The organism is Gluconobacter sp. GP1, from assembly GCF_032913585.1.
GTDB classification, from domain to species: domain Bacteria; phylum Pseudomonadota; class Alphaproteobacteria; order Acetobacterales; family Acetobacteraceae; genus Gluconobacter; species Gluconobacter cerinus.
Genome location: NZ_JASGXC010000003.1, coordinates 166,083 through 223,753 on the forward strand (window position 1 = coordinate 166,083; position 57,671 = coordinate 223,753).

Sequence of the window (57,671 nt, forward strand, 5' to 3'; positions counted from 1 at the left end):
CTTGGTTGTCTTTGTGGCCTTGCTCGCAGCGGCCTTTGCCGGCGCCTTCACTGGGGCCTCTTCGGCGGCATCATTCGGAATAATTTCAAGCAAGAACGCCTCAAGCGGAGCAAGGCTGTCTGCTTCAAGTGCATCCGTCCCGTCTACAGGGCCCAGACGTGTGCCATCCGTGAACGTGGAAGACAGGCGTACATGATGCGTCTGCGCTGACTCACCCTTCAACCGCACGCGCAGTCCGAGAATTGGTAGTGCCATTCCACGGGAACCACAGTACTGACCGCCTTCGGACCAAGGGGAGAGCCATCCCTTACCCAGAACAGCCTGATACTCGATGTCGGACGTCGGAATACTGGTTTTCGGAGCGATGGCAAAACCTTCGATCCACGCCTGACTGCCCGGCGTGCCCATCCATTCCCCGATCGGAGCAGCGACGTCGCCTTGACGCTGAACATGGGCAGAAATCTCTGCCACGCCCGCTGCTGCCGGTGCAGGAGCCGCTGCAGATTCGGCCACAGCAACAGCGGCAGGAGCTGTCGACGTAGGACCGGCGAGCTGAGCGACCTGAATTTTGGGAGCTTCGGCTTGGCTATTCGGCTCCTGATACGTCGTCACCAGAACAGCAGCAGGGCCACGCGTCACGCGGACCAGAGCAGCACCATTGGATGCACCGATCCAGCCATCTTCCTCAAAGGTGCTGACTGTTACGATGCCAGCGGGCGTCCCGGGTGCGCGGGAGATACGGACGCCAGGCAGACCGGCAGGACCCGGTGCAGGTTGCCCGGCGGCATGGAAGATGCAGAAGATACCTGCATCCAGCACCATCATGTGAGCACCAGCCTTGAGGTCAATGACCCGATTCTGCGTCGGTGCTTCAGCCGTCTTTGACATTCCCTACTCCACTTGTTCCCGTCTATCGGGAGGAAAAAAATCTTCAGGTCCGCGCTACACCAGACACTCCATAACTGGAGGACCAGTCTATGAGCTGTCTTCAGGAAGGATGATCTGCTCTGTTCCTGTTTTATATTTTACTCTTTCCAGTCGAAGCGTAAACCCGTTCATCTCAACTTCCCTCGCGCCAGCAACGCAAAATAAAAGCCAGCATTAACTCAACAGGCATACCCAAGGGCATGACGCCCCCGCGACCACTACGTTTCACACGCTCTGACTGCGCACCGATATCGAAGCACACCACAGGCAAGGCGCTTTTCCATAATAACCCCAGTGCATAGCACCAGGTTTCAGGCGCAATAGAGGGAATAAGGCCTATATCGGCATATTGCTTCTGAACAAGGCTAACAGCCTCGTCCTCCCGGTATTCTCCTGTAACTCGGACGCCAGCTGCAATTAAAGCTTCATCATCTGGCGTATGTCCTACAAGTATCAACTCGATCTGGACGGGCATTCTTGCAACATGATGGGCCATTGCCAGAACAACGTCATAGCCTTTCCATTGACTCAACCCACCGACAATACAGATTCGCAATGGGCGGCCCGGCACAATCATTGTCTTTTCAGGCAAATTGGCCAGCAGAGCGACATCGTCTTCCAGGGGCGTGACACGGAAATCCATGTCAGGAAAATGGCGTGACAGGCGCTGTGCAGTGTCCCGTGACGGCACCAGTAATTGCCCTGCGCCACGAAACTCCCGGTCAGATCGCTCAATCAACTCGGGGACGGTGATATTTTCCCCAAGATAGCTTCCCCAGCGTGCGACACAGGCTTCACATCCAGCGACATCTGGTTCCCCGCAATATCGACCCTCCCCATTGAGAAGCGAAATACGGGGACAGAACCAGATATGATCATGAATGAAGATATCATACGGAACGTTCAGCGCGTGATGCAGCGTTCGAATGCAGGGCGCATGACCGACAAGATGGTGCCACTCCACTTTCTGCACACCAAGCTGAGACAGGACATCCACAAGAAATGGAAGCTCTTCCGGCAGCTTGAATTTCAGATTGGGGAAAATCTCCGTCTCGTCCGACAAACACTCTAGCAGGCAGCCCTGCTCCGTCGGCCGCAACCCGAGAGGCAAGAGGCCCTGCCGCTCAAAGTCGACTGCCCTGTGATGAACGGCACGCCCTACGCCACCGCCAGCATCATGTTGAATAAGTAAAATTGACGGCCGGTTACCTCGGCGTTGCGCCAGACGATCTACATCCAGCGTTCTGCGGAGTTCCAAAAGCGGGTCAGACTTCAAAAAAGCAGCAACTACCGCGTCATATCCGGGATGCAGGGCATTCAAAATATCAAGATTTCGCGCCATCAGCGCCTTGCGGCTGCTTCCGAAAGACACTGACCCCACATGGGCGACATACACATCAGGTGCAGGCAAATGACGAAAACCCAGAGCAGACGCTCGCAGGCAAAAGTCGTTTTCCTCCCCGTATCCCTGGCCAAACAGATCTTCGCGAAAGAAGCCTGTTTCAGCCAGACAGTCCGCCGTAATGGCCATGCAAAAGCCATTGCCCGTCGGAAGATCTATCTGGGCGGCATCCGCGGAAAACTGACGCGCGCACAAACGATCCAGTTCTCTGGCCTCAGCTCTGGCAGGAACGTTGTTTGTCTGGTCAACTGCCGGATAGGACAGGATACTGGCATCGTTTGAAAAGGGTGTCAGTGTGCCAACATCCGTCGTGGTCAAACGAGCTCGCAAACGCTCGACCCATCCCGGAAACACAATGGTATCGCTGTTCAGGAGAATAATATCCCGGCCAGATCCCGCACGCATTCCATCATTTGCGGAGGTGGGGAAACCAAGATTGCAGGCGTGGCGAAGGAGAGTAATCTGTCCTTTTAAAGCAAGATCATCCAACGCCGCGGCTAACGCAGGTTCTGGTGTGGCATCGTCCACCACAATGACATCAACATTCGCAGGGACGGTTTTCAATACACTTTGCAGACAGGAGAGCGTCCCCGCTTTGTCACGGTAGACCGGAATGACAATCGCGCATCCGGGACTCACCCGGTCATAAGCCGGACGATGGTTCCACGGCACAACCGGAATAGGAGACAGGCGCGCTGGAAGATCATTATCTCCTTCCAGAAGCTGTCCAATCATCGGATCAACTGGTGCACCGGACAACGGCCTCCCATGTTCATCCTCGACCATCAGAAGGCCGTTATCCCCAGCTGGCAGCACATTCCTTGGAATGGCAAAGACACGAGGCCTTGAGAGGGGAACGTCACTATCCACGTTCGTCGCCAAGGCCGGAACCTGCAAGACGTCTCCGTCCCAAAGTCGAAGGGACGGCACATGATCAGGCTCGGCCGGATACCATATCCAACCGTCCAGACCGTTGGCTGTTGCCTGCACAAGAGACTCACAGCGCGTTAATGCCTGAATGTCGACCGGACTTCCCAGAACATGCTTTCGCCCTGACCGAACCTCCAGACGGCCACCCTTCTGCCACCCGTCAGGTAAAGTGTGGCGTCCACTGATCCCGCGTCCAACGGCCACGCCATCCAGCAGAACACGGCAGATTCCAGATGCGTGAACGTCGACCCAACCGCCATTTGAAGCCGTGCACCAGCCCGCCAGTCCACTCTGTATTGAGAGCTGCGTCGCAAGGTCCCGAAGCTCTGGCAGGATGTGGAAACGTGACAGGGTTTGCCCCATACGGGACGCCGCTTCTTCTGTCCGGTTTTGTCTGACCAGACACACGACTGACAGGAAGGCGGCCTCACGCAGTCCAAAGACGTGATACAACTGCTCCATACGAATGAGACATTCAGCGACCCGGCCTACCTGCAAATAAGCCAGCGCCAGAGCCCATGTCACATTTGGGCTCTGGCGGGCCATGCGCTCGGCCCGTTCAAGCCAGAAGAGGCCATCCTGCAAACGCCCGGTCTGCATTGCCTCCTGACCACGCCTGAAAGCCGTCTGCGCCCGGGCGTTCATGACGTCCCGCCACTGGGCCCTTTCCTGATCTGTAACTTCGTGACCGTACCCACCAAAAGCCGCGCGGGAGGTCGTACCGGTCAGATCTGGGCGCTCTTTGTCAGAAGACACGTAAAATCAATCGTCCTCGTCGGCGCGGGCATCATCGAGATTAATAAGTTCGGCTTCAGCGTCCTGAATGCCTTGCGCCTTGGCGCGTTCCAGCCAGCTCCGTCCCTCAACGAGATCCGTCACACCCGCAATGCCACGCACCAGATATCGGCCCAACATCAGCTGCGCCAGGCCATTTCCCCGCTGGGCCGCCTTTCGAAACCATTTCTGTGCGTCTGACCGGTTCTCTTCAACGTCATGACCGCCGCCATACATTGCAGCCAATGAGAACATTGCGTCTGTATTTCCGCTGTCTGCTGCTGCCTGATAAAGACTCAGAGCCCGCGCATGGTCACGCCGACCATTGATTTGCCCCGTGACCAGAAGCTGCGCAACGGCGACCTGAGCTTCAGCCATACCCGCATCGGCGGCCTTTTCCATCCAATGCATTGCCTGTGTCGGGTCAGGCTGAACGCCGCGCCCTTCCAACAACATCCGCCCGTACCAGAACTGCGCATTCACAACGCCGTCTGTGGCTTTCTGCATCCAGCGGGCTGCTTCCGCTGCATCCTGCGTGCTGCCGACCCCTTCCGCAAAGCATACGCCCAGATTAAAGGCACCAACAAGATCACCCTTTTCTGCAGCACGCTCAAAACGTTCCTTCAGGGCCTGCTTCTGATCATCTGTCGCTGACGCGCCCGTCAAAATCAGATTGCCGAAATCTGCATCGGCATGGTGGTCTCCGGATTCTGAGGCCACACGAAACCAGTGCGTCGCTACATCCGGGTCTCGATGGACGCCATTCCCAGTCAGGTAAAGCAATCCAAGGGCGCGAGCTGCCCCACCGTGTTTCTGCTCTGCAGCCAGCCGATACCAGCTCGCCGCCTCCATAAGATTAGGTGGCAGCTCCCCACCCTTGGCATAAAGGTCCCCCAAGAGCGCAGCAGACTCTGCATCTCCGTTCAGGGCAGCACGGCGCAACCAGGTTTCAGCACGCCCATAATGCAGTTCAACACCAACGCCTTCCAGCAGAAACAGGCCGTAACGTGCCTGTGCGCCGACGATATTACGCTCAGCGGCCTGACGGTAATAGCGGGCCGCAGCCCCCATATCCTGTGGAACACCTGCACCGGCCTCACTCATGCGACCAAGAATGTCGAAGGCAGTGCCTAAACCGCCCTTGGTTGCCTCTTTCAAATGGGATGCTGCAATTTTCCGAGCATCCTCCGTCTCTGCTGAATGTAAAATAGCCAGTGCCAGCCCCAGATGGCCCTGAGAGCATCCGGCTGCAGCAGACTGTTCGTACAAAGCACGAGCACGAGGAAGATCACGCAGATCTTCCGGACCATTTGTAAGAATATAGCCCAGCAAAGCTTGAGCATCGGCCGACCCCGCATCTGCGGCGACCTGTGCCCAGTGACGGCCCTGATGAAAATCAGGATGCCTTTCGCCAGAGACAGGACGGGCAGAAAGATCCAGTCCTGCCGTTTGCGCCCGAATTTCGAAGCCTTCGGGAAGACCAACGGTATAAAGCGTGGCCAGCACAAAAGTCGCTTCGACATGACCGGCTTCTGCAGCGCCCAGAATCCAGCGAGCACCTTCTTCCAGGCTGGGGGGAACACCAGCTCCGTCCAGATAGGCCCGCCCGACGCGAAAAGACGCCTCCATGTCGCCTTGAGCCGCCATGCGGCTCAACAGAGCGAAACCACGAACGGTTTCCCCCGTCTCCATCAAATGGATCGCCTGCTCCAGCTTTCCTTTGGAAGAGAGGAGAGACGTAATGCGGCGCTTGAATGTCATGTTGCTCAACTCGGGTACGGCAAAAATGTAAAACGCCCGGACTGGCCGGGCGTTTTCTCAGCCTTATGGCTCTCTCATACCCTCTGTCAGGGTCGGAGTCAGACGACTGAAGAGGTATTGGAGAATGGTCCGCTTTCCAACGTCAATATCAGCTGTCGTCGGAACACCAGGTGCCGGATGGAAGAAATCTGGCTGCCCGTGGAGCGTGTAACGATCAATCCGGAGACGGACCCGGTAATAGACCTCATCACTGGCGCCACCGGAAACCGCACTGGCATCACCTCCCGCTCCAGCGCTGGACTTATCGAAGGAGTCTGCGCTGATAACCCGCACAGTTGCCTCAGCTCCGCCGTATTGGGTGAAAGGAAATGCAGCAAACTTTACGAGAGCATGATCACCGATTTTGATGAAGGCCGCGTCAGAGGCCCGAACCACTGATTCCATCTCAACGCCATACCCCGTGGGAACAAGCGTCATGAACTGACCAGCCGACTGAAGCACAGAACCAATGGATGCCTTCGCAATCGTAAGGACAACGCCATCTTCCGGTGCCTTCAGCAGAATCAGGTCCTGCCGCAGACGGGCTTTCTCGTAGGAGCTGTTGTATTCATCAAGATGATGCTGGGTCTCGGTCAGGGTCGTGTAGACCTGCGCCTTCCAGTTCTCGATGTAGCTGTCGCGTTCCGCCCGCATGGCCGCAAGCTTGTTTTCGGCAGAATTGGCGTTCTGCTGAGCAGAAATTTCGGCCCGCTCTGCTTCCATCATGTCGTTCTGCGCGGCAAGCGTGGAAAGGCGTGATCCAACCTGATCCGCCTGCTCATGCTGCCGCATTTTCAGAACTTCATCGGCGACCCGCATCTTGCTGGCATACATGGCTGCGTTGGCACGGTATCCCTGCATATCGCTTTGCAAGCCAGCGATCTGTTGATCGTAATTCTGGATATGGGCGCGATATTCATTGCGACGACGCAGGAAAGCTGCACCCTGCCGAACAGATGCAGGGTTTGACGTATCAACATGGTAATCCTGATCGTCAGCTTCTGCTTTCAGACGATCCAGTTCAGCCTGATATGAATCTCGCTGCTCGGCCATATTGGTCATGTCAGCTTTCGTGATGGTCGGGTCCAGATGTGCGAGCACCTGGCCTTTCTTCACAAAATCGCCGACCTGAACATCAATCGAATGAACAATCGACGTTTCCAGCGGCTGAACAACAATGGTCGGCTGGGTAGAAACCAGACGTCCGGTCGTGCTGACAATTCGATTGAGCGGAAACAAAGCCATTCCTGCCAGACACGCGAGGAACAGGCCTCCAATCAGCCAAATTGTGTAACGTGCAGAGGCCGTGGCGGGCAGATTGACCAGACCAGCCGTCGGAGAATGAAACTCCAGCAGCGCAATAGGCATGCCCTGTGGAGCAAACGGATCTGTTGCCGTCCGCGGAACATGGCTGGTGTAGTTTTCACTCCCATTCTCTTCAGGAGCCTGGTCGTTGTTCGGGATCATGTCGGAGGAGCTCATGTCTTATTCTCCTTCGGCCAGTTGGTCTGCATCATCTGGAGACGCCGAAGCATTCATATGACGGTTCTGCTGCATCCAGAGCGTGCGATAGATTTCGCAGCGTTCCAGAAGAACATGATGCGGTGCGATATCCATGAGCTTGCCTCTGTCCATCACAGCGATCTGATGGCAGTTCACAAGGGAAGAAAGGCGATGGGAGACGATCACCATCGTGCGCCCCTTACCAATCCGCTGAAGATTGGCATTCACCAGCGCTTCGGATTCCGGATCGAGCGCCGACGTCGCTTCGTCCAAAATCATCAGTTTCGGATCACAAATGACAGCACGGGCAATGGCCAGTCTCTGTCGCTGACCACCAGAGATATTGGTGGAGCCTTCTTCAATCCAGGTATCATACCCGGCCGGCATTCTTTCGATAAATTCCTCGGCTCCTGCGAGACGAGCAGCACGAACGACATCGTCGATCGTCAGGCCTGGGCGACCTGCTGTGATGTTATCACGCACTGTTCCACGAAACAGGAAGTTATCCTGCAAAACCACACCGAAAGAACGCCGCAGATGGGTCAGATTGATCTCACGCAGGTCCACGCCATCCAGCCGCAGATACCCGGTATAATTGCGGCTGACACCCTGCAAGAGACGGGTAACGGTCGATTTGCCCGAACCTGAACGTCCCACCAGCCCCAGCATGGTGCCGGCAGGAACTTCAAAAGCTACATTATCCAGAGCCTTCGTAGTCGACCCCGGATAGGAGAAGTTGACGTCCATGAAGGAGAGGGCACCCTTGATCCGGGGCCGCATTCCTGTCGTCAGAGCCTTGGTTTCGGTCGGCTGATTAAGCACTGCGCCCGCCTCAACCAACGAGACCGTTACTTCATTGATGGCTTCCATCAACTTCGCCAGCCCCACCAGAGGGGCTGCGACACGTCCACCCAGCATCATGAAGCCTGCCAGCGAACCGGCCTGCATGTTGCTTGCATTGGTTAGCACAAGATACGCACCAACAAGGATCACACCACGGTTGATGAACGCATCAAACGGCATGACAAGCGTCTGCGGCCAGTTGGACATACGTCCCGCTGCCAGCTTCCAGCGAACCACCTCAGCAGTTTTCTGATCCCACTCTTCGCGACGGGTCGATTCCAGCGCAAGGGTCTTGACGGTTCGAATACCAGCGACCGTTTCATAGAGGGTCGATCCACGACTCATCTCAGCGCGGATCTGCCGCCCCATAACACGCGTCACAGCGGGGAGGAAAAGAACCACGATCAAGCCGATACAACCTGCAGAAGCGAGCGTCAGCCAGGCTAGTGTCGAACTCAGCAGGAAAAGAACCGGAAGAATCACAACCAGTGTGAAAAGGTCCAGCATTGTGGACATCAACTGGCCGGTGAGAAAGTCACGAACTTTGAAAACCGCAACGAAGCGCCCCAGGATTTCACCCGTCTGCTCGCGTTCATAGAATTCAAGCGGCAGGGCAAGCAGACGATTGTAAGCGTGCAGCGAAATTCTTGCGTCCAGCCGGGACGAAAGAACAAGAGACAGTTCCCGCCGCGCATACGTCAGAAGAATTTCGTAGAACGTTAGAATCAACACAAAAGATGACAACGAGACCAGCGTCGCCATGGAATGGTAATTTACGACGCGATCCAACACCTGCATGACAATCAGAGCCGGGAAGATCTGAAGAATACTCAGGATCATGGATGCGAAGGCGATGTCCCGAAGGATCTTCTTCTCTCGCATTGCCATCTTGGCAAACCAGAGCAGATCAAACCGTGCATCAGCCTCGGATTCATCACGACGGCGCTTTACGAGAAGCACATCGCCTGTCCAAACCTGCGACAGACGGAGCTCATCTACCGGGATTGGCGTATCGCCATCCCCTCCCATCGGATCACGGAGCCAGACAACACCTTTTTCAGGATTTGTCGCCACCATGAGGCCGGCCGAGCCGTCCTTGAACATCAGAACAACAGGAGGAGAGTTCTGCAGGCGCAAAAGGTAGCGCCATTTCAGACGCATTCCCTTGGCAACCGCGCCCTGTTCGTTCAGCCAGCGCGCAAGAGATGCGGGAGACGGTGTGTTCTCCCCAGGCTCCGCAGCAAAATCTCGGATATCGAGTTCAAGCCCATGAAACCGGGCTGCAGCCAAAGCGGCATATAGTCGGATGACTGCCGGGCTTACGTCCCTTCCGGGGCCAGACACGCGCTGGGTTTGATCCACGAAACGTCCTCTATGCTGTGGTCCCGCACAGGCGGCATCAAAGGCAGAAATGCCCGTTCATATTTCATGAATAGAGAATACTGTCTTTTCCGTCACCTCCCCCTGTCTTCGCGAATGGAAAAATCTTTACAAAATACAGTCACTCCCGGCTCGAATCTGCTTAGGTTTACATAAAGATAAAGCCAATAACTGTTGGTTGAACTGTTGTGACCTCACATGTCTGCATCCGGATGCCCATGTTTTCCGAACAATGAGTGACCGGAAAATTTCTTGATTTCTTTTCTTTCCCAATCAGGAAACCTATCTCTCGAAGCTCTGTCACACGGGCACACAAGGATGTTGCATGCAGATCTCCCGGCATTATGCCTCCCTGCCCGAGCGCTTTTCGAGCGCATTGGCCCCTCGTCCCTTTCGTAATCCGCAACTGGTTGCCCTGAACGAACCGCTCGCCACACGTCTCGGGCTCGATACTCACTGGCTTTGCCAAAAAGATGGCCTTGCCTTCCTGAGTCAGGGTCAGCGCCCTGACGGAGCGCCACCCGTTGCTATGGCCTATGCCGGGCATCAATTCGGGCATTTTGTTCCTTCGCTCGGGGACGGCCGCGCAATGCTGGTCGGAGAACTGACGGACAGACAGGACAAAGTGTGGGATCTGCACCTCAAGGGATCAGGCCCTACGCCATTTTCCCGTCGGGGAGACGGCCATGCGGCTTTGGGGCCTGTTTTACGGGAATACCTGGTCAGCGAAGCCATGGCCGCACTCGGCATTCCCACAACACGTGCGCTTGCAGCCCTCACGACAGGTGACAACGTCGTTCGAGAGACGCTTATGCCCGGGGGTGTAATTGCACGGGTCGCCTCTACGCACGTCAGGGTCGGGACATTCCAGTTCTTCGCTGCACGCCAGGATCGGGAGGGCCTGACGCTCCTCGTAGATCATGTCATCGAACGACTCTATCCTGAGCTAGCAGACAGCCCAAACCGGGCCTTGGCGCTTTTAAATGCCGTCGTTGACCGCCAGGCTCGGCTGATTGCTCAGTGGATGCTGGTCGGATTTATTCATGGCGTCATGAACACCGACAACATGTCCATTGCGGGAGAAACGATCGACTTTGGCCCCTGCGCCTTCCTTGATAACTACGATCCCGGAAAAGTCTTCAGCTTCATTGATCAGAATGGCCGGTATGCCTACGGACAGCAGCCGGATATGGCGCTCTGGAATTTAGGTCGCCTGGCAGAAGCACTTTTGCCAGGCATTGATGCGGATACTGATCAGGCGGTCAACCTTGCGACAGACACGCTGAGCCGTTTCGATAGCATTTTCGGGGAGGCTTATCTTTCCGGATGGCGTCGAAAGCTCGGCCTGTTCTCGGAAGGTCGGACGGATACGACCCTTATCTCCCGTCTTTTAACCATGATGCATCGTGACGAGGCGGACTTTACGCTCACGTTCCGGCACCTGAACACCGTGGCCCGCACAGACGACGCCACAGGTTTTCTGACTCAGTTCAAAGACAGGGAAGCTGCCACTTCGTGGCTACAAAGCTGGAAAGAAAGACTGGATACGGAAGATCAAACGGCTGATGAGCGTTTTGCGCTCATGCAGGCAAGCAATCCCCGAATTATTCCCCGCAATCACCGGATTGAAGCAGCCATCAAAGCTGCACTAACTGGGGATTATACCCTCTTCTACCAGCTCGCCGCAGCCCTCGCTCGCCCGTTCGAGGACGCCGATGACGGGCTCGATCTGCCACCAGCCTCGAACGAGCATGTCCGCAATACGTTCTGTGGGACCTGAAAATGTTCAGGCTGGCTGAAATGTCAGGCGACTGTTGTTGAACAGGCGTCTGACCTGACAGTACAGAGCCAGAAGATCCGGCATGCAGGTGTTGTGGAGTGTGCGCACACTTTCATGCGTTGCGTAGAACCGGAGAGTATCCATCCCACGATTCATGATGGCCGTGCCCAGAAACACGCCGTTCACATGAATAACCTTGGAATTCAGCATCAGTCTTGACCTCAGTTGCCCTTCCGCCCCAGGAAGAACCTATCTTTCCACGCCACTGACACCAGCCAGGGCGCTGCAATAACGGGGTTCATGCCAGATCGTTTCCCGTTAGAGCGTGACCTTTTTATGATAACCTGTGACAGCATCATGACCGGGGGGATGGACTTGCCTCCAGCCATGCGGGAAAACGCTGGCATGTCCTGCAAATCATCATCCGCCGGGGCGAACCGGTCCGCTGCCGACCTTCCCCATCTCTGGCTGCCCTATACCCAGATGCAGACGGCTCCTTTTCCTGTGGAGGCCATCCGCACGTCCGGAAGCCGGATTACGCTGTCAGACGGGCGCGAACTCGTGGATGGAGTCGCTGCCTGGTGGACTGCCTGCCATGGCTATAGCCACCCCCACATTCAGCAGGCACTGATTCGGCAGGCCAGCGACATGCCTCATGTGATGTTCGGAGGAATGGTTCACGAGCCGGCCCGGCGTCTGGCAGCACGTCTGGCTGAACTTCTGCCCGGCGATCTTGAACGCACGTTTTTTACAGATTCCGGGTCGGTGGCGATGGAAGTCGCCGTCAAGATGGCAGTTCAGTATCACATCAACCGTGGCAAGCATGGCCGGACAAAGATGCTGTCTTTCCGGGGCGGCTATCACGGGGACACACTGGGCATGATGTCCATCTGCGACCCGGAAGAGGGCATGCACAGCCTTTTCTCGGGCGTTCTCCCTCGCCAGATCCTCGCTGACCTTCCCGTTGATGATGACAGCACGGCCAGACTTGAAGCCCTGCTGGACGCTGAAGGGCATACAGTAGCCGCTATCGTCACGGAGCCGCTGGTTCAGGGGGCAGGCGGAATGCTGTTCCACAGCCCGGACGTTCTGCAGCGCCTTCGCAGCATTTGTGACCGATACGGCATTCTGCTCATTCTGGATGAAATTTTTACCGGTTTTGGCCGAACCGGAACGATGTTCGCCTGCGAGCAGGCTGAGATCGTCCCCGATATCATCGCTCTCTCCAAGGCCCTGACCGGCGGGACGATGGCCCTGGCTGCAACCGTGGCGAGACGAGGCGTTTTCGAAGCGTTTCTCTCCACGGAAGCTGGCAAGGCTCTCATGCACGGGCCAACATTCATGGCCAACCCACTGGCCTGCGCCGTGGCGAATGCGTCACTGGATCTGTTCGAACAGGAACCCAGACTGGAACAGGTTGCTCGTATCTCAGCTCAACTCCAACGGGAGCTGGAATCATGCCGCGGACTTCCCGGCGTAAAAGATATTCGCGTGTTGGGTGCAATTGGCGTGGTGGAACTGGAAAACATTGCAGACCCTGACGTCCTGCGCCGCGCGTTCGTGAACCAGGGGACATGGATCCGCCCCTTCCGGAACATTGTGTATCTGACGCCAGCATTCACGATTAGCGAGGAAGATCTGTCTCTTCTGACAGCCAGCATTGTCACTGTTCTCCGGAACAACGCATGAGCCTGTTTGACGCCCATTTCACATCCGCTCTTCACGACCGCGAGACTGCGGGAACACGGCGAACACTGCGTCCGGTTACACGGGACGGACAGACCATCCTGCGAGACAGCCGTCGCATGATTGATGTGTCCTCAAATGATTATCTGGGCCTTGCCGACCACCCACTACTCAAAGAACGTGCCTCTGCCTGGGCTTTGCGTTTTGGAACGGGGGCACGGGCATCTCGCCTTGTAAGTGGAACGCTGGAAATCCATCAGGCTGTCGAGCAGAAGATGGCGCGATTCAAAGGATACGAGGCCGCGCTGCTTTTTGCATCCGGCTGGCAAGCCAATGCCTCGGTGGTCCCTGCCCTGTGTGCCCTCTCGACCGCTCGGACCGGTCATCCGATGCTGGTTTTTTCCGACCGGCTGAACCATGCCAGCCTCCATCACGGATGCGCAGCAGCGGGCGTCCGACAGCATCGTTTTCGCCACAATGATCTTGCGCATCTGGAGACACTGCTCAAACGGGAAGCCACCAAGCCTGGCTTGCGGATGATCGTAACAGAGAGCGTGTTTTCCATGGATGGGGACCGCGCAGACATTCCCGCCCTGCGCGCTCTGGCCGATCACTACGATGCGTTCCTGTATGTTGATGAGGCCCATGCCACGGGCGTTCTTGGAGCCCATGGGCATGGGCTTTCCAGCGGTTTGGCTGATCTGACAATGGGCACATGCAGCAAGGCCCTTGGAGGAATGGGGGCTTATATCGCGGGCTCCAGGCCTCTCTGTGACTATCTGCTCAATCACGCTTCAGGCTTTATCTATAGTACGGCCCTTCCGCCCGCCGTCCTGGGGGCCATTGATGCCGCACTGGACATTATTCCGACGATGGACCGTGAACGGCAGACACTGCTGGGTCATGCAGGACACCTTCGAACGGTTTTGAACGCGGCTGGTCTTTCGACAGCAGAGTCGTCCACGCAGATTGTGCCGGTCCTGATCGGTGAATCCCAGCGAGCGCTTGATGTTGCCAGAGCATTGGAAAACGAAGGTTTTCTCACCGTAGCCATTCGCCCCCCAACCGTGCCTCAGGGAACGGCACGATTGCGTCTGGCCCTGCATGCTGGACTGACAGATTCACAGATTACCCAGTTAGGCGATGCCGTTGTCCGGCTGGCATGTGAGCACACGCCATGACCGTCTCCCTTTATCTCGTTCATGGCTGGGGATTTGACGCGTCTTTCTGGGACCCGATGCTTCAGCACCTTCCCAGCCTCAAAGCGTCCGTCGTGGATAAGGGATATTTCGGATGCCATTACGCAGCCCCTAAACCGGAGCAACCTTATCTGGCGATCGGCCATTCCGCAGGCACACTGGACCTGTTGGGACAGGATCTTCCCGGATGCCTGGGGCTCATCATGTTCAATGGGTTCGGGCGGTTTTCTGAGAGCAACGATTTTCCGGAAGGCGTGCCCCTTCGCGTTCTGGAAAGAATGAAGCGCCAGTTGCAACGCTCCCCTAAAACGGTCCTGAACGATTTCCGCCAGAGATGCGGAACGGACAAACCTATTCCGTCAGATCCCGTGACGGCCGTTTTGGATCAGGGTCTGGAACATCTGATTCAGAACGATGAACGAAATGCAGTGACCCGCTGGGAAAACCGGCTTCACTGGATGACAGGACTGTCAGATCCATTTCTTCCTGCCCAGGCAGGTTTCAGTGTTCCGGGTAAAAGGGTTGAAGGCGGCCATCTTCTGCCTCTCGAACAGCCGGAACTCTGTGCTGATTTTGTGCTGCGTCAGGTCGAACAGCATGGATGAGCGCAAACGCCAAATCGTCACCCGGTTTAATGAGGCGGAGGACTATGACGCTGCGGCAGATATCCAACGCCGCTGCGCGGCTTTTCTGGCCGAGCGGATTGTCGCTGAGCTGACCGAGACTCAGCCTGCCCATATTCTCGAATTCGGGTGTGGCACGGGTTTTCTCACAGAGCATCTCTCCAGAAGCTTTCCTAACAGCACCATTCTCGCCACCGATCTTGCGCCGACTATGCTCGCACGCGCCAGATCGCGCCTTCACGGGCAGAAGAACATCGCCTTCAAGGTCATGGATGGAGAGCGCCCGGATGCGACGGGGCCATTTGACCTGATCGCATCGAGCCTGTGCTTCCAATGGTTTGAAAACCGCAGCAAGGGGCTCGAACGTCTTTGCCGCTTGCTGGCGCCGGGTGGCACTCTGATGATTGCAACGCTCCTTGAAGGGAGCCTGAAAGAGTGGCGCTCAGCTTGCCAGAAGACAGACACCCCTTGCGGCGTTCCATCCTATCCCGGCGCCCCCATGCTTCAGCAGGAATGGCCCTCTGGAGGGCACGGCAAATGGCATACGGCAAACATGCAAGATCCGGCACCAAACGCCCGAATATTCCTACGCAGATTGCAGCAGATCGGTGCGTCTCTTCCTGGCAAAGGGACCACTCCTGCGGGAATACACGCACTCAGGCGCGCCATGTCCTGTTTTGACAAAGAGCACACCAGCGTCACCTACGCCTTGGGGATCGGAATTTTCAGGAAGGATATGCCATGAACAGCTTTCGCGGTGTGTTCGTCACCGGTACGGACACCGAAATCGGCAAGACGCTCGTCAGTGCCATCCTGACGAAAGCCTGGACTGCGACGTACTGGAAGCCGCTTCAAACGGGCCTTTCTGACGAAGCAGGCGATACCTCTACCGTCAAAACTCTGGCTGTCCTTCCGCCCGATCGGATTATTCCTCCGGCATATGCGCTTCAGGCCCCTCTCGCACCCTACGCAGCGGCCGCGCTTGAAAACGTTACAATCAATCCCGGACGTCTTGTTCTTCCCGCCGTCAAAGCGCCCCTTGTCGTTGAGGGTGCGGGCGGCCTGATGGTGCCCGTCCGAAGCGACATGATGATGATTGATCTCATGCAGCGACTGGATCTTCCCGTCGTTCTTGTTGCGCGAAGCGGGCTGGGAACCATCAACCATACGCTCCTGAGTCTCGAAGCGCTTCGTCGCAGAGGTATTCCTGTTCTGGGGGTCGTCCTCAGCGGGCCTGAAAATCCAGGAAATGCACGCGACATTGCTCATTTCGGGAACGTTCGGATCCTTTTCAGCGTTCCACGTCTAGAGAGCATAAATGAAACCGTCGTTTCTGAAATTTCTGGCCGTGTACCGCCGCTTTGTGTCTTGCAGCAACAGAATTCACAATGATGTGTTCTTTTTGGGATGTGCCATGAAAAGAACACATCCGACCCTTGTGAAATAGCTGCGTAATCATAGAACGTCTCTTCGCAACGAAGTGCATCCGGCGTATCGCTTGATCAAAGACCGCCCTCTGATTTCAGGGGGAGGCATACAACTGGGACTGTTGGGAAAAGTATGAGTATCCTGCGTCGTGATCTGGTAAAGCTTGGGGCAGGCCTGTCCCTGATGGGAACGTCTGGCCGCTTCGCTTATGCCCAGTCCGCGCCGCCTGCTGCCAAGCAGGCCCCAAAGACTGTTCCGTTCGACAATGGAACTGTCCGCGCCATTGCGCAGAAACTGGCCAGATCTCCTTACGCTCCACCTCCGCAAAGTCTGCCCTCTGCCATTTCCAATCTGGATTTTGATCAGTTCCGGGGCATTACGTTCAACCCGGACCGTGCCCTCTGGCATGGGCAGAGCCTGGCGTTTGAGGTCGAATTTTTCCCGCGCGGCTTTCTCTACAAGCCCCGGATCGCGATGAATGAAGTCATCGGTGGCCAATCGACACCGATTGCCTATGACCCTGACCTGTTCAGCTACGCCAACCCGATGCTGCGCGTTACCGATGATCTGGGCTTTGCCGGTCTTCGCCTGCGCTATGCCATCAACACACCCGGCGAAATGGAAGAGTGCGCCGTTTTTCTCGGCGCGTCCTATTTCCGTGCGGTGGCCAAGGGTCAAAACTACGGCTTGTCCGCCCGCGGCTTCGCCAACGGCACTGGCAACACAAAAGGCGAGGAGTTCGCGTTATTCCGCGAATTTTGGCTGGAAAAGCCGGAACCTGGCGTTCAGTCCGTTGTCATTCATGCGCTTTTGGACAGTCCGTCCGTCACGGGAGCTTTCAGCTTCACGATCCGCCCCGGCGACACGACCGTCTTTGATGTACAGTCATCGCTCTTCCCCCGGCAGGATATTACCGAGTCCGGCATCGCGGCTCTCACGGGCATGTTCTATTTCGATGCCAACGAACATAACCACGTCGATGACTGGCGCCCGGCCGCCCATGACAGCGAGGCGCTTCAGGTGTGGACCGGATCTGGGCAGCAGCTCTATCGTCCACTGGTCAACCCCACGGACCTCCAGTTTTCGGCCTTCCAGGATAGCAGCCCGCACGGCTTTGGCCTGATGCAGCGCAAGCGCTCTTTCCATGACTACGAAGATCTTGCTCTCAACTACGAGAAGCGCCCGTCCCTGTGGATCGAGCCCATTGGCAACTGGGGAGATGGAGCGGTTGATCTCGTCGAAATTCCGACGCCCAATGAGGTCAACGACAACATCGTGACGTTCTGGCGTCCGAAAGACGCTCTTAAGGCCGGTCAGGAATACAACTTTACCTACCGAATGTACTGGGGTTGGGATACGCCGTGGCCCACACCGCTGGCACGTGTCGCTGGAACCCGTATCGGTGCAGTCACTGACCATGCTGACGCACGCATGTTCGTAATCGACTTTACGGGCGCGCCATTCCAGAACATTCCGCAGGACGCACATTTCCACCTGATTTCACAGGCTTCACCCGGCACCATCCGGAATGTGGTTGTTGAGCCCAACCCGAACATCAAAGGCTGGAGAACAACCTTTGAATTCGTTCCGGGCGATGCCAAAGCCTCTGAACTCCAGGCGCAGCTTGCGAGCGATCAGGGTCCGATCTCAGAAAAATGGATGTACCGTTGGACGCCGTAACCAATATGTCTCCGTCCGAAGCACCGTTCCTGCCTCATGAGGCTCCACTCAGGATGGAGCCTCAAAACCTCCATCAGCAGCCTGACCGGCATGGTCGCCCGTTCAGGGTTCTGGACACGACGCCGAAGACACTCTGGCTGCGACGGCTTTTCGTGTTTGGCTCAGCGCTCGCGCTGACCGGGTTTGGCATCTACAGGATCAATCAGGTTTTCAACTCGCTGGGCGTGTCTACGCTTGGCGTGATTGTGCTGATCCTGTTCGCCATTCTCGGTTTCTGGATCGCGCTTTCCTTCACCTCAAGTCTTGGTGGGTTCGTCTCCCTGATCACACGCGGAGGCCTTGGGCTCGGCATTCATCGGGATGGTGCTCTTCCAGTGCTAAAAGCGCGGACTGCCGTGCTGATGCCGACTTATAATGAAGATCCGGAACGCGTTCTGGGCGGCCTGAAGGCCATCTATGACAGCATTCTTGCCACCGGTCAGATTGATGCGTTCGACTTCTTCATTTTGTCTGATACGACCAATCCGGACGTGTGGTTACAGGAAGAGCGTGCCTTCCTTGCCCTCCGTCGGGCGACTGGGGACGATCGGCGCATTTTCTATCGCCGCCGCCATCAGAATACAGATCGCAAAGCAGGCAATCTGGGCGACTGGGTGACACGCTTTGGTGACTCGTACCAGCAGATGCTCACCCTTGATGCTGATAGCGTGATGGACGGCAGCCTGATCGTGCGTGTCGTTTCCGCCATGGAAAACCATGAGGGCGTCGGGCTGATCCAGACCCTTCCGGTTATTGTGGGCGGCCGGACATTATTTGCCCGCATGCAGCAGTTTGCAGGCCGCGTATATGGCCCACTCATTGCCCATGGCATCGCTTGGTGGCATGGCTCGGAAGGGAATTACTGGGGCCATAACGCCGTTATCCGGACACGGGCTTTCGCCGAACAGGCGGGCCTGCCCCATCTGAAAGGCCGACCACCCTTCGGCGGCCATATTCTCAGCCATGACTTTGTCGAAGCAGCACTCATGCGACGCGGCGGCTGGGCCATTCACATGGTGCCTGGGCTGTTCGGGTCTTATGAGGAAAGCCCCCCGTCCCTGACGGATGTGGCCATCCGTGACCGGCGCTGGTGTCAGGGCAATCTCCAGCACGCCAAGATCATTGGAACCAAAGGCCTGCACTGGGTCAGCCGTACACACATGCTGACGGGCATTGGTTCCTACATCATGTCTCCGCTTTGGCTGTTGTTCCTGCTGTTCGGGATCCTGATTTCCCTTCAGTCGCATTTCTATCATCCAGAATATTTCGGCACGAAGCCGACGCTTTATCCGCACTGGCCACGCGTCGATCCCGTGCAGGCAAAGTTCGTATTCATCGGCACGATGGGCATCCTTCTGGCGCCAAAGTTCCTGGCGTTCATTGCCATGATGTTTGATCGCTCTGCCTTACGCGGTTCCGGCGGTGCTATCCGGCTTTTCCTTTCCATCATTCTGGAAACCCTGATTGGTGGCCTGATTGCGCCGATTGCCATGCTGATCCAGACGTCTGGAGTCATCTCCATTCTGCTGGGCCGGGATTCTGGCTGGAATGCCCAGAACCGTGAAGACGGGCGGGTTTCACTCCGTGAAGTTGCACGTGGATACTGGGTTTATACAGTCTTCGGCCTTTTGCTGGCCGCAGCCGCATGGTCCGTTTCACATGCACTCTTTCTGTGGATGACACCGGTTCTGTTGGGGCTTGTGCTGGCTATTCCACTCGCGGCCGTTACAGCCAGTCGCGACGTTGGACTAGGACTCCGTCGGGCTGGATTTCTGCTGATCGAAGAAGAAACAGCCCCGCCACCTATTCTTCGTCTTGCAGAAGAGAACGAACGTCTGCGCACAGAAGCCCTGCACGCGCCTCATCAGCCGCCCAGTGAGGCATTCGCCCTTCTGCGGACGGATCGGACACTTTTAGACGCTCACCTTGGCGCACTTCCGCCAACCCGTAAGGCTGGCAGTGCGATTGATGCCAACCTGCTGGTTGGACTGGTCAAGCTGAAAGAGGCGCCCTCCATCAAGGCCGCCCTCTCCAAACTGACCCGACAGGAAAAGGCCTCAGTCCTCGGGGCAGCCGAAGGCGTCGCACTCGTCGAGAACCTGCCGGACTAACACTCTCTGTGGCTGGAAAAGTATGCCAGCCACAGATTATTTACTGTCAAACGCACTCCGGGCGGCTTCAACTTCAGACAGATTTTTCTCCGCCCAGATCCACACCCCACAAAACGCTGCGCCCAGACTTAGTCCCAGCGCTGTAAGACGATAGTCCACCCGTGGCGGAATAACCGGATGAATCGTACGGGTCACCATTCCGTCCCGTTCCATTTGCCGGAGTGTCTGGGTCAGCATCTTCTGGCTGATACCCTCGACTTTTCGTGCCAACTGCGTGAAGCGCAATTCCTTGTGCTCTTCCAAAACCTCCAGAATGATCATCGTCCATTTGTCAGCAACACGACCAATGAGCTCCGTCACCAATCGCTCAACGCGCGCATCGCACTCCGTAGGTGGCGTTGCTTCGGCCAAACGCTTGGCACGGCGTTCAGGCGAGGCTTCGTAGGGGTTATCCGTCATAGGGGTCACTCTCTTTTCGGTGCGTATAAATCTTTGAGGTGCCTTCTTTCGAATTGACGATAGCCCGCTAGATAGAGTGTTCCAATTCTCAATGGAGCAACTCCAATGAAACCGAGCGGAAACACAATCCTGATCACCGGTGGTGGCTCAGGCATAGGCCAGGCTCTTGCACAGCGACTGCATGATGCTGGCAACACGGTTATCGTCGCCGGGCGTCGCCAGAATGCTTTGGATGAGACGATCGCCGGTCGGGCGAACATGCATGCACTGGTGCTGGATATTGAAAGCCCAGAGGGGATTGCCGATTTTACAGAACGGCTTCTGGGGGCATATCCGTCACTTAATGTTCTGATCAACAATGCCGGCATCATGCGATTTGAAGATTTGGCGCAGACGCATAATCTGGCGGACGCCGAAGCGACGATTACGACCAACCTCCTCGGGCCAATCCGCCTGATCAACAGCCTGACGGATCATCTGGTTAAGCAGCCGGATACCGTCGTGATCAATGTGACATCCGGGTTGGCATTCGTGCCGCTGACGACAACACCAACCTACAATGCCACCAAAGCCGCGATCCATTCCTACACGATTGCCCTCCGAGAGGTTCTGAAAGGGAAAGTCGAGGTTATCGAACTTGCACCACCCGCAGTGCAGACAGGCCTCACGCCTGGCCAGGAAACGCGCCCCGGCTATCAGCCCCTGACGGACTTTACGGATGAAGTCATGGCGTTGCTGACGCGACAGCCCACGCCACCGGAAATTCTTGTCGAACGCGTGCGCTTTCTGCGCTTTGCAGAGGCCAATGGTCAGTTTGATGAAACACTGACCAAGCTCAATGCTTTTGCCGCGCAAGCCCGCAACGGTTAAGAGGCCAATACTCATAAAAAAAGCCCCGGGGCAGTTGCTCCGGGGCTTTTCTCAGGACGAAAACTCAGAAGAATCAGTTGCCGAGGCTCTGAGCCTTTTTGAAGAGATCGCGGCAGACCAGAACCTGCTTATCCTTCGGGAGCGTAGAGATGTCGAACGGCGTGTTGCTGCTTGTCTGGAGCAGACCGCGGCCACCCAGTGAGTAGTACTGGTCATTCTGGACATCGGAGCGCTTGGCAAGCTTGCGGGATGCCGAGCGCGGCCCTGTACCCAGCGAGAGCTTCTTATGGATGCAATAGGACGTCAGGCCTGCCACGTTGCCAGCCTGGGCATTGTCGATGGACGGCATGCCGTTTTCGCCAAGAGTGCCAGGTGTTGATGCAGTTGCAATACCGTTGAGATTACCGACGGCCTGCACATGATTTGGCGTAATCACGGCCTGGGTTCCTGGTGGAACAATCGGCTGTCCTGGCTGCGGTGCTGTCTGTGCAAAGGCAGCTCCGGAAACAGCGAGGCCAAGTGCGGCTACGGCGGCAAAATACTTATTGGTATTCATGGATGGAGTCTTTCCATGTTCGATATTATTACACAGCGGCTATTCAGAAATATAATCACCAGAGCAATACTCTGTTGGCTATCTCACGGCCGTTTTCTAGAAACACTTGAGAGCCGACTTGGTTTCTTTTCGAATAATCTTTCCTGATTTTATAACGCCATGAGGACCCGCATTCAGGCAGTCAACTAACGCTGGATTGAGTCCCCGGCATTTCTGCGCCAAGGTTTCGGATATGTCAGACGCGATGCAATCCCTCCCCGTTCCGCCGGCTCCAAAGCAGGAGCCCCTGTCAACAACGCAGCTTGGCCGGACCAGAACTGACTCCTACGCCTGGATGAAGGACGAGAACTGGCAGCAGGTTCTGCGGGATCCATCTGTCCTTCGCCAGGACATCACCGATCACCTCAAGGCAGAAAATGCTTACGCCGAAGCCGTGCTCTCTGGCATGGAGCCGCTTCGCAAAGAGCTTCTGCAGGAAATGATCGGTCGCATTCCCCCTGCCGAAGAGTCCATTCCCGTGCCTGATGGGCCTTGGGCCTATTACAGTCGCTTCGAAGATGGGGCTCAGCATCCTCTCCGGGCACGGCGTCCGCGCGACGGCGGAGAAGAGCAGATCCTTCTGGATGTGGACGCCCGCGCCAAGCAGTTTGACTATTATGCGCTCGGCGGGACGGCCCATTCCGCGGATCATCGCTACTTCGTCTATTCCGAAGACGTGCAGGGCTCTGAAGTTTATCGCATTCAGGTCAAGGACCTGGAAACCGGAGAACTCTGCTCCGAGGCGGTTGAAAGCACGACTGGAAGCTTTGCTCTTTCCCCTGACAGTGCGTGGCTGTTCTGGATCTTCCGGGACGACAATGGCCGCCCCTCGCGGATTTACCGCCGTCCTCTGACCGGCGGAACAGACGTACTCGTCTTCGATGAAACCGATGCAGGCTTTTTCCTTAGCATCGGCACCAGCGCCTCTCGCAAGTGGATCGTTATCGAACGCGGGGATCACGATACGAATGAGACGCTTCTGATTCCTGCTGCCGAGCCGACAGCAATGCCTGTTGTTGCAGCCCCCTTGGTCCGGGGAGAGCGCTATTCCTTCACGCACTGGAATGATCGTTTCATCATTCTCACCAACGCGGGCGGCGCTGTCGATTTCCAGTTCATGCAAACGCCCGATACGGCCACAGATCGGGAAAACTGGCGCCCGTTCGTCCCGTATCTGGAGGGGCACTACCTTCTGGCAGCTACGGCGTCGCGTGATTATCTGGCATGGGCAGAGCGGAAAGACGGAAACGTTTATATCCGCGTCGTAAAGGCAGGCGTAACAGGAGATGTTCGTGCGCAGGCCGCCACGATCGGAATGGACGAACCCGCATATGATCTGACCCTTCAGGGCATTCTGGAATATGACGGCTCTGTTCTGCGCTACGTCTATCAATCCCCGACAACGCCAGCGCACTGGTATGACTACAACCTGGCAACAGGCGAGCGAACCCTGAAGAAGGTTCGCGATGTCCCGTCTGGCCATGATCCGGCGCAGTATGAGACGCGGCGTCTGTTCGCGACGGCGGCGGATGGCGAGCAGGTTCCCGTCACCGTTCTGATGCGAAAAGGCCAGCCGCTGGATGGCTCTGCCCCCCTCCTGCTCTACGGATATGGCTCCTACGGCATTGCGATGGACGCAGGGTTCTCCACAACAGTCTTCAGTCTCGTTGACCGCGGATGGGTTTATGCCATCGCGCATATTCGTGGTGGGTCCGAGAAAGGCTGGAACTGGTTCCTTCAAGGACGTGGCAAGACCAAACCCAACACCTTTACGGACTTCATTACTTCCGCAGAGTATCTGGCCAAAGAGGGCTATGGCTCAGCAGGACGCATTGTTGCTCATGGGGGCTCAGCGGGGGGCCTACTGATGGGCGCTGTCGCCAATATGGCGCCGGACCTCTTTGCCGGGATCGCCGCGCAGGTACCGTTCGTGGACATGCTCAACACCATGTCTGACGTTTCCCTGCCGCTGACCCCACCCGAATGGCCGGAATGGGGAAACCCACTCGAAGACGAAGAGGCTTACGATCTCATTGCCAGCTATTCCCCGTATGACAACATTCAGGCACGCCCCTACCCGCCCATTCTTGCCATGGGAGGCCTTTCAGATCCGCGAGTGACCTATTGGGAACCTGCAAAATGGATTGCCAAGCTCCGTGAAATGGCCTCAGGCGGCCCATTCCTGTGCCGCATCAACATGGATGCTGGCCATGGTGGATCATCCGGGCGCTTCAAGCGACTGGAAGAAGTTGCGCTGGTGCAGGCCTTCGCCATCTGGGCCATGGATCGCGCGCCTCTACGCTAAAGGGATGACAGTCTGGCCCACACCTACAGTGGACCAGACATCACTCGGGTTTAGACTTCCCGATCCGTCCGCCAAATATCCAGACCCCGGCAAACCGTGACAGTAAGATAGCCGCGTTACAGGCGGCCGTCGTCAGGCAGGCACCGGCAAGACCAAAATGCATGGTCAGGACATAGAGCGCAGGAAAATAGATCGCCATGATGGCCGTGCGGCTGGTCATCAGGAACTTCACATGCCCCACGACGATCAGCAGTGGCTCCAGCGGAATAACCAGCAGGCTGAAAACGGCTGCCATCAGCATGATGGAAATGTAAAGCGATGTGTGATGCACATGAACATGCAGCATCAGACGGAAAATCTTTGAGCCAAAAAACGCAGACAGCACCAGAAGCAGCAGGGACAGTGCGGTCAGCACGCCAAACATTTTCCATGTAACGCGCTTGAGGCCTTTCCAGTCCTGCTTATCCCGCATCTTGACCAGTTCCGGGTACAGCACCGGCGAGATGAGCTGGGCAGGCGTAACAATCCCGTCCGCAATCTGGCGACAAACGCGGAAAACAGCAGCTTCCGCCGGGCCAAGGCCATTACCGACCAGAAGCGTTGCAACATGCCCGGAAATGTTGCCGAGTGTCTGGTTCACGCTGGCCGCACGCGTAAACTGCCACATACCAGGAATCTGCCAGCGCCAACTGCGATAGGCTTGGAAATAGCGGAACCGGAACTTCTTTCGCAGGATATCCATCGCGTAATAGAAGTAGAAACCGTAATCAATGATGATCGCGAGCGCCCACATCGCCAGGAAATATCCAAGCTTCAGATGCAGGGCATATCCCACCAGAACTCCCACCGTCTTTACGATCGCGGCACAGGTATCAATGATCGGGACAAGGTGAAATTTCCCTGCCATTCGTAGAATACCGTTGGCCCAGCCTGAATACATCAGTGGGCTCACGATCACGTACAAATCCGCCAGAAACCGGACATGTCTGGACCAGTGTGCCGTCACACCATAAATCTGCACGGCGACCAGCCCGAAAATAATCGACCCTGCCGCAGACATCGTATCCAGCCGGATACAGAAATGAACGACCTTCCGCAGCAGGTCCGTTTCGTTCTTGCTGAATGCGTCACTGCCAAAGCGAATCAGCGTCTGCCAGGACTGCATCCGTGACAGAACGGATCCGGTCGAAGCCAGAGAATGAATGAGGATCAGCAATCCGAAGTCAGAGAGGCCCAAAGCGCGCACGGTGAACGCGATATAGACAAAGCTGCACAGGGCATTGACCACACGGCCAAGGGTGAGAACACTGACATTTCGGAAAATGGATCTGAAAACAGAGCGCTCGGCGGACGACATGCGGGCTTTCTGACCACAAAGCCCCGGGAGTGTCCATGCCGGAACATGCATCCCTGCGTTTTGCCGCGTTCTTGACAGCGAAGACCCGAGGGCTATGAACAGGGCCCTATTCCGAGCCTCCGAAGTGTTTCAGAGGCTATTCATAACCGGGATGGCGCCCTTCCAGCAGACGGCGTTCCGGACAAGAGCAGCAGGCAGTCTGCTCCGGGCAGGACGCAAAAGACGCTCATGAAAATCGCCTTCATTTATATTGCCGAGCCTTATCAGTGCTATCACACCGCATCCGTTGCCAGTGCACTTGCGGCAATACCGGGATGTGACGTCACGGAATACTACAGCTTTCCAGAGACCATTGATCATCTGGCCCGCATCCGACGCGCCCTGAATGTTCCGCCGCTTCCGCTGCTGCCATTTCCCAGATCCTGGAAAGCAAACATTCTGAAACGCGCACGGCGGCTGGATCAGGAGCGACTGGTCATTCTTCGGGAGAATGTTGAAGAGTTAACCCAGTACGATGTGGTTGTCGCAACGGAATATACGGCGGGCGTCCTGAAAGACATGGGACTGAACGGCCCGAAGCTCATACTGCTGATGCATGGCGCCGGAGACCGTTACGTTAATGACGAGCATCTTGTTCGAGAGTTTGATCTGACGCTTGTGCCCGGTCCGAAAGTCGAGACTTACTTCCGGGACAAAGAGCTTCTCCAGAACGGTGCATCACGCATCGTGGGTTATCCCAAATTCGATGTATTCGAAGCCGTCCGTCGGGAAAATGCCGTTTCTTTCAGCAACGAACGTCCCTTCGCGCTCTATAATCCGCACTATCAGCGTGTCCTGACATCTGCCCCCACGTGTATGGACACCATCATCAAAGGCTTTAAGGCACAGAACGAGTACAATCTGGTTGTGGCCCCTCACATCAAGATGTTCCACAAAGGCTTCGGCATCCGGGAGCGTTTGCTCCAACGCCAGCAAAGCCCCGAGGTACTCGTGGACACTGGCTCGAACGCCATGCTGGACATGACCTATACGTCTCAGGCGGCCCTTTATATTGGAGATGTCAGCAGCCAGGTTTATGAGTTTTTGGCCATCCCGCGCCCCTGTATTTTCCTGAATCCTCACAAGCTCCCATGGCGTGACGATCCGTATTTTTTACACTGGACACTCGGAGACGTGGTCGATGACCCCGCCGACATCATGCCTGCGGTTGCAAGGGCGGAGGAACGTCATGCGTTCTATCGGCCAGTGCAGGAAAAACTGTTCCGGGAAACGTTTGGGGAGCCCTTGCTCGGGGCATCGCAGAGAGCGGCTGACGCGATCGTCAGTTTTATGAACAACGTCTGAAAATCCCTGAGGGAGAGCACTCTCCCTCAGGGTGATCTAATTGATTATTGAGGAATCGGCGTGCACTGCGGTGTGACTGGCTCACCGGCCATCACAGCTTTTGTGAAGGCGGCTGAGTCCGGCAGGGACGCATTGACTGTCTGGGAGTGGTCCAGCCCTTTATACAAATGCGCCTGTACTGTTGATCCAGCGGCACAGGCTGCCTTGACCAGGCCTTCCTGAAGCTGTGGCGGAACATCCTGATCCGCGGTGCCCGTTCCAACAAAAAGTGGCTGAGCCAGTTTCAACGTCGGGTACGTCATTGTTTTGAATGCAGGTGTCATGGCCTTCACAAACGTAGGCTGAAGCGCATTCGCAAGCGTCAGACCGTCTTTCTCCGCCATGTCTGAGAGGCCCGTCAGGCAGGAGTCAGCCGCTGCCTTGAACGCCGGCATCGCCTTGGACGTAAAGGCGTCTTCGGGACGGAAGGTCGGATGCAAACCGGCGTAGGACGAACCAATCAGCAGCGTGTAAGCCACCAGCGGGCTATATCCCGATGACTTGCCAGCTTCCTGTAACAGGCCAGACAGTATTTCCGGCGTCATGTACGGGATGCCTGTCGCCACAGTCCCGCGCACATTGATATCCGGAGCGTAAGTCGGTGCAAACGCCGCAGAGGCAAAAGCTGCACCGCCGCCCTGGGACTGCCCAACGATCATCACCTTGTTCTGTAAGCCCGGCACAGACTTCAGCGCAGCCCGTACAGAGTCCAGCACGCTATAAGCTTCAGCGCGTGTATTCAGATATGGGTGCACGCCCGGTGTTCCCAGTCCCTGATAATCCGTTGCGACAATCGCAAAACCGCGCGTCATCCATTCGGACAGGTAATGAGTATTGCGCTCGCTATAGGGGTTCAGAGACGGTGCGCAGCTGTCATCATTTCCAACCGTACCATGCGCCCAGGCAACAATCGGCCACCCGCCTGCAGGCGCTTCACCAGCAGGAACAATGACTTCGGCAGTCACGGGGACAAGCCCCTTCCCCGTAACACCATCTGTGGAAAGATAGGTGATGCGCAGGGAACGAGCAGCATTCGGAAGGCTCAGGGTCTCTGCCAGCGGAGCAGAGTTCAGCAGAACACCCGGCTTCTGTGCGCTGTTCTGAGGTGCGGCATTCGCCTGCGCTGAGATGGCAGCAATACAAACGCCACCCATAACCAGACTGATCGTCTTACGGGAAAAAGATACGCGCACAATTCTTCCTTACCTGAAATGCTCTGTGGGCCTGACGAAGTAAGGTACGGGTTCTGACGCAAAAAGTTGTGTGAAAATCTTGTGCCAACCAAAATCGGGGCCTTTCCGGCCCGGATATTGGAATTTCCGTTATTTGTGCCCAAAGAGATGACGAACATCATCACCGAAATGCTGAAATGCATCCTGCGTTGAGCGATGACGACGATTTCCCGTCTCTGAAACGACCGTCACAGTTGCGGTCATGCCGGCAGCCAATGTGAGATCGGACGGCACCTTGTCGATTTTTACACGCACAGGAATACGCTGTGCCAGACGCACCCATGTATAAACAGGATCAACCGTCGGCAGACCCTGCTCATTCACCAGTGCATTGTTACTGGCAATACCGCGCGTAATACTCTCGATATGTCCGAAAAGCGGGTCGTGGTAGCCCATCAGATCCATGCGAACGAGATCGCCTTCATCCAGATCATGGACCTTGGTCTCTTCGAAATAGCCGTCGATCCAGTATGAGTTGGTATCAATGACGTGCATGTTCACGACACCAGCCGTTGCAAAGTCACCCGGTCGCATGATCAGGTTTGTGACAATACCATCGATGGAACTGCGGACTTTTGTACGGTCCAGATTGATTTCTGCCTGACGCAGGTCTGCCTGAGCAGAAGCGTATTGCGCCGCTGCCTGCTGGGACAGTGCAACGTACTGCTTCTTTTCTTCCTGTGAGACCGCCACACCGGGAATGGCCTTACGCCACTGGGCCTGAACTTCCTTGAACTCCATGTCTGCCTTGCGTTCGGCCACCTTGGCTTTGGCCGCATCCACCGCAACCTGGAAATCGAACGGGTCAATTTCGTACAGGACGTCTCCATGGTGAACCGGCTGATTATCCAGCACATTCACATGCAGGATCTGCCCTGAAACACGTGGCGCGATATTGGCGACCTGAACACGCACCTGGCCATTCCGTGTCCAGGGAGAGGCCGTGTAGTAATCCCAAAGGATAACCACCACGACGGCAGCCACCACAAGAATGGAGATCGTAATGGTCAGGCGGATCAGACGATGGGCACTGGATAGCACTTGAAACGGCCTTGTATCAGAGGATCAGGGTATAGAGCCCAAGCAGGCAGATAAGGATGCCGAACTGGGCAAGCGGCGGATCCCAGACGAAACGCCACAGATCAAGCCAGCCCATGAGCCAGCGGAGAATGGCCAGCGTCAGAAGTGACAACGCCAGATTGACGACGAACGCGGACACAAGCAAACCGCCAAGGTCTACGACCTGTCTCATCACCATCGTTTGCGTCCTATTCCATAATGATGAACGGCTGTCCGATTTCGCAGAAGCATGACGCGCACGGACTCCAGCCCACCAACACAGTTGAGGATCAGAATTTCCTCACTGGGGGCGCCCAGACGCAGTCGGTCAAGGAAGGCCTGCGTCATATCTGCCAGTTCACTCTCCAGCAGCGCCAGACTATCCTGTGCGAGCGCTTTACGCGCAGGCCTCACAAGGTGCCTCAGAGACGGCATCCGTGCCGCCTGATCGAGGTACAGACGCACACGGGCAATCGTGCTGGACAGATCCTCCAGCGCGACAAGGCGCTCAAAGACATGCTCTGAGGCCGTACCGCGCTTCGGGAGACGCTTTGTCCACAACAGGAGCTGGCTCAGACGATCATATTTCCGGCTGAGCAACGCGGGGCCCATAGCCTCACCATGACCGCTCAGCTGTGATTCCAGATCCGAAGAAATGGTCACGGCAATGCGGAACCGATGGCGGCGCGCAGTTGGCGGCCACAGCAGAACCAGAAGGATGAATGAAAGAACCGCTGACAGGAAATAGAATGTGTTGCGTTCGAGGAAAGCGCCTGGATCGTAACTGTGATGGTTACCCAAGCCTACGAAGACGAGAAAGAACGCACCATAGTGGAAGCCCACAGCGGTTGTTTTCGGATTCATCAGAAGAAGGCAGGCAATAACGGTCTGGGGAAGCAGAACAAAAGCTAGCCCCTGAAGGGTATAAACGTGGGGTAAGACCCAGAAAGACAGAAACCCGGCAGCAAGAATTCCCAAAGGCGTCCCGATCATCGCGCCTTTACCGAACACGGCTGTGTCCAGTGACGAAGATGCAAGGACAAGAACGAGTGCGCTCTGGGAAAGGGCGGTGGCAGAAGCTGGCTGGCCCGTTCCGACACAGAATGCTGCTATAAAACTGAAACCAAGCAGCACACGCATGCTGTTGATGAACGCTGTAATGTAGTCTGGATTGTTTGAAAGCGTCGCCAGTTTCAGCGCCTCCCCTGCCGGGGTTGCTTTCATGAGTGTGCTGATACCCGTGCGGATATGCAGCCGGTTACTCAGAAGCGTCGCAGCACGCTCCAGAAACCAGGCATCCCGAGGTGTCGGGAAATACTCCGGATCTTCCCGTCGGATGTTAGACAGGATGGTACCCATCGTTTCCTGACGGTTCGTGCCATCCTCAACACGCTCGTGCCACTGACGCACGTAGCGGACCAGAATATCCGTTACCCCACCTTCACTCAGCAACGTAGAAATCGCACGGCTACAGGTAAGAACCGTCAACATACCGATGATGCTGAGTTTGGCTCCTGCCATCCGCAGGCGACTACGATCCAGCTCTGTCCGAGCATAGGAAATCTGCGTCATCAGAGACAGGATTTCGGAGGCCAGAGCCGTTGTCCCCTGCGCGGAGGGGGACGGCTCTCCCATGATGGCGGAGTGGCTCAGGCCACGGATTCTCTGCCCCAGATTCTGGAGCCCCTTGGCGAGATTGCGCCAGGCCTGTGGTGAGCCAGACAGCAGATTGACAACCGCAATGGATGCAACGCCGATAGCGACCGTTGAGGCACGCGCCACACTGACATGATAGATGTTCTGGGGTGCATCGATACTGGCAACAGCAACAAGTGCCACCATGTAGCCAGCCAAAAGGGCACCATAAGCCCGGAAGTCGCGCTCCAGCGTCCCCACAAAAGCACAACCAGCCATCCAGAGAGCGACGCCTCCCAGAAAGAGGCCACGATCCTGGCTGAACATGGAAATCAGAAGGATAGAAACGCCGACACCCAGCAGGGTCCCGAGAAAGCGATAAAATGCCTTGGAAAGGGCTTGCCCTCTCAGGGGCTGGGCAAGAATCATGACAGTCACGCCAGCGCCGGCCGGTGTATCGACCTGCGCCCAGAACGCCGTGGCCAAAGCCAGAACGAGCGCAATCCAAGTTCGGAGGCTGAACTGGATCCATCCCGGGCGAAAGACCGACTGTAACGTGGCGGTCAAGACAGATTATCCCTGCCAGGCAAACGGGTCATTCCGGCGCAGCTTACAGTTCCAGTCATCAACTTAGACTGAAAACCCTACTCCTCACTTTAGCAGAAGGTTAGCCCTGTATTGCCCCTGACATGATTTGACGGATTTTATCGCCTGAACGTGATGTACCGAATCCTCAGTCGTCTTCATGGGGCAAAGCATGACATGCTGCGTCGAGCTTCGGATTACTTTCCGCTGACTCCCTGCACAGCGTCCGTGCATCCGCACCACAGATCGTTGTCACGTCTTCCATGGTGGACGATGTCACGTCCCGCGCCACCTCGACGTCCTGATTGTTTTCATGGCCCTCTTCCTTGCTCAGCTGGTCCTGCGCAGCGTGCATTTCCTTGAGGGCGTTGATGCAGGCATCCGTGGCAGAATCGGGGTGAGTCTGCAGAACCTTGAGGACCTGATTGACCCCGATGCCCAAAGCATTGATCGATGGGTCGTCATCATTGGTTTTGGCCCCTCCATCCTCGGCATGAGCCAGGGCTGGAAAGGCGAGCGGGACGGCCAGAAGGAGGGAGGCCACAAAGCGACGCTTGATCATGACGGCATGATTAGGGGAAAATAATCTCCGGACAAGCCTCATGGCATGATAGTCACACACCGTTGCAGAACGCATTCTGGCAGCTTTTCCGCGCTGCGGGACGCTGTTGACCTTGACTCCTTAAGGGACGGTCGTTAAGCGAGGCCATCCTTTTGCGGGCGTTTCGGCCCGCTATCCGGTCCATTGTGGGCCATACAGTCGAGAGCCTGGAAACATCATGAAGATCCGCAACAGCCTGAAGTCCGCAAAGGTCCGCGACAAGGACTGCCGCGTTGTCCGCCGTCGTGGACGCGTTTACATCATCAACAAGAAGAACCCGCGTATGAAGGCACGTCAGGGCTAATAGCTTTGATCCGCCGGATATCAAACAGACGGCGCTGGCTGATGGCTGGCGCCGTTCTGCTTTGTGCACCGGCCATTTCCTCTGCCACACCGCCGACCCCTGCCCCGTCCCAAACGTCCGGACCGGCCAGCGCTCCTCCCCCTGCAAAAAACGATTCCAGCAAGACACATCCACACCACAAGACCGTTCAGGAACGTCTTGTTGAGGCGGAAAAGGCTCTCGCTCTCGCTGGAAATGAAAAAATTGCGCGTCAGCTTGCTGACCAGGCTGAAAGCCTGCGCAGCCGCAGCCTGACAGGCGCTGTACGGATGCTACTATCCGATTCGCAGGATGCACTGGGCAAACACGATTTCCAGAACGCGGAAGACGACCTGACCTCTGCCATCACCATCCAGCCTGACCAATCCATTCTCCGCCGTTATCGTGCTGCCGTGCGCCTTGCCGCGGGTGACAACAATGGTGCGATTTCCGATCTCGGGGTGGTTATTCAGGCAGACCCCGGTGACGCAACGGCATGGGGAATGCTGGCGGATGCAGAGCGGGAAAGGCACGAGCCAGACGCTGCCCTTCGTGCTTACAAACAGATGATGCAGCTTGATCCGCATGCTCCTGATGCAGACAAGCAACTCAAAATCCTTCAGACAGAGAAAGACGGACAGGAAGACTGACGAACACAACCTCTTGTATTCGTCAGCGTTCATTCCCTGATTCACTCTATTCAGGAGGACCTTCATGAAAACCAAAACAGTTCCCACCGATCAGGCTCCCGCAAAACAGGGTTGCTGCAGCAAAGTCAAAGCCTGCTGCAAGCATGCCGGTCGCGCTCGCGAAATCAGCCTGGCAGTCATGACCGGCATGGCCACAATAGGCCCCAAGCGTTTCCGCCCCTATTTCCAGCAGGCACTCGCCGTTATTTCCGTCGTGGCAGCAACCATCCAGTTCTTCCGCAACCGGAAGGCCTGAGTTTGGTTTGGCCAGACACCTCTCCAGGTTGCTGGCCAGATCACCTTTCCCCGTTCCTCGCAGCCCTTAGAGGAACGAAATTGGATCAATATCAATATCGATCCGGGCACTGCCAGTCGGCTTGATATCTTTCAGCCAGTCTCGCAGAATCGGCTGCACGGCGATGCCACGCATTGTTCGCAGCAATAGTCGCCGACGGTGTCGCCCTCTCAGCACGGCCAAAGGCGCGGGGGCTGGGCCAAGAACCTGCACCCCTTCCCGCTCCGGCGCCGCAAACGCAATTTCCTTTGCCAGCGCATCTGCCGCGTCTGCTGTCGCAGCACTGATGATCAGCGCAGCCAGACGGCCGTATGGTGGCCAGAAAGAAGGGCGTCTCTGCTCAGCTTCCTGCTCCATGAATGTCTGGAAATCATTGGAGACAAGCGCCGTCATGACAGGGTGCTCACCCACATAGCTCTGAAGCAGGACACGGCCAGGACGTTCAGCACGCCCTGCACGACCGGCGACCTGATGCAAAAGCTGAACCGTGCGTTCCGCTGCCCGTAGATCGCCGCCGCCTAACCCCAGATCCGCATCCACGACACCGACCAGCGTCAGCTTCGGGAAATGCCAGCCTTTGGCAACGATTTGTGTTCCGATGATGAGATTGACCTCGCCATCCGTGATCTTCCGTACGGCTTCCGCCGTAGCCGCCGGAGAGCCCAGCGTATCCGAAGACATGACCAGGATCTTCGCTTCAGGAAAACGTAGCTTTGCCTCTTCCGTAATGCGCTCGATCCCCGGCCCAATAGGTACGAGCGAGTGTTCGGCGTGGCATTGCGGGCAGTCTGACGGAATACTCTCGGTGTGACCGCAATGATGACAGGTCAGAATGCCACGCGCGCGATGTTCCACCAGCCAGGTTGAGCAGTTGGGGCACTGCATCCGGTGCCCGCAGGCGCGACAGAGTGTCAGCGGTGCGTAACCACGACGGTTGAGGAACAGCATCGCCTGCTCCTCGTTCTTCAGGGTCTCATCAATGGCATTGCAGAGCACCGGGGATAAAAAGAGCCCACGCTCTGGCGGATCAGCCCGCATATCGACCAGAGAGACGTCCGGCATCGTCGCTCCGCCATGCCGGGCCGTCAGAAGCTCATGGTGATAGCGGCCGCTTTCCACATTCGCCAGCGTCTCCAGTGATGGCGTGGCAGACACGAGAATGGCAGGAGCGTTCGCCAGACGGGCACGAACCACAGCCATGTCCCGCCCATGATACATGACGCCTTCTTCCTGCTTGAAGGCGCTCTCATGCTCCTCGTCCACCACGACGAGTCCAAGATCTTCAAACGGCAGGAAGAGCGCCGATCGCGCGCCCACAACGACACGCGCCGTCCCGTCCGCTACAGCGCGCCATGTTTCGCGTCGACGCTTGGCTCCGAGGTCGGAGTGCCATACGGCTGGGTCTGCTCCAAAGCGACGGATGAACCGATCCGTCCACTGAGCTGACAGAGCAATTTCCGGCAACAGGACCAGAACCTGTTTCCCTTGCGCCAGACAGGCCGCGACAGCCTCGAAATAAACTTCGGTCTTTCCTGATCCTGTCACACCCTCCAGCAGAGTGACGTCAAAACGCCGCTCTTTCACCGGGCGGCACAGCTGCTCGGCAACATCTGCCTGCTCTTCAGAAAGCTGCGGTGCGCCGTGGGTGGGGTCCGGCGTTGCGAAAGGAGCCGCGACAGAGATGACGGCTTCCCGAAGGAGCCCCGCAGTCGCGAGCCCTCGGATCACGGCGGAACTGGCACCGCTGGCCGCTGCAAGATCAGATGTCGTCATCGGTGCATCGGAAGCCGCATTGAGGACGGATCGACGGGCCGGAGTGATGCGCAGGCCTTCTTCCGGTTGTTCCGTTCTGACCCAACCCAACGCAGGCTTTGGTGCGTCCTTCAGGTGAATGCGGGTTGCCATCGCCAGCACAAGCCCAGGCGGCGTCAGGGTATATGCAGCAACCCAATCAATAAACCGCCGCAGACTGCCCGGCAGGGGGCGTACGTCCAGCTTTTCAGCAACAGGACGCAAACGGGACAGCGGAACCTCCCGCCCCGGAGCCGTCGCGAAGTCAGCAGGGACTGTGCTGGTCGTATCCCAGACGCATCCAACGGTTTCCCGCTTTCCCAACGGAACCGCAACCAGATCGCCCGGCTGAAGCGGCATAAGCGCCAGATAGTCCAGCGGCCCCGGAAAAGGCAACGGAACGAGCACCGAAACGCGCGTTCCGGTGGGGGGTGGCTTTCGCCAGAGGTCAGGCTTGGGTAGGCTGCTGGATGCCATGCCTGTGTCTAACCTTCCTGAGCCCGAAATGCCATGATGGCCCATGACGCATTGCGCGACTGGACCGAATGGCTGACCCATGAGCGGCGCTCCAGCCTGCGAACGGTCGAGGCTTATCGGCACGATATTGTTCTCGCACTGGCCTTTTTCGAGCAGCATCTGGGGGGGGACGTTGATCTGGCATCCCTCGCAAAACTGTCTCTGGCCGATTTGCGCGCCTGGCTGGCCCATGAAACCGCCCGTAGCGAAAAACCCACACGGCGCGCCACCAATGCAGACTCCCGTGCGCGGTCCCGAGCACGCCGGGTGTCGGCGTTGCGGTCGTTTTACCGTTATCTGGCCGTTCGGTTCGATGTGTCGAACCCCGCTCCCGGACTTCTGGCCACACCACGCCTGAAAAAGCGTCTTCCCCGCCCCCTTGGGCAGGAACAGGCCCTCGCCGCCCCTGAAGGCATTTCCGACGACGCTTACACCAGCGCCGCTGCTCTCAGGGACAAAGCGCTTTTCACGTTGCTTTACGGCACCGGATTACGCATTGGCGAAGCGCTCGCGCTGGACGTGCGGGATCTTTCATACGCTGGCGAGAACATGCTCCGGGTCTTGGGAAAGGGCGGAAAAGAACGCCTCGTTCCTCTCCTTCCCGCCGTGCGCGAGGCATTGGAGACATGGAAAGCCGCCCATCCGTCTCCCTCCCCCGACGCCCCATTGTTCTGCGGCACACGCGGTGGTCGCCTGAACCCCGGCGTCGCCCAGCGCGCCATGCGGGAATGGCGCAAAGGCGAAGGCCTGCCGGATTCTGCCACACCGCATGCTCTTCGCCACTCTTTTGCGACCCATTTGATGGAAGGTGGCGCTGATCTGCGTGCCATTCAGGAACTCATGGGCCATGCCAGTCTTTCCACCACCCAGGCTTATACTCTGGCAGACGAAAAGCACCTGCTGGACGTCTGGCGCAAGGCACACCCACGGGCGGAGCAGGAATGAAAAGACTGACATGGGGCATTTTAGCTGCTCTTATGGCTCTGACCGGCAAGGCTGAAGCAGTGCCATGCCACACGGTACAAGCGGCCGTTTTGCCGCTGCGCGATGATGGTGGATATCTGAGCATTCCAGCCCAGATCAACGGTCATGCAGTCTCCATGATCGTAGACACAGGTTCACAGGGTAGCCTGATGACACCGCAGGGCGTTGCAGCGCTTCATCTATCTCAGGACCCTGACCGTCACACTGTTATGCAGGGCCCCAACGGAACACCTCGTCTTGTTGCCAACGTCCGTATTGCCGATCTGCAACTGGGCCACCTTTCTCTGGGCGCAGGGTCCATGCCCATAGGCTCTCTCCCTGGTTCCCCGATGATTCATCCACCTATTCTGGGGCTTCTCGGGGCAGATGTTCTGGATGGGTATGATCTGGAATTTGACGTCCCCCATCAGAAGCTCATTTTCTGGAAAGTTTCCTCAAACAGCTCGTCCTGCCAGCTTCAGCCCACCTGGAAAGGCCAATGGAATACCGTTCCGGCCCGGCAGGTTGACGGACGCCTGATGGTAACATTCACGCTTGATGGGACGCGCGGAACGGCGCTTCTCGACAGCGGTGCGCGTTCCCATATTGTCAGCACCGATTTCGCCTATCGCCTCGGTCTCACAGATGAACTGCTCGCGCTCGACCCTGGCGGCATCACTGCCGGGGTGGACCTGCATGAACGCCGCTATCACTGGCATCGCTTCAAGCGCTTTTCCATGGGGGGGACGGTCTGGGTTGATCCCGTTCTGACTGTCGCGCCGGTTCATGATCAGGCCGACATGCTGCTGGGCTCAGACTGGTTCGCCAAACACGACATCTGGCTCTCTTACGCCACAAGCCAGATTTTCGTTCGTTAAGGGGTTGGCAGCGTACAGAACGTTCCGGCTTTCATCCGTTCCTTGCGGGCGGGGGTAAAAGCCCACCAGCTCAGGGCTTCTCCTGTTTTCGCCTGATGGATGGTGGCTGCAAACACGTCATGCACACAGGGATCATGGCGTTGCTGCGTTAGGTGACAGAGCTTCAGATAAAGATCGTCCGGCTCACAGGATGCCAGTTGCGCAGTTGAGGTAATCCCCAATATGGCAAAATCTGCGAGTGCTGCTTTGCCAACATTCTTCAGCATTGTGAGATCACTCATGCCTGCTCGCCCTTTATTTGAGGCAACCATTGTAGCGAGCGGCACTTTAAAGTCCTAGCAACAAAAGGACATTATTCATGGCGACGCAGGGACTATCACGTTTCACTGGCCGCAAGGTTCTCGTGACGGGGGCGGCATCGGGTATTGGTAATGCGACAGCCCTTCGTTTCCTTGATGAAGGCGCTCATGTCATTCTTGTGGACCGGGATCAGGAAAAACTCGACGAGGTCATGAAGAGCCTCGACCCGAACAAAGCTACGGCCTCTCTGACAGACATTTCAAAACCCGACGAAGTTCAGAAACTGCTGGACCTCACCAAACAGACGTTCGGCACACTGGATGTGCTGGTGAACAACGCCGGTGTCACCACAATCGGCACGGTTCTGGACGGCGATCTGGACGCCTGGCAGACCGTGTGCGCCACGACCCTGACCGGAACCCTGAATGTTAGCCGCACCTTTCTGCCCCTGCTGATCCAGAGCAAAGGCAACATCGTCAACACGGCCTCCGTCTCTGGAATGAGGGGAGACTGGAACACGGCATATTACGATGTTGCCAAAGGCGGCGTTGTGAACCTGACGCGCGTTCTGGCGATGGATCATGGAAAGGACGGCGTTCGCGTCAATGCCATCTGTCCGTCGGTCACACGCACTGCCATGACGGCGGATGCCCTTAAAAATCCAGCTTTCGTCAAAAGCGTCGAAGACCGCGTTCCGTTGCAGCGTCTGGGAGAGCCTGAAGATATGGCCGCAGCAATCACATTCCTGGCCAGTGAAGACGCGGCTTATATTACCGGACTGATTATGCCTGTTGATGGCGGCGTGACCGCATCAAACGGGCAGCCACCATTCCCTATGAGCTGATCTACAAAACATTACTGTACGTCTCCGCGCCGGTCCCGCACGGAGACGTTTCCTGAATGTGTGGCGAAGAAATGCAGCCCCTGCCCTTTGGAAAGAGGGCGCATATGGGCCGGGATGGCGAAATACATCCGGTTGTTTTCCAGACTCCAGATGATGATTTTATCCGTGAAGAACGGAAGTCCCAGACTTCCAATTTCTACTTCATCCTGAAAGACAACTTTTTCATTCTCTATCGGCGCGCCGCCCATAAAAAGGTTTTTGACAAGCGCGCCCTGCCCCACACTCAGAAAATCATCATAGTGAGTGAATTTCTTCTGATCTCCCAGACCTTCTAGATTTTCTTTTAGTGATGAAATCCAGAAAGACGGAAATGTCGTGTATGTCAGATCAGGATCAAGGCTGACGCGCTTCTTCTTTTCTCCAACCCGAACATGAACTGTGAAGTCGTCTTCCATGTCCACGGAATGACTGTCATTTCCCAGGAATGTTTTAAACGCCAGCTTGCAGGCTTTCGTATCTTTGACATCAAGATACGCGAACTGTCTTTCCGGAATATCTATCAAAACTGCCAGACGGGATAATGCCGCACGTCCGAGCACACCCACAATCGGTCGCCCGTCAACCACCTGCGTACTGGCCTTCGCGAGTAAGACGACGTCTACATCTTTCAGCGGAATATCATCCAGAACCAGTTCATTAATTTTGGAATGAAAGGCGCTTTCCTTATAGGTGCCGTTAATGACGACTTTGGCGTCATCATAGCCCTTGGGAAACTGTATTCCTTCAGAATTCCGGACGTAAATGTAATCGAAGGCCGGGCTGACATACATCGCAGCGGGTTTGCCGTTAATTTTCACTGGTATAAGCGGCGCATCTCCCTCGCCTCCCAGTAATGGGAGAATAACTGGTGCAGTGACACAGTCCGACTGCTCTTCCGCAGACGCAGACGGCGTCAGTCCCAAGATGATCATAAGAGCTACCAGCCCAATAAAGAGAAAGCCTCTATTGATCACTGATCGTGACTTTTCGAACGCGACCAGAACATGACACCTCATGATGACACCAACGCCTGACCATTCCCCTTACACCGAAACTCTCCAACAGCATTCTCAATCCTGAATGACCGACATAAAAAAACCTCCGTCCCGGTAAAGGAGCGGAGGTTTCTGACACCCACTGGAACGTAGGAAATTATTCGCCTTTGAGGCGGCTGTTGCACTGGGACCAGTACCCGCCACCCTTCTGGATCCACTTCAGGCTGCCGTTGCCGCCGTTCGCCTTGTTCGCATTGTACTGTGCAACACAGGTCTTCATGCGAGCCTTGCCAGCGGACAGGCTGGAGAACTGGGACGACACAGCCGTTGGGAACACAACGTTTCCAGACGTGACCGGAGCACTCTTGGACGCAATCGGTGCCTTCGTGCCTGCAACAGACGAATCAGGTGGGTTCGCCTTACCCGTCGTAACAGGCGCCGTCGTTGTTGGTGCTGTCGCAGCCGTTGCCGGGGCAGCAGTTGTCGTAGGCGCGGCTTCAGCCGTTTCGCTACCACAGCTTGCAGCCTTGAAGGCCTTGTAGCTTTGACCGTTCAGGGTGCCGCCCTTCTTGGCGGACTGGAATGCAGCATGGCATTCCTTGGCTGTCATCGCGTGTGCAGGAACCGAGGCAAGACCGGCAGCCAGAACAGCGGCCAGGGAGAGGCGGGACAACATACGGCTGGAAACCATGAAAAACATCCTTGTCTGTCAACCGGGAAGTCGCAGCCTCCCGGTTCAGAAACGCCGGTGACTACGATCAGTTGATGCGTTCACCATGCATGGTCGTATCGAGGCCTTCAAGTTCCTCTTCTGCAGAAACACGCAGACCCATGACACGATCCAGAACCTTCAGGATCACGAATGTCATGATGACGCACCAGACAATCGTCACGCAGACGGCTTCCGCCTGAGCCAGAAGCTGTGAAAGGCTTCCAACCGTCCCGGACGGGTTGGCGTCCGTCGCAGAGAGCGGCCCATAGGCCAGAACGCCTGTCAGCAGAGCCCCAATAATACCACCCGTACCGTGAACACCGAACGCATCGAGGCTGTCATCATACCCGAGAGCGTGCTTGAGCCATGTTGCACTCCAGAAGCAGACTGCACCGGCAATCAGACCAATCACCACAGCGCCACCCGGCAGGACAAAGCCCGCAGCTGGCGTGATGGCGACCAGGCCGGCGACTACGCCAGAAATAATGCCAAGCGCCGTCGGCTTACCCGTCCGTGCCCACTCAACAGCCATCCATGCGACACCACCGGCGGCAGCGGCAAGCTGCGTTGTCAGCATGGCCATGCCTGCACGGCCGTTAGCGCCCAGCGCCGAGCCTGCGTTGAAGCCAAACCAGCCGACCCAAAGCAGGGACGCACCGATAATGGCGTATGTCAGGTTGAACGGAGACATGTCATCTGTTCCGATGCCCCGGCGCTTGCCAAGAACATACGCACAGACAAGGCCAGCCACACCGGAGTTGATGTGCACCACGGTGCCACCGGCAAAGTCCACAGCGCCCAGGCCAGCGACCCAGCCCGTTGGACTCCAGACCCAATGAGCGACAGGCGCATAGACCAGCAGCAGCCAGAAAATTGTGAAGACGCACATGGAAGAGAACTTCATGCGTTCCGCGTAGGCCCCTGTAATCAGGGCTGGCGTGATGACGGCGAACGTCATCTGGAACATCATGTAAACACTTTCCGGGATCGTCATCGGAACGGCGGCTGCCGTTCCTGCCCCAAGCGTGAAAGCGGAATCGACGCCGTTGTGGAAGTTTGCTGCCACACCGTTCAGCAACGCGCGGGACAGATCACCAATCCACGGCGTGCCGTTCGAGAAGGCCAGGCTGTAACCTGCAACCATCCAGACGAGGCTGGCGATACAACAGATGGCAAAAGACTGGATCAGGGTCGCGAGAACGTTCTTCTTGCGAACCATGCCGCCGTAGAACAACGCAAGACCAGGCACTGTCATCATCAGAACGAGTGCCGTGCTGATCAGCATCCAGGCCGTATCGCCTGTGTCGATGGCCGCAGGCGCATCAGCAGCCATCGCGGATACTGGTAGAAGTGCGCCAGCAGCCATGATCGAAAGACCGGAACGTCTCATCACAGAGCGCCCTCCCCGGTCTCTCCCGTGCGGATGCGAATGAGCTGGTCGAGATTGGAGACCATGATCTTGCCGTCCCCGATCTTGCCAGTACGCGCGGCCGTCATGATTGCTTCAATAACATCTTCCACAACGGAATCCGCCACTGCGATCTCAATCTTGAGCTTCGGAAGAAAACTGACGTGATACTCGGCGCCGCGGTAGATTTCCGTCTGGCCTTTCTGACGGCCGAAACCTTTGACTTCCGTCACGGTCAGACCTTGCACGCCCAGTGGCGTCAGCGCCTCCCGGACATCGTCAAGCTTGAAGGGTTTGATAATTGCGGTGACGAGCTTCACGAACGGCATATCCTCGTTGGGAATCAGAAGACTGGTGGCCAGTATGGCCCAGATTGTACCAGTTCAACAACAATATACGAAACAGCCCGGAGGCACCGGAAAACCGGCACCTCCGGGCATTTCTGCTCCGTCTGGGTCTTGAAGGACAATCAGAACGTAGCGTTGATACGGCCGTAATAATAACCGCCAGCAATGCCAATACCGGAAGAGTCCGTGTCGTAAGCATTCGCCCCGAGGTAGTTCAGATACTTGGTAAGGCGACGCGGACGCTGGTTGAAGATGTTATTGGCACCCACAGCGAAGTGCCACATGTGGTTGAGACGGTACCCGACCTCAAGATCCGTCAGCCAGACCGGCGTATTCTTGAACTGTCCCCAGCAGCTGTTGGAATACTGAAGGGGCGACCCCTTGCAGGTCAGGTTAGCAGGCGTCTGATCCTGATAGGTCAGCATGGACGTCGTTTCGCCGTAGCGCGTCTGACGGAGGTTCACATCCCACTTCCCGATCGTCCAATACGCGTTCAGGATGATCTTGCTCCGCGGAGAGGTGGACGTCAGATACGCGATGCTCTGCTCATTAAGATACGGACTGCCCTGAGAGTTCGTGTTGATGTGGCTGACACGGGTCCGGTTGAGGTTGAGAGCCATGGTCAGGTCCAGATTACCATACTGATGCATGTGCAGCAGATAGTCAGACTGGATATCGAGCCCTTGGGTCCGGGTGCTGCCAACGTTGGCAAAGTAATTGGCAGACACGTCAGACGTATCAATACCCACTGGCAGGGTCGCACCCGTCATTCCAATCGCCGAAATTGCAGAGGGACCATAAACAGAACCGGCGCCGGAAATCCGATCGCGAATGTTGATCTGATAGACGTCCGCCGAGAGATGCCAGCCATCAACGGGCTCAAGAATAATACCACCCTCAGCACTCGTGGAGCGCTCAGGCTTCAGATGCTGCGCGCCAAGGCTCTTGCCAGCCGCACCGGACGTGGACAGCAGGCCGGATGCCCCCGTCGGCGACACATTCAAAGAGCTGAAATTTTCTTCCGGCAGGGTCGGAGCACGGAAACCGTTGCTGATCGTAGCGCGAACGGCAATGCGCTTGGTGATGTCGTACCGTGTGGAAACCTTACCATTTTCGGTATTGCCAACGTCCGTGTAATGCTCAAAACGGCCTGCAAAATCGAGATCCCAGTGCTTCAGCGGATGGAAGTCACCATCAAGATAGGCAGCCCAGACGTCACGGCTCCACTTACCGGCGTTCTCTGGCATCAGGCCCGCATAACCCTGCGTTCCGCCGTCAGCATACGATCCAACTTCGCCCGGCCAGATCTGATAGGTCTCGAGACGATGCTCGCCGCCGAAAGCCACCGTGACCGGTACAAGATCAGCGATCTTTAACTGCCGGCGGAAATCCAGATTGTTGGTCCACTGGGACAGGCGATACGTCTCGGCACGAACCGTCGTTGGAGACGTTCCCGTAGCTGCAATCAGATTCGGGTTGGCTGTGTTCTTGTTGCCGACATCGTCTTCATCCGCACCATACGTGGAGCTGAGGTCCCAGGAAAAACCGAAAAAATTGTCCCCCTTCAGACCCAGTGTCGCGGCATAATCGTTCTCTTCAATGGTTTCGAGCGGAGAGAAACCATAAGGATACAGCGTCGGAGCAACAGACGGCATACGATAGTTTTCGTAAGCCTCGGAATGACGGTGAGCATAGGTGATGAGGCCATAGCCATTCACACCTTCCGTCAGCGTCTTGCCAAACTCGATGCTGAGATTTTCGCGGGTTTCTTCTGGTGTACTCAGGATCTTGTTGGAATCGTGCGGGACATTATAGCCCTTGTATTCAGAATTCCCCGGAACAGTTCGCACGTCCGTCGTGTTCGGGACCATGTGATCGGTGTGGTACATCTGTCCGCTGATGTGGACATACCCGTCACCCAGGAAGCCGAAGCCACCATCTGCACCAAGCTGATACTGCCAGCCGTCGCCGTTATAGGCGTTTGCACCCGTCTGCGCGGTCATGTTCAGGCCGTGCGGCGTCTTTTTCAGAATGATGTTCACAACGCCTGCAATGGCGTCCGAGCCATACATTGCGGCCGCGCCATCGCGCAGAATTTCGATATGATCGATTGCAGAAGCCGGGATCATGTTCAGATCGACCGGCGTTGAGCCCTGCTGTGGACCGGCATCGGCGTAGATGTTGGCTGTCGTATGACGGCGCTTTCCATCCACGAGAACCAAAACTTCGTTCGGGTTCAAACCACGCATACGGATCGAGGACGTCAGCGCACCGGCATCACTGCCCATGGCGTTTACTGTGATCGACGGATCCGTACGGACGATAGCGTCCGCAAGGTTCATCTGACCGGAACGACGCAGCGTGGCAGCGGTAAGAACGCTGATCGGGCTCGTGGAATCCCGGGCGCGGCGGTTGAACGCATGCGTTCCCGTCACGATCATCTGTTCATTGCTGTTGCTATCAACCGCATGTGGGCGACGCGGCGTGGCGGCGGCCTGGCGGACGACTGTTTTCTTCCCTGTGGTCTTGGCCGTCACCTTTGCAGGCGCCGTGGCCTTGGTCGTTTTATGCACGGCAGCAGAGGCCTGATGTGCTGGGTGCAAAACCGTAACGATTGTAGTAGCGAGAAGAAGTGACTTGAGGCGCATTCAGGCAGTCCTAATCAGATCCGGTGTTCGGTTCAGATTAGAAACGTTTTAAAATGTGTCTACGATTATTCCTTTGTCAGAATGTATCACAGGATTTCCAGTGCATAAATGTCACACTCCCATGGGGTCAAAACGAAACTTTTGAACCCAGGAGTGTAGCATTAAGAAATTTCAGGAAACTGATGGTGTGTTCAGGTCCGGTCCGCGATATTTTCCGTCGCCTGGCCGGTTAACGGGCGGTGACATGAGGCTTTCGGGCCACGGCGTATCAGATGGAGAATCCGATACGACCGCAGTCCGGCCGCGCGGCAGGCATTCCGGCATTTCCACCTGGATACGGCGCAGCATGCGTTCGCGGATATCGCACGACAGGTTCCACATGTTTCCTGCATCCGCCGCTCCTGCAATCATGCGGATGGAAATGACCTGAGCATTACTGTCTGCAATCTGGCAGGCAATGGAGGAACGGTCCTTGTCCCAGTCCGGACAGTGCTCGATTTCTTCCATGAACATTGCCCGCAAGCGGTCCATCGGTGTGCGGTAATCCAGCCAGAGAAAGATGGAGCCGATCAAAGACTGCGAACTATGAGTCCAGTTCTGGAACGGGTTTTCGAGGAAATAGGAAATAGGCACGATATAGCGGCGGCGATCCCATGTCCGCAGGACGACGTAGGTTGCATTGATCTCCTCAACCCAAGCCCAGTCACCGTTCAGGATCAGCATATCTTCCATACGGATCGGCTGCGTAATGGCAATCTGAATACCCGCAATCAGATTGGACAGGGCCGGTCGGGCGGAGAGACCCACGATCAGGGAGGCGGCACCAGCAGAGGCAAAGAGCGAAACGCCAAATTTCTGAACGGAATTGAAAACCATCAGAGACGCAGCAACGGTCAGCACTCCGAAGGTGATCTCAATCAGACGACGGAGCACCCGGATCTGCGTCTGATGAGACCGGACAGTGATGTCATCCACGTTTTCCTTGGCACTGATCCGGTTCAGGTACTGATCGGTCGCCAGACGAAATGCCCTGATAATGCCGAAGCCCAGGTTCATGATGAACAAACAGGCCAGCACGTGTGCGAGAAGCTTTTCCGTCTCCGGAGAGAAGCCCTCCGTCGCTGGCAAAGCTGCGCTGGCGGCTATGATCATCAGAAAATAGCGGACATTCATCCTTAACCTGATGGTTAAAGCATGAATGAACTGGATCTTCCTCAGACCCGGCAGGCGGGGCAGCGCATCCGTGATGATCCGACTGAACAGAAGAGCAATCAGCGCCGCTGCAATCAGCAGAAGAACAGAACCCAGCGGGTCAGGCAGCCAGTCGAACTGGTGACGAAGGCTGGACATTGAGTCCACATAATTCTGTCTGAACATTGGTCTCCCTAGACGATCACCTGTCATCCACCATCAGGTCACGCGGAGGCTGCATCCTGAGCGAATGAAATGCTGTAAGCGGCGTCCCTCAGCGCGCATTTGGCCGAGGACGTCAGACTACAACAGCAGGCAGACCCAACTGTTCCCGAAATACGAACAGTTCCATTTTCACTATTTTGAATTGTTTTTATATTGTTGTACGATTCATGTTGCTGAAATGAGACACTGATTTACCCGTCTTTTCGGCTCCACAGATACCAAACAGCCAAAGCGAAAACTTTAAGAGAAAATCAGTATTTTTAAGCCTTTTCAGTTCTTTATCACAACAAACCACAAACACCGATTCATGTTGTAATTTATCATTATAAACATATTTTATTGGTTGTTTCATATTATAACTATTTGGTGTAGTTTTATGGCCGCCGCCACTTCCGTTCTGTCATCCGTGTTTTCGTTTGCTCTGCTCATGTCAGGCACCTCGGCCATTGCCCTGGCAGCAGACGCTCAGGACGAGCATTCTCAATCCGGGCGAAAACCCTCTGTCGCACCCCGTCATAACGGACATTCCAAACCTGTCTCCACGCCCCATAAGCAGCCCAGTGCAAAAAGCGAAAGTGTGACGGTTCTCGGTCATGCCCATCAGGCTGACGGCGGAGCGCTCGGGACGCGCCGCCTTCTGGATACGCCATTTTCGATCAAGGTTGTGACGGCAGCAGAACTTCAGGAACGGCAGGTCAAATCGCTGGCACGCGTTTTTTCCCAGGATGCATCGGTCATTTCAAACGGCGACACGTATTCATTCAACGCCTATTCCGTCACGGTCCGGGGCGTACCGCTTGACGATTACAACGGCTACAAGATCAACGGTACGCCCTTCTTCATGACAACCGTGGAACTTCCGCTTGAGTCATTCGAAGCGGTGCAGCTTCTCAAGGGTGCTTCCGGTTTCATGTACGGCTTCAATGCGCCCGGCGGCATCATTGATTTCCAGACGAAAAAGCCAACCGACGCTCGCACATTTTCCTTTGATGCCGGATACAGCTCAGGCGCTGTGGGCAGTCAGCACATCGACACGGGTGGGCGCCTCTTTCGAAACGATATTGTTGGATATCGCCTCAATCTCACCCACGAAAATGGCGAAACCTATAACGGATCGCACGTCACGCGCTTTTCAGGTTCCCTGTCCACGGATGTGCGGCTGGCTCACAACCTGCTGTGGACCGCTGACGCCATTTATCAGGACCGTCAGGTCCGTGGTGGCGTGCAGGACTTCTTTATTGATGACCCGTCCGCCTATGGCAGCAACCGTCTTCCCGATGCCATCAGCGGACACAAGAACCTGACCGCCTCTCCCGCCAGCATGTTCACGTCTCACACGCTATTCGTTTCCACGGGGCTGCATTGGGACATTACAAAGAACTGGACGGCGCGCATCGATTACAGCCACAGCATGGACTATCGCCGCTACCGCGGAGAGTGGATGTCCCTGCAGGATCAGGGTGGAAACTATGACACCTATATGAGCACCAATCCTGGAAGCAGGGCACAATATGATCAGGTTCAGGCCATTCTGGAAGGCAAGTTCCGGACAGGTTTTATCCGGCATGATTTCACGATGGGAGCGGCCTGGCAGGGGCTCAGCAAATATCTGCCATATGACTCTGATTACGTGAACATCGGAGGCCAGAACCTTTACTCGCCGATCATCAGCCGCTCTTATAGCGGAAGCTGGGACACCGCGACCTATCGTAATTATCGTTCCGATCAGGTCGGTCTTTTCGGCAGCGATACCCTGACGTTTGATAAACACTGGTCACTGCTCGCCGGCATTCGCTTTACCGATTTTCACCAGCTGACCTGGACGTCCGCCGGAACAAAAACAGCACTGCGCACTACGCCACTGACACCAACTGCCGCCCTGATGTTCCATCCGTGGAAAGACACCACCATTTACGCCAGCTACGTTCAGGCGCTGGAAAACGGTGGAACCGTGGGAGACACCTATAAGAACGCACGCGAGACCCTTCCGCCCATCCGTTCTGATCAGGTTGAAGTGGGCGCAAAGATTGCGCGCCAGACCTGGGACCTGACAGGCGCGCTCTATCGCATCACGCGAGGCGCGCAGTATGCCAATGCGGACAATGTTTATGTGTCGAACGGCACCGTCACATATCAGGGCGCAGAACTCAGTGGTCATGTCGATCTACCGTTTGGCATTACCCTCACGGACAGTCTGGGCGCCGAAGGCGGAAAATACAGCAAGGCAGATGCCAGCGTTAAAGGGAACAGGATCGAGGGCATTCCGCTCTTCCAGAATGTCTTTCAGCTGACGGACCGTATCCCGGGCGTGCCGGGTCTCTCAGCAACTGCGGAAGTTCACTATACCGCGTCAATGTGGGGGGACAGTTCTAACAGCTTCCATGTCCCGAGCTATACGCTGCTCAATCTGCGGGCCAGCTATCGCACCAACATCGGCCGTCACAAGGTGACGCTACGCGCTGAACTTGATAACGCCACGAACCTTCATTACTGGGGCTTTCTGGCCTCTGATTACTTCTTTGTCGGGACACCGCGCGCTGTCTTCCTGAACGCACGCTTCGATCTCTGATCTTTTCTGCCCTCTTCCGCTCCACACGTCACAGGAGTAGGACAGGGGCAGGGAGATGAGCACAATGACCAAGACACATTACGACCTGTGCATTAACGGAGCTGGTCCTGTTGGCGCGACACTGGCCTGTCGTCTGGCAGCCGAAGGTGTGCGGGTTCTGCTCATTGACCGTGCGGCGCTCCCAGGCATGGAAGATCCCTCTCTCGATGGCCGGGCATACGCCATTGCGGAAGGCTCACGCCAGATGCTGGAAGCCGCGGGTATCTGGGACAATCTTCCCGGTGTTTCCCAACCGATCCGTGAAATCCGCGTCTCGGATGGCCGCCCGCACGAGGCTCCCTCACCGCTTTTCCTGCATTTCGGTGTGGACGATGCCCCCGAAGGCATGAATTTCGGCTGGATGGCAGAAGCACGCGATCTGCGTCTCGCCATTAACCGGACGCTTGAACAATACGAAACGCTGGACGTCCGCGCGCCAGACACAGGAACCTTCACGTTCCACCCGGACCATGTGTCGATCCGTTTGGCATCGGGTTCAACCGTGACGGCCAAACTGGCTGTCGCCGCTGAGGGACGTCGTTCTCCATTGCGCGACCAGGCCCGCATCGGCCTGACCAAACTTCCTTATCATCAGTGCGGTATCGTTGCGACAATCGCACATGAAAAGCCCCATGCCGGCGTGGCGCTGGAACAGTTCCTGCCGGAAGGGCCTTTCGCCCGACTGCCAATGCCAGGAACGGCTGAGCATCCGCATCGGTCCGCTATTGTCTGGGCAGAAGGCGAAGGCCGCGCCCAGCGCTTCCATGACCTCCCCGATGAAATCTTTGCCCGCGAAATCCGTGCACGCATGGGCGATGAGGATCTGGGCGCCATCACACCTATTGGCCGCCGCTGGATTTATCCGCTGTCAGCGCAGTATGCGCAGACATATATTGCGCCGCGTCTGGCTCTCGTTGGAGATGCTGCCCATGGCATTCACCCGATTGCGGGTCAGGGGCTGAATATCGGTTTTCGGGATGTCATCGCTCTGGCAGACCTGCTCATTGAAGCCCATACGAAACGTACAGATCCGGGAAGCCGGGAACTCCTTGTCCGCTATCAGCGCCGCGCCCGGCCCGGCAATATGGCCATGCTGGCCGCCACGGACATTCTGGAACGTCTTTTTGGCAACGATAATCCGGTTCTGCGGCGCGTGCGCGACCTGGGCATTGCGGGCGTTCATCGCCTGCCTCGCCTGAGACGCGCCTTTGTTCGCAAGGCGATGGGCGTATGAGTTCAACCGTAAATCTTGATCAGCTCTGGCGGAATATGCAGGCACAGGCCTGCAGTTGCCATGATCCTCTGATTCAGGATGTTTTCGCCACGAATATCGGAGACCATCACAGCTTCAGTTCGGGCCTTGCGTCCCTTCTGGGTACCAAGCTGGCGGATCGATCCATTTCTGCTACGGCCATCACACGGCTGGTCACTTCCATTCTTCTGGAAGTCCCCGGCATAGCCGAGTCAGCTGCCGAAGATATTCTGGCAATCCATGACCGTGATCCGGCCTGCCCGGATCTGGTGACACCGTTCCTGTTCTTCAAAGGCTGGCAGGCGTTACAGGTTCATCGTATCGCGCATCACCTCTGGCAGAAAAACAGACGGCATCTGGCTTATCATTTTCAAAGCCGGGTCAATGAGCTGTTCGCAATCGACATTCATCCGGCCGCGCGCCTTGGTCGACGCCTGAGCATCGACCATGGAACGGGGATTGTGATCGGGGAAACCTGCATCATCGAAGATGACGTCTCCCTTTTTCAGGACGTCACACTGGGTGGCACAGGGAAACTGACCGGGAACCGACATCCGATCGTACGTCGAGGGGCCATGATTGGATCGGGTGCCAAGGTGCTGGGGCGCCTCATCATCGGCGAAAATGCCCGTATTGGTGCGGCATCAGTCGTTTTGGAAGATATCCCTGCCAATGCGACGGCAGTCGGAAATCCGGCCAGGATTCTGGAGCCTTCCAAAGTCAGTGCTGCAACAGACGCCAAACTGCCGTCCTGAGCAGATACAGGAAGAGGCTGCCTCCTTTCAGAGAACAGCCTCTTCCTCAAGCAAGGCCACGTCAGCGTTAAGCGCTTACTGATTCGAGAACTTGAACGTCGTCGTGTAGTCGAATGTCTGACCCGGCTTCAGTTCTGTCGTCGGAAAGGACGGATGGTTCGGGCTGTCTGGATAATGCTCGGCTTCAAAGGCGATAGCGTCTGTCTGACGATAGGCGTGGCCGGAAATCCCTGCATACCCACCGTCCAGTGAGTTGGACGTATAAACCTGTAGCCCCGGCTGGTTGGTCAGAACTTCCATGCTGCGGCCCGAGCGTGGGTCATAGACTTTTCCAGCCAGACGCGGAGCCTGTCCGTATGCTCCGTTGACGACCCAGTTCATGTCGTAACCACGCGCGTACATCATCTGGATGTCATTGCTCCGCAGGCGTGCCCCCACTTCAGTTGGCTTGCTGAAGTCCAATGGTGTGCCTGCAACCGGTGCAAGCTGGCCCGTCGGGATTGAGGTGCTGTCGGTCGGGGTATAGCTGTCTGCGTTGATCTGAAGGATTTCCGGCTCAATGCTGCCGGAGCCTTCGCCATTCAGATTCCAGTAGCTGTGGTTCGTCAGATTCAGAACCGTCGGTGCATCGGTTGTCGCCACATAATGCAGCGACAGAGCATTGTCGTTGCCCAGCGTGTAGGTCACGTGCGTTGTCAGCGTTCCGGGGAAGCCCTGATCTCCATTCGGACTGACCAGCTTCAGCGTCACATAGGAGCCGCTTGCAGAGACGCCTGTCTTTTCAAGCGTCCAGACGTTCTTGTCGAATCCCTTTTTGCCACCATGCAGAGCATTCGGAGCCGCCGTAATGTCCGTGTGGTAGATTTTCCCATCTACGGGGAAGCTGCCGCCTGCGAGACGGTTTGCGTAACGGCCGATAATCGCCCCGAAGAACAGTCCACCCTTGGCGCTATCGACGGTATATCCCTTGAGATCGCCAAACCCGAGGACGATGTCCTGCGGATGCCCATTACGATCCGGCGTTTCAACAGATTGAATAATGCCACCATAGGTAATGACGCGTACCGTCACGTTATGGTCATTCTTCAGGGTAACAATACGGACAGGCTTACCATCGGGCGTGTTGCCCCATGGCTGAGAGAGTGCCGTTGGACGCGCCTGAGCAGCCCCAAGAGACAGGCCAACTAGGGCCACGGTGGCAAAAAGCGGTGCTTTGCAGGCAGAAAATCTGGACACTGGAAAATTCCCTGGTGTTGAGTTACCGCCACACTGCTCTCAAAATATTTCAGCCGTCAAAGTGGCCGGAGTGTCCTTCTGACTTCTGGATCGTTAAAGGATCTCGTCCCTTCCCTGTGTCATAATTTGGATACATAGAGGGGTGCAGCTTGGCACAGTATAGGCTATGACTACGGCCTTCCGCAGTTTTCCGCGACGGACGGCTCATGGCTCCGCTGGCGGCACACCAATTGAATGGGAACGGATTTCGAAAATTTCCGTTTTCAGATGAAGTCTTTGTGAGCACGCCCGCGGAGTGGGGTTTTTGAGGAATGGTTATGGACTCTCGGCAGGACAGAATCGGTATCAGGGCGACGCGCTCGCGTCGTGGCAGAGCCATTGCAGGCGTTTTGGCACTGCTGACGCTGGGGGCCTGTGGCTCCCTGCATAATCCCCCGCCGAAAGATCCGGACGACCTTGCTGATTACAAGGCTGCCAACGATCCGTACGAGCCGCTGAACCGGAAGATGTATAACGTCCAGATGTGGGCTTATCACGTGGCTTTGCGTCCCGTGGCCAAGGCCTGGATCTGGGCTGTTCCGAAGCCGGTTCGGCACAGTATTTCCAACATCAATGAAACCTGGCGTGAGCCTGCGGTGTTCTTCTCTGATGTTGGGGCTGGAAAGCCCCGTCGTGCGGGTGACTCGTTCATGCGCTTCACGATCAACATGAGTGCGGGAGTGGCGGGTTTCTTCGATGTTGCCAGTCTGGTTGGTTACAAACAGCATGAGACTGACCCGGGGATGACGATGGGAACATGGGGCGTGAAGAGCGGCCCATACCTCTTCATCCCGTTTGTCGGCCCCAGCAACTTCCGCGACGGTATCGGCTATGGGATCGGACAGGCTCTGACCCCGATCAATTATGTGCCAAGAGGTTATGGTCTGCTGACATTCAACTGGGCCTACAATATTCTTGGAACGGTTGATGGCTTTGCCAACAGTGTGGATCAGATCGACCATCTGGAGCAGGACAGCCTTGATCCGTACTCCTACGTCCGTAGTGCCTGGCAGCAGAACCGCCAGAGCCAGATTGACGCTATGACGAACGATCACCGCGCCACCACCCCAGACTGGTACAACTGAGGACAAACGCATGCTTAAAGCCTTTTCGCGCCGGGCCCTTCTTGGTGCTTTTGCTGCAGCCCTCACTTTCGGGGCTGGCGTCGCTCATGCCAATCCGGCAACAGATTTCGTGAATTCCTTTGGTGGCCAGCTGGTCAGCATCGTTAATTCCGGCAAGCCACTGGGTGAAAAGAAGCGCGAAGTCCTTCCGCTTCTTCAGTCCAATGTGGATATTCAGGGCATTGCCCGCTACTGCCTCGGCCGCTACTGGCGGACTGCTACTCCTGCTCAACAGCAGAAGTACCTGCAGCTTTTCGATCAGGTTCTGGTCAACACGATCACGGATCAGATCGGCAACTATCAGGGCGTGAGCTTCCGGGTTACCGGCACGAGCTCAACACCGGATGGCGAACGGGTCAATGCACTGATTGACCGTCCGGGCCAGCCAGAGGTCAACATGCAGCTTATCATCGGTGGAAACCCACCGAAGGTCGTGGACATGTATGGTGAAGGTGCCAGCCTGCGCATGAATCAGCGCGGCGATTACAGCTCCTATCTGGCTCGCCACGGTGGCGATGTTGGTGCTCTGAACTCCGCTCTGGAGCGTCAGCTCAGCAATCACCACTGAGTGCTGCACATCGAAGCTGATACTCTGAAAAAGGCCTCCTGAACGGGAGGCCTTTTTTGGTTCTACACTACAAGCCTTTATCGCGGGGCGACGTGCTGCACGGTGATGTGGAACCGATAGATTGTGTCTTTCCCGGTGAACAGCACATCAGTACGGCCTTCCTGATGGGCCAGAATTTCCGCCACTTTCTGGGACACGAGATTGATATGCACAATTGTAGGCAGGCTGATAGACGCCGTCTGCAGGTTAGGAGGAAGAGCTACGATCTCCGTTCCTCCCAACGTCATAACGAGCGTATGCTCAATGATGCGCATACCACCAACCGCCGACTCAGCAGGTTTGGGGTCTGCGGCCCGAGCGGCCGATAGAGAGGCCATGCCCAAGGCCAGCACAACAAGACCTGCTGTTCGTATGTTTTTCAGAAAATCGACCATATTTATTCCTCGACGACCGCGCCGTCTCAATTCAAACGCTCACACCTGAAAGCGGAAGGAAAAATTCCCTGCTTTCTGCACCGTTTCAAGCAGGCGCAATTTCGTAGAGGAACATCGTATCGCCATCCCGCTTGAAAGTATCGATATGACGCATGCCGATACTTCCCAGCACCATACGGGACGCAAGATTATCTTCGCGGGCAACGGCTACGATCCGGGGCTCGCCCTCATCAAGGACATACCGGATCGCGGCACCCGCAGCTTCACGAGCAAGTCCCCGGCCAGCAGCCCACGGAAAAATAGAGAATCTGAGGCCGAGGCCGCGCCCATCGGGGCGTTCATGCACGCCCGTCATCCCAACGAAACGGCCATTTTCACGGATGGCAAAAATACCGATACGGCGACGAGCCCAGAAGGCGACGTCCTCTGCCATATCCTGCTCTGCCTCGGTCCGGCTGCGCACGCCACCAAGCATACGGCCAAAGGCACCAGCATCAGCCTTCAGGGCGATCATGTCCTCAAGGTCCGGCCAGTTGACCGGAGTGAGGACGAGACGTGCTGTACGGAGTTCTCGCCCTAGCAACCGGGCCTCCTCAAACCGTCAGAAACCGGGGCAGAATAGCCTACCCCGGTGACGTGCAAAAGGAACGGTCCGTCTTAGCGGGCCAGCGGGCGATATTTGATGCGGCTTGGCTCAGTCGCATCCGGGCCCAGACGGCGGCGCTTGTCTTCTTCGTAGTCCTGGAAGTTACCTTCGAACCACTCGACATGGCTGTCGCCTTCGAAAGCCAGGATATGCGTGGCCAGACGGTCAAGGAACCAGCGATCATGGGAGATGACCACGGCACAGCCGGCGAAGTCTGCCAGAGCATCTTCGAGGGCACGCAGCGTATCAACGTCAAGATCGTTGGTCGGCTCATCGAGCAGCAGGACGTTGCTGTCTTCCTTGAGCATCTTGGCAAGATGAACGCGGTTACGCTCACCGCCCGACAGAATGCCAACGCGCTTCTGCTGGTCAGAGCCCTTGAAGTTGAACGCCCCGACATAGGCGCGGGACGGAACCGTCCGCTTGCCAAGCTGAATAACGTCCGTACCGCCGGAAATTTCTTCCCAGACGGTCTTGTTGCCATCCAGCGTATCGCGGGACTGATCGACATAGCCGAGCTTCACCGTCTCGCCGACCTTCAGAGAGCCACCATCCGGCGTGTCCTGACCGGTGATCATCTTGAACAGCGTGGACTTACCCGCACCGTTCGGACCGATCACACCCACGATGCCACCAGGGGGAAGCTTGAAGTTCAGGCCATCGATCAGCAGACGATCACCAAAGCCCTTCGTCAGGTTCTCAGCCTCGATCACCGTACCGCCAAGGCGTGGGCCCGGCGTGATAACGATGTCCGCCGTGCCACCAACCTTCTCGGAGTTGGCTGCCAGCATTTCTTCGTACTTGGTGATACGAGCCTGGCTCTTGGCCTGACGGGCCTTCGGTGAGCTGTTGATCCAGTCCTGCTCGGCAGCAAGAGCGCGCTGGCGGGAGCTTTCTTCCTTCTCTTCCTGGGCCAGACGCTTGCGCTTCTGGGTCAGCCAAGACGAATAGTTGCCTTCGAACGGATAGCCACGGCCACGCTCGAGCTCCAGAATCCAGTTCGTGACGTTATCAAGGAAGTAACGGTCATGGGTAATGACCATGACGGTGCCCTGATAGTCACGCAGCGTCTTTTCGAGCCAGCTGACGCTCTCGGCATCAAGATGGTTGGTTGGCTCATCGAGCAGCAGAATGTCAGGCTTCTCAAGCAGCAGGCGGCACAGCGCAACGCGGCGGCGCTCACCACCGGAAAGCTTGTCGACCGGGCTGTCTGCTGGCGGGCAGCGCAGCGCGTCGAGAGCGATCTCCAGCTTCCGATCCAGTTCCCAGCCGTCACCGGCATCGATGATTTCCTGAAGCTCGGCCTGTTCTGAGAGAAGATTGGTCATCTCCTCATCGGACATGGGCTCAGCGAACAGCATGGAAATTTCGTTGAAGCGATCGAGTGCGCGCTTGAGTTCACCAAAGCCGAGAGCGACGTTCTCACCAACCGTCAGCTTTTCATCAAGCTGCGGCTCCTGCTCGAGGTAGCCGATCTTGACGCCGTCAGCCGCCCAGGCTTCACCGCCGAATTCCTTGTCGATCCCGGCCATCACCTTAAGCAGCGTGGACTTACCCGCGCCGTTGACGCCGAGAACACCGATCTTCACACCGGGCAGGAAGGAAAGGGTGATGCCCTTAAAGACCTCACGTCCACCCGGATAGGCCTTCGTAAGATCCTTCATGACGTAGACGTACTGGTAGGCGGCCATGATGAGGTCTCCTGTTCGGTGGTGGAGTGCGGAATGAGCGGCGGCAGACAGGCTCGCCAGACAAAATAGAACACCGTGCGCCCGGAGGGACTCGAACCCCCAACCAAGCCGTTATGAGCGGCCGGCTCTAACCAATTGAGCTACAGGCGCGCGGTAGCTGCACGAAATCGCTCACCTGACGCATTTTTGCAAGGGCTGACATGGTGAAATGTCTTTTTTTGCATTATGTGTCAAAACGCCTCCCGTCCCCGACTGGCCTCAGAGGGCCATTGCCGCCGTTTCGAGAAGGCACCTACCGGTTTTCATTATTCTGGGGGAAGACGTGGCTGGACGCTCATTGAAACACATTACAACACCGCACATTCGGTGATGCAGGCAAGCGCGACAGCTTTTCTGCAAAAATTCCGCTGGCTCTACAGCCCGGACCCGGTCATGGCCGGCTACGCTCTCCGAACTACTCTGACGTCCCTGCTCGCGCTGGGGATTGCGCTGAAGATGGAGCTTGGTAGCCCTCAATGGGCAGCCCTGACCGTCTGGATGGTCGCCCAGGGCACACGTGGGCGCAGTCTGGCAAAGGCGAAGTGGCATCTGTTCGGCATGGTGCTGGGCGTGATCTGCGGCGTGATCCTCGTCGCAGTCTGCCCTCAGGCGCCCTTGATGTTCATTCTGCTTCTGGCCGCAGGCATCGGGCTGTTCTGCCTGATTGGCACGTTCATGCCGGGGCCGGCTTCCATGACCAATTACCGTATTCACGGTATGCGGGCGACGGGCTTCACCTACGCCATTGTCTCCCTCGATGGGATCGCTGACCCACACCACATTTTCGAAATTGCCAGTTCGCGTGCCACATACATTGTGCTGGGCATTGTTCTGGAGGCATCGATTTCCGGACTGTTCCAGCTCGGCCTTACGAAACGAACGCGCCAACAACTTACCAGCACTTTTGAAGACACCCTGAAGCCAGCACTT

49 protein-coding genes and 1 tRNA gene (1 of these 50 only partly in view) are annotated in these 57,671 nt (G+C 56.6%); 23 read left to right on the forward strand and 27 right to left on the reverse strand.

Annotated features, from left to right (window positions below; translation table 11 throughout):
* The 5 genes from R5H23_RS08945 to R5H23_RS08965 all read right to left on the reverse strand — a co-directional run.
* The coding region (locus tag R5H23_RS08945; protein WP_317215180.1) for a hypothetical protein at positions 1 to 888 on the reverse strand (888 nt) is incomplete at its 3' end.
* A 172-nt stretch (positions 889 to 1,060) separates the two neighbouring features.
* Positions 1,061 to 4,015: a glycosyltransferase gene (locus tag R5H23_RS08950; protein ID WP_317215181.1), complete on the reverse strand. Its 2,955-nt coding sequence runs from the start codon at positions 4,013 to 4,015 to the stop codon at positions 1,061 to 1,063.
* A gap of 6 nt (positions 4,016 to 4,021) precedes the next feature.
* Positions 4,022 to 5,794 carry a tetratricopeptide repeat protein gene (locus R5H23_RS08955; protein ID WP_211495487.1) on the reverse strand — a complete coding sequence of 591 codons (1,773 nt, stop codon included), beginning with the start codon at positions 5,792 to 5,794 and terminating at the stop codon, positions 4,022 to 4,024.
* A 63-nt stretch (positions 5,795 to 5,857) separates the two neighbouring features.
* Positions 5,858 to 7,315: an HlyD family type I secretion periplasmic adaptor subunit gene (locus tag R5H23_RS08960; protein ID WP_211508253.1), complete on the reverse strand. Its 1,458-nt coding sequence runs from the start codon at positions 7,313 to 7,315 to the stop codon at positions 5,858 to 5,860.
* 3 nt (positions 7,316 to 7,318) lie between these two features.
* Positions 7,319 to 9,541 carry a peptidase domain-containing ABC transporter gene (locus R5H23_RS08965; RefSeq protein WP_408870819.1) on the reverse strand — a complete coding sequence of 741 codons (2,223 nt, stop codon included), beginning with the start codon at positions 9,539 to 9,541 and terminating at the stop codon, positions 7,319 to 7,321.
* A 343-nt stretch (positions 9,542 to 9,884) separates the two neighbouring features.
* Here R5H23_RS08965 and R5H23_RS08970 point away from each other — a divergent pair, with 343 nt between their 5' ends.
* Positions 9,885 to 11,339: a protein adenylyltransferase SelO family protein gene (locus R5H23_RS08970; protein ID WP_317215182.1), complete on the forward strand. Its 1,455-nt coding sequence runs from the start codon at positions 9,885 to 9,887 to the stop codon at positions 11,337 to 11,339.
* Between the two features lie 6 nt (positions 11,340 to 11,345).
* On the opposite strand, the gene R5H23_RS08975 is transcribed toward R5H23_RS08970, so the two are convergent.
* Positions 11,346 to 11,549 carry a hypothetical protein gene (locus R5H23_RS08975; protein WP_317215183.1) on the reverse strand — a complete coding sequence of 68 codons (204 nt, stop codon included), beginning with the start codon at positions 11,547 to 11,549 and terminating at the stop codon, positions 11,346 to 11,348.
* A 159-nt stretch (positions 11,550 to 11,708) separates the two neighbouring features.
* Here R5H23_RS08975 and R5H23_RS08980 point away from each other — a divergent pair, with 159 nt between their 5' ends.
* The 7 genes from R5H23_RS08980 (at position 11,709) to mdoH (ending at position 20,105) form a co-directional block, all read left to right on the forward strand.
* Positions 11,709 to 13,028, forward strand: a complete 1,320-nt coding sequence (locus R5H23_RS08980; RefSeq protein WP_408874343.1) for an adenosylmethionine--8-amino-7-oxononanoate transaminase — start codon at positions 11,709 to 11,711, stop codon at positions 13,026 to 13,028.
* A complete protein-coding gene (gene bioF, locus R5H23_RS08985; protein ID WP_317215184.1) occupies positions 13,025 to 14,206 on the forward strand; it encodes an 8-amino-7-oxononanoate synthase in 1,182 nt (393 codons plus the stop codon). Before R5H23_RS08980 ends, bioF begins: the two co-directional genes overlap by 4 nt.
* Positions 14,203 to 14,829 carry an alpha/beta fold hydrolase gene (locus tag R5H23_RS08990; protein WP_317215185.1) on the forward strand — a complete coding sequence of 209 codons (627 nt, stop codon included), beginning with the start codon at positions 14,203 to 14,205 and terminating at the stop codon, positions 14,827 to 14,829. The genes bioF and R5H23_RS08990 overlap by 4 nt, the downstream gene beginning before the upstream one ends.
* Positions 14,822 to 15,592 carry a methyltransferase domain-containing protein gene (locus tag R5H23_RS08995; RefSeq protein WP_317215186.1) on the forward strand — a complete coding sequence of 257 codons (771 nt, stop codon included), beginning with the start codon at positions 14,822 to 14,824 and terminating at the stop codon, positions 15,590 to 15,592. Before R5H23_RS08990 ends, R5H23_RS08995 begins: the two co-directional genes overlap by 8 nt.
* Entirely contained in the window at positions 15,589 to 16,239 is a 651-nt protein-coding gene (gene bioD / locus R5H23_RS09000) for a dethiobiotin synthase (protein ID WP_317215187.1), read from the forward strand. The genes R5H23_RS08995 and bioD overlap by 4 nt, the downstream gene beginning before the upstream one ends.
* A gap of 168 nt (positions 16,240 to 16,407) precedes the next feature.
* The gene (locus tag R5H23_RS09005; protein ID WP_099211713.1) at positions 16,408 to 17,955 is read left to right on the forward strand and encodes a glucan biosynthesis protein; all 1,548 of its coding nucleotides are present in this window, start codon (positions 16,408 to 16,410) and stop codon (positions 17,953 to 17,955) included.
* Positions 17,931 to 20,105 carry a glucans biosynthesis glucosyltransferase MdoH gene (mdoH, locus tag R5H23_RS09010; RefSeq protein ID WP_203547887.1) on the forward strand — a complete coding sequence of 725 codons (2,175 nt, stop codon included), beginning with the start codon at positions 17,931 to 17,933 and terminating at the stop codon, positions 20,103 to 20,105. The genes R5H23_RS09005 and mdoH overlap by 25 nt, the downstream gene beginning before the upstream one ends.
* A 36-nt stretch (positions 20,106 to 20,141) precedes the next feature.
* Here mdoH and R5H23_RS09015 read toward each other — a convergent pair whose 3' ends face one another.
* Positions 20,142 to 20,564: a helix-turn-helix domain-containing protein gene (locus tag R5H23_RS09015; RefSeq protein ID WP_317215188.1), complete on the reverse strand. Its 423-nt coding sequence runs from the start codon at positions 20,562 to 20,564 to the stop codon at positions 20,142 to 20,144.
* Positions 20,565 to 20,669: 105 nt separating this feature from the next.
* On the opposite strand from R5H23_RS09015, the gene R5H23_RS09020 reads away from it, so the two are divergent.
* Positions 20,670 to 21,434, forward strand: coding sequence for an SDR family oxidoreductase (locus tag R5H23_RS09020; protein ID WP_317215189.1), 765 nt, complete (start codon positions 20,670 to 20,672; stop codon positions 21,432 to 21,434).
* 73 nt (positions 21,435 to 21,507) lie between these two features.
* On the opposite strand, the gene R5H23_RS09025 is transcribed toward R5H23_RS09020, so the two are convergent.
* Positions 21,508 to 21,990 carry a DUF2501 domain-containing protein gene (locus tag R5H23_RS09025; RefSeq protein ID WP_086633450.1) on the reverse strand — a complete coding sequence of 161 codons (483 nt, stop codon included), beginning with the start codon at positions 21,988 to 21,990 and terminating at the stop codon, positions 21,508 to 21,510.
* 232 nt (positions 21,991 to 22,222) lie between these two features.
* Here R5H23_RS09025 and R5H23_RS09030 point away from each other — a divergent pair, with 232 nt between their 5' ends.
* Positions 22,223 to 24,334, forward strand: coding sequence for a S9 family peptidase (locus R5H23_RS09030; RefSeq protein ID WP_317215190.1), 2,112 nt, complete (start codon positions 22,223 to 22,225; stop codon positions 24,332 to 24,334).
* Positions 24,335 to 24,374: 40 nt separating this feature from the next.
* Here the strand turns inward: R5H23_RS09030 and R5H23_RS09035 are convergent, their stop codons facing one another.
* Positions 24,375 to 25,691, reverse strand: coding sequence for a lipopolysaccharide biosynthesis protein (locus R5H23_RS09035; protein ID WP_317215192.1), 1,317 nt, complete (start codon positions 25,689 to 25,691; stop codon positions 24,375 to 24,377).
* A gap of 228 nt (positions 25,692 to 25,919) precedes the next feature.
* On the opposite strand from R5H23_RS09035, the gene R5H23_RS09040 reads away from it, so the two are divergent.
* Positions 25,920 to 27,035, forward strand: coding sequence for a hypothetical protein (locus tag R5H23_RS09040; protein WP_317215193.1), 1,116 nt, complete (start codon positions 25,920 to 25,922; stop codon positions 27,033 to 27,035).
* 44 nt (positions 27,036 to 27,079) lie between these two features.
* On the opposite strand, the gene R5H23_RS09045 is transcribed toward R5H23_RS09040, so the two are convergent.
* From R5H23_RS09045 to R5H23_RS09065, 5 genes are all read right to left on the reverse strand, one after another.
* Positions 27,080 to 28,267, reverse strand: coding sequence for a lipase family protein (locus R5H23_RS09045; RefSeq protein WP_317215194.1), 1,188 nt, complete (start codon positions 28,265 to 28,267; stop codon positions 27,080 to 27,082).
* 129 nt (positions 28,268 to 28,396) lie between these two features.
* A complete protein-coding gene (locus tag R5H23_RS09050) occupies positions 28,397 to 29,347 on the reverse strand; it encodes an HlyD family secretion protein (RefSeq protein WP_064274642.1) in 951 nt (316 codons plus the stop codon).
* A gap of 16 nt (positions 29,348 to 29,363) precedes the next feature.
* Positions 29,364 to 29,564 carry a DUF1656 domain-containing protein gene (locus R5H23_RS09055; protein WP_046900697.1) on the reverse strand — a complete coding sequence of 67 codons (201 nt, stop codon included), beginning with the start codon at positions 29,562 to 29,564 and terminating at the stop codon, positions 29,364 to 29,366.
* Entirely contained in the window at positions 29,558 to 31,567 is a 2,010-nt protein-coding gene (locus R5H23_RS09060) for an FUSC family protein (RefSeq protein WP_099211696.1), read from the reverse strand. The genes R5H23_RS09055 and R5H23_RS09060 overlap by 7 nt, the downstream gene beginning before the upstream one ends.
* Positions 31,568 to 31,733: 166 nt before the next feature.
* Positions 31,734 to 32,222: a hypothetical protein gene (locus tag R5H23_RS09065; protein ID WP_244974356.1), complete on the reverse strand. Its 489-nt coding sequence runs from the start codon at positions 32,220 to 32,222 to the stop codon at positions 31,734 to 31,736.
* A 142-nt stretch (positions 32,223 to 32,364) separates the two neighbouring features.
* On the opposite strand from R5H23_RS09065, the gene ykgO reads away from it, so the two are divergent.
* The 3 genes from ykgO to R5H23_RS09080 all read left to right on the forward strand — a co-directional run bounded on the left by ykgO (position 32,365) and on the right by R5H23_RS09080 (position 33,453).
* Positions 32,365 to 32,490, forward strand: a complete 126-nt coding sequence (gene ykgO / locus R5H23_RS09070) for a type B 50S ribosomal protein L36 (RefSeq protein WP_007281615.1) — start codon at positions 32,365 to 32,367, stop codon at positions 32,488 to 32,490.
* A 41-nt stretch (positions 32,491 to 32,531) separates the two neighbouring features.
* A complete protein-coding gene (locus R5H23_RS09075) occupies positions 32,532 to 33,158 on the forward strand; it encodes a M48 family metallopeptidase (RefSeq protein ID WP_244974355.1) in 627 nt (208 codons plus the stop codon).
* A 64-nt stretch (positions 33,159 to 33,222) separates the two neighbouring features.
* Positions 33,223 to 33,453 (forward strand): hypothetical protein, encoded by a 231-nt coding sequence (locus R5H23_RS09080; protein ID WP_211495501.1) that lies wholly within the window; start codon positions 33,223 to 33,225, stop codon positions 33,451 to 33,453.
* A gap of 66 nt (positions 33,454 to 33,519) precedes the next feature.
* Here the strand turns inward: R5H23_RS09080 and R5H23_RS09085 are convergent, their stop codons facing one another.
* Positions 33,520 to 35,760: a primosomal protein N' gene (locus R5H23_RS09085; RefSeq protein WP_317215196.1), complete on the reverse strand. Its 2,241-nt coding sequence runs from the start codon at positions 35,758 to 35,760 to the stop codon at positions 33,520 to 33,522.
* A 33-nt stretch (positions 35,761 to 35,793) separates the two neighbouring features.
* On the opposite strand from R5H23_RS09085, the gene R5H23_RS09090 reads away from it, so the two are divergent.
* Entirely contained in the window at positions 35,794 to 36,744 is a 951-nt protein-coding gene (locus tag R5H23_RS09090) for a tyrosine recombinase XerC (RefSeq protein ID WP_317215197.1), read from the forward strand.
* Positions 36,741 to 37,640, forward strand: coding sequence for a retroviral-like aspartic protease family protein (locus R5H23_RS09095; RefSeq protein WP_317215198.1), 900 nt, complete (start codon positions 36,741 to 36,743; stop codon positions 37,638 to 37,640). The genes R5H23_RS09090 and R5H23_RS09095 overlap by 4 nt, the downstream gene beginning before the upstream one ends.
* Here the strand turns inward: R5H23_RS09095 and R5H23_RS09100 are convergent.
* Positions 37,637 to 37,921, reverse strand: coding sequence for a helix-hairpin-helix domain-containing protein (locus tag R5H23_RS09100; protein ID WP_317215199.1), 285 nt, complete (start codon positions 37,919 to 37,921; stop codon positions 37,637 to 37,639). The genes R5H23_RS09095 and R5H23_RS09100 overlap by 4 nt on opposite strands.
* 77 nt (positions 37,922 to 37,998) lie before the next feature.
* On the opposite strand from R5H23_RS09100, the gene R5H23_RS09105 reads away from it, so the two are divergent.
* On the forward strand, positions 37,999 to 38,784 hold the full coding sequence (locus tag R5H23_RS09105; protein WP_317215200.1) for an SDR family oxidoreductase: 786 nt from the start codon (positions 37,999 to 38,001) through the stop codon (positions 38,782 to 38,784).
* Between the two features lie 11 nt (positions 38,785 to 38,795).
* Here R5H23_RS09105 and R5H23_RS09110 read toward each other — a convergent pair whose 3' ends face one another.
* The 6 genes from R5H23_RS09110 to R5H23_RS09135 form a co-directional block, all read right to left on the reverse strand.
* Positions 38,796 to 39,839 carry a hypothetical protein gene (locus tag R5H23_RS09110; RefSeq protein ID WP_317215201.1) on the reverse strand — a complete coding sequence of 348 codons (1,044 nt, stop codon included), beginning with the start codon at positions 39,837 to 39,839 and terminating at the stop codon, positions 38,796 to 38,798.
* Positions 39,840 to 39,975: 136 nt separating this feature from the next.
* Positions 39,976 to 40,518 (reverse strand): hypothetical protein, encoded by a 543-nt coding sequence (locus tag R5H23_RS09115; protein WP_211506636.1) that lies wholly within the window; start codon positions 40,516 to 40,518, stop codon positions 39,976 to 39,978.
* Positions 40,519 to 40,576: 58 nt separating this feature from the next.
* Positions 40,577 to 41,920, reverse strand: coding sequence for an ammonium transporter (locus R5H23_RS09120; protein ID WP_086633463.1), 1,344 nt, complete (start codon positions 41,918 to 41,920; stop codon positions 40,577 to 40,579).
* Entirely contained in the window at positions 41,920 to 42,258 is a 339-nt protein-coding gene (locus tag R5H23_RS09125) for a P-II family nitrogen regulator (RefSeq protein ID WP_029495718.1), read from the reverse strand. Before R5H23_RS09125 ends, R5H23_RS09120 begins: the two co-directional genes overlap by 1 nt.
* A gap of 149 nt (positions 42,259 to 42,407) precedes the next feature.
* On the reverse strand, positions 42,408 to 44,933 hold the full coding sequence (locus R5H23_RS09130; protein ID WP_317215202.1) for a TonB-dependent receptor: 2,526 nt from the start codon (positions 44,931 to 44,933) through the stop codon (positions 42,408 to 42,410).
* A gap of 171 nt (positions 44,934 to 45,104) precedes the next feature.
* Positions 45,105 to 46,310: a mechanosensitive ion channel family protein gene (locus R5H23_RS09135; protein ID WP_317215203.1), complete on the reverse strand. Its 1,206-nt coding sequence runs from the start codon at positions 46,308 to 46,310 to the stop codon at positions 45,105 to 45,107.
* A gap of 415 nt (positions 46,311 to 46,725) precedes the next feature.
* Here R5H23_RS09135 and R5H23_RS09140 point away from each other — a divergent pair, with 415 nt between their 5' ends.
* The 3 genes from R5H23_RS09140 to cysE are packed head-to-tail and all read left to right on the forward strand — an operon-like array spanning position 46,726 to position 50,964.
* On the forward strand, positions 46,726 to 48,918 hold the full coding sequence (locus R5H23_RS09140; RefSeq protein ID WP_317215204.1) for a TonB-dependent siderophore receptor: 2,193 nt from the start codon (positions 46,726 to 46,728) through the stop codon (positions 48,916 to 48,918).
* Positions 48,919 to 48,973: 55 nt separating this feature from the next.
* Complete coding sequence (locus R5H23_RS09145; RefSeq protein WP_317215205.1) at positions 48,974 to 50,191, forward strand: UbiH/UbiF/VisC/COQ6 family ubiquinone biosynthesis hydroxylase; 1,218 nt, start codon at positions 48,974 to 48,976, stop codon at positions 50,189 to 50,191.
* Positions 50,188 to 50,964, forward strand: coding sequence for a serine O-acetyltransferase (gene cysE / locus R5H23_RS09150; RefSeq protein ID WP_211498635.1), 777 nt, complete (start codon positions 50,188 to 50,190; stop codon positions 50,962 to 50,964). The genes R5H23_RS09145 and cysE overlap by 4 nt, the downstream gene beginning before the upstream one ends.
* Before the next feature lie 75 nt (positions 50,965 to 51,039).
* On the opposite strand, the gene R5H23_RS09155 is transcribed toward cysE, so the two are convergent.
* Positions 51,040 to 52,200 (reverse strand): aldose epimerase family protein, encoded by a 1,161-nt coding sequence (locus R5H23_RS09155; RefSeq protein WP_099211670.1) that lies wholly within the window; start codon positions 52,198 to 52,200, stop codon positions 51,040 to 51,042.
* A gap of 317 nt (positions 52,201 to 52,517) precedes the next feature.
* Between R5H23_RS09155 and R5H23_RS09160 the strand changes: the two genes are divergently transcribed.
* Positions 52,518 to 53,324 (forward strand): VacJ family lipoprotein, encoded by an 807-nt coding sequence (locus R5H23_RS09160; RefSeq protein WP_046900679.1) that lies wholly within the window; start codon positions 52,518 to 52,520, stop codon positions 53,322 to 53,324.
* A 10-nt stretch (positions 53,325 to 53,334) separates the two neighbouring features.
* Positions 53,335 to 53,931: a phospholipid-binding protein MlaC gene (locus R5H23_RS09165; protein ID WP_099211669.1), complete on the forward strand. Its 597-nt coding sequence runs from the start codon at positions 53,335 to 53,337 to the stop codon at positions 53,929 to 53,931.
* Positions 53,932 to 54,008: 77 nt separating this feature from the next.
* On the opposite strand, the gene R5H23_RS09170 is transcribed toward R5H23_RS09165, so the two are convergent.
* The 4 genes from R5H23_RS09170 to R5H23_RS09185 form a co-directional block, all read right to left on the reverse strand.
* Positions 54,009 to 54,365, reverse strand: a complete 357-nt coding sequence (locus R5H23_RS09170) for a pilus assembly protein N-terminal domain-containing protein (protein ID WP_317215206.1) — start codon at positions 54,363 to 54,365, stop codon at positions 54,009 to 54,011.
* An 85-nt stretch (positions 54,366 to 54,450) separates the two neighbouring features.
* A complete protein-coding gene (locus R5H23_RS09175; RefSeq protein ID WP_046900676.1) occupies positions 54,451 to 54,948 on the reverse strand; it encodes a GNAT family N-acetyltransferase in 498 nt (165 codons plus the stop codon).
* A 74-nt stretch (positions 54,949 to 55,022) separates the two neighbouring features.
* Positions 55,023 to 56,702: an energy-dependent translational throttle protein EttA gene (gene ettA, locus R5H23_RS09180; protein ID WP_086633470.1), complete on the reverse strand. Its 1,680-nt coding sequence runs from the start codon at positions 56,700 to 56,702 to the stop codon at positions 55,023 to 55,025.
* 76 nt (positions 56,703 to 56,778) lie between these two features.
* Positions 56,779 to 56,852 (reverse strand) — tRNA-Ile (locus R5H23_RS09185).
* Between the two features lie 219 nt (positions 56,853 to 57,071).
* Between R5H23_RS09185 and R5H23_RS09190 the strand changes: the two genes are divergently transcribed.
* On the forward strand, positions 57,072 to 57,671 hold the 5' end (the start) of the coding sequence (locus R5H23_RS09190) for an FUSC family protein (protein WP_408874349.1). Its footprint extends 1,539 nt past the window's final position; 600 of the gene's 2,139 nt are visible here — the first part of the coding sequence; it begins with the start codon at positions 57,072 to 57,074; its stop codon lies beyond the right edge, outside the window.

Coding starts and splice junctions, on each gene's coding strand:
- R5H23_RS09160 (WP_046900679.1), top strand. CDS start 52,518: ATGGACTCTCGGCAGGACAGAATCGGTATCAGGGCGACGCGCTCGCGT.
- cysE (WP_211498635.1), top strand. CDS start 50,188: ATGAGTTCAACCGTAAATCTTGATCAGCTCTGGCGGAATATGCAGGCA.
- R5H23_RS09090 (WP_317215197.1), top strand. CDS start 35,794: ATGATGGCCCATGACGCATTGCGCGACTGGACCGAATGGCTGACCCAT.
- R5H23_RS08980 (WP_408874343.1), top strand. CDS start 11,709: ATGGACTTGCCTCCAGCCATGCGGGAAAACGCTGGCATGTCCTGCAAA.
- R5H23_RS09165 (WP_099211669.1), top strand. CDS start 53,335: ATGCTTAAAGCCTTTTCGCGCCGGGCCCTTCTTGGTGCTTTTGCTGCA.
- R5H23_RS08995 (WP_317215186.1), top strand. CDS start 14,822: ATGGATGAGCGCAAACGCCAAATCGTCACCCGGTTTAATGAGGCGGAG.
- R5H23_RS09065 (WP_244974356.1), bottom strand. CDS start 32,222: ATGCGTTCTGCAACGGTGTGTGACTATCATGCCATGAGGCTTGTCCGG.
- R5H23_RS09140 (WP_317215204.1), top strand. CDS start 46,726: ATGGCCGCCGCCACTTCCGTTCTGTCATCCGTGTTTTCGTTTGCTCTG.
- R5H23_RS09135 (WP_317215203.1), bottom strand. CDS start 46,310: ATGTTCAGACAGAATTATGTGGACTCAATGTCCAGCCTTCGTCACCAG.
- R5H23_RS08990 (WP_317215185.1), top strand. CDS start 14,203: ATGACCGTCTCCCTTTATCTCGTTCATGGCTGGGGATTTGACGCGTCT.
- R5H23_RS08955 (WP_211495487.1), bottom strand. CDS start 5,794: ATGACATTCAAGCGCCGCATTACGTCTCTCCTCTCTTCCAAAGGAAAG.
- bioF (WP_317215184.1), top strand. CDS start 13,025: ATGAGCCTGTTTGACGCCCATTTCACATCCGCTCTTCACGACCGCGAG.
- ykgO (WP_007281615.1), top strand. CDS start 32,365: ATGAAGATCCGCAACAGCCTGAAGTCCGCAAAGGTCCGCGACAAGGAC.
- R5H23_RS09075 (WP_244974355.1), top strand. CDS start 32,532: ATGGCTGGCGCCGTTCTGCTTTGTGCACCGGCCATTTCCTCTGCCACA.
- R5H23_RS08960 (WP_211508253.1), bottom strand. CDS start 7,315: ATGAGCTCCTCCGACATGATCCCGAACAACGACCAGGCTCCTGAAGAG.
- R5H23_RS09170 (WP_317215206.1), bottom strand. CDS start 54,365: ATGGTCGATTTTCTGAAAAACATACGAACAGCAGGTCTTGTTGTGCTG.
- R5H23_RS09110 (WP_317215201.1), bottom strand. CDS start 39,839: ATGAGGTGTCATGTTCTGGTCGCGTTCGAAAAGTCACGATCAGTGATC.
- ettA (WP_086633470.1), bottom strand. CDS start 56,702: ATGGCCGCCTACCAGTACGTCTACGTCATGAAGGATCTTACGAAGGCC.
- R5H23_RS09035 (WP_317215192.1), bottom strand. CDS start 25,691: ATGTCGTCCGCCGAGCGCTCTGTTTTCAGATCCATTTTCCGAAATGTC.
- R5H23_RS09130 (WP_317215202.1), bottom strand. CDS start 44,933: ATGCGCCTCAAGTCACTTCTTCTCGCTACTACAATCGTTACGGTTTTG.
- R5H23_RS08975 (WP_317215183.1), bottom strand. CDS start 11,549: ATGCTGAATTCCAAGGTTATTCATGTGAACGGCGTGTTTCTGGGCACG.
- R5H23_RS09030 (WP_317215190.1), top strand. CDS start 22,223: ATGTCAGACGCGATGCAATCCCTCCCCGTTCCGCCGGCTCCAAAGCAG.
- R5H23_RS09015 (WP_317215188.1), bottom strand. CDS start 20,564: ATGACGGATAACCCCTACGAAGCCTCGCCTGAACGCCGTGCCAAGCGT.
- R5H23_RS09005 (WP_099211713.1), top strand. CDS start 16,408: ATGAGTATCCTGCGTCGTGATCTGGTAAAGCTTGGGGCAGGCCTGTCC.
- mdoH (WP_203547887.1), top strand. CDS start 17,931: ATGGATGTACCGTTGGACGCCGTAACCAATATGTCTCCGTCCGAAGCA.
- R5H23_RS09020 (WP_317215189.1), top strand. CDS start 20,670: ATGAAACCGAGCGGAAACACAATCCTGATCACCGGTGGTGGCTCAGGC.
- R5H23_RS09120 (WP_086633463.1), bottom strand. CDS start 41,920: ATGAGACGTTCCGGTCTTTCGATCATGGCTGCTGGCGCACTTCTACCA.
- bioD (WP_317215187.1), top strand. CDS start 15,589: ATGAACAGCTTTCGCGGTGTGTTCGTCACCGGTACGGACACCGAAATC.
- R5H23_RS09105 (WP_317215200.1), top strand. CDS start 37,999: ATGGCGACGCAGGGACTATCACGTTTCACTGGCCGCAAGGTTCTCGTG.
- R5H23_RS09145 (WP_317215205.1), top strand. CDS start 48,974: ATGAGCACAATGACCAAGACACATTACGACCTGTGCATTAACGGAGCT.
- R5H23_RS09055 (WP_046900697.1), bottom strand. CDS start 29,564: ATGGTGATGAGACAGGTCGTAGACCTTGGCGGTTTGCTTGTGTCCGCG.
- R5H23_RS09115 (WP_211506636.1), bottom strand. CDS start 40,518: ATGTTTTTCATGGTTTCCAGCCGTATGTTGTCCCGCCTCTCCCTGGCC.
- R5H23_RS09085 (WP_317215196.1), bottom strand. CDS start 35,760: ATGGCATCCAGCAGCCTACCCAAGCCTGACCTCTGGCGAAAGCCACCC.
- R5H23_RS09095 (WP_317215198.1), top strand. CDS start 36,741: ATGAAAAGACTGACATGGGGCATTTTAGCTGCTCTTATGGCTCTGACC.
- R5H23_RS09100 (WP_317215199.1), bottom strand. CDS start 37,921: ATGAGTGATCTCACAATGCTGAAGAATGTTGGCAAAGCAGCACTCGCA.
- R5H23_RS09025 (WP_086633450.1), bottom strand. CDS start 21,990: ATGAATACCAATAAGTATTTTGCCGCCGTAGCCGCACTTGGCCTCGCT.
- R5H23_RS09040 (WP_317215193.1), top strand. CDS start 25,920: ATGAAAATCGCCTTCATTTATATTGCCGAGCCTTATCAGTGCTATCAC.
- R5H23_RS09080 (WP_211495501.1), top strand. CDS start 33,223: ATGAAAACCAAAACAGTTCCCACCGATCAGGCTCCCGCAAAACAGGGT.
- R5H23_RS08970 (WP_317215182.1), top strand. CDS start 9,885: ATGCAGATCTCCCGGCATTATGCCTCCCTGCCCGAGCGCTTTTCGAGC.